This window comes from Halobacterium sp. MBLA0001, from assembly GCF_049705385.1.
Lineage (GTDB): Archaea > Halobacteriota > Halobacteria > Halobacteriales > Halobacteriaceae > Halobacterium > Halobacterium salinarum.
This window is the reverse complement of the sequence record NZ_JBNAMQ010000004.1, coordinates 1-44,926: the sequence shown is the minus strand read 5'-3', so window position 1 is coordinate 44,926 and position 44,926 is coordinate 1. Positions and strand designations below refer to the sequence as shown.

Sequence of the window (44,926 nt, the reverse complement as noted above, 5' to 3'; positions counted from 1 at the left end):
GCCCCAGGCATCGAGGACACCAGATGGCCCATTCAGCCACTGCACGTAGTCAGCTCCTTCACTAGGAGTACCTGTTGCAGCTAACCAACCCTCTGCTGTCCCAGGTTGATCCCCCTCCCTCGTGTTCATCTGCGCGGGATACACTGTACCTGCTTGGGGCTGAGGGGTCGGCGTAAGATGCGTCTCCAACGTCGATTGAGCCGGGTGAATCACTCTGTAGTTCGTGGTGACGTACTGCTCAACAGCAACCTGTCCTAAGTCCGTGAGGGATGCGCTGTTGTATTGTCCACGACGGTCAATGTCCACGAGCCCTAACTCTTCTAGATCTAGGATATAGCGGCCAACAGTCCCGGATTCCACGTCGATTTCGTCATCCTGCTTGAGATCACGATAGTCTCGGGTTCCGTCAACAGGGAGGTTCCCCAGTAGACGCAGCCGCCCTGATTCTTCTGGGAGGCCCTGTATTGCTTCCCACGCCGCCTTGAGCTGGTCCGGCGATGGTTGCCCGTCGTCATCTGCTAAGTCTGTAGTGGACGTCTCACGGGTACCAGTAAGACGGAGATGGGCGTCGTACCAGTCTGGATATCGTCGCTCAATCGCGGCGTCTAACGCTGGTGAAATAACTAGGCGGACGTCGAATGCGGAGCCGAGAACTGCGATAGTTGCAAGCGCTCGAACTCCTGTTCCTCGGTCATCGAGTGTTGACCACGACTCCCCATCAAGTACGAGTGTGATGGGTTGAGGAGTATCATCGAGCTCACTGTGGAGTCGAACAGGTCCTTTGGCAAGGGCTTCGAGTCCAGCATTAAGCGGGCCACGCCCGGTACTGATCGTGTTGAGGGCGTCTTTGAGTGACTTGTATCGCTGCCGGTGATAACCTGAGAGTTCGTCAAGGTCGTCTTCGTCTACATCGTGGTACTTGACCCCGAACTCGACGAGCGAATTCACGTACTCGACCGCTTCAGCTTCTGCATCACTCCAACGATCCGTTGTGAATTGCCATCTCTGGTGGTCGAACCCCAGGGTATCCTTCTGAAGACGACGAAGGACGGTGTTGTATCGTCCGTGCGCGAGTACTCCGGGGTTTTCTTCGTGGATGAATTCTCGAACTGACTCAACACTACTTGAGAGCAGATTATCGAGGAGATCAGGCATCCACTCCGTCACCTGTGGGGTGACCTCGGTGATGGTGATTCCAGCAGTAGAGAGATTCTCTCCTGGAACGATCTTCCGGATTCCTTGTTGTTGATTAGGCGTGTGCATGCAGTCCGTAGAGAGGTGCGGACTGCGTGGAAGCCGGAGAATGCGAGAGTCCCGAAACCAATTTGAACCCTCGCGTCCACACTATGAACAGGAGCGTCCCGATAATACCGCTCCGTCCACGGCGAGGACCGGCTCTGCTGGTCCGCTGCGGTGATACTTCAAAACGACATCCGGGACGAGGCCTGGAAACTTCGGACCCGGATTGTCGTTTGAAACTGTGCTTGTGAGTCATGACTATAGCGTAGTGGTGGAGTTACTGGGGACGCTTTCTATCGCGGTGGTCCTGGTTTTGGATGTGCATCTCTCTGGGTAGCTGGGACAAGCTCGACCTGCCGGCTTAGTGGCGAGAGGGACAGAGCAGCGGCTCTCCGAAGGCAAACGCTTAAGCCGGTTCGGGAAGAAGCAGGAGGTGTTCAGGCACCCGCTTCTTCTGGTGAGTTGCGTTTTCCTAGCTGTTGCTTCGTCTTGTGAGTCGGACCGACTTAAATGATTGTGTAATGGGGTGGGGTTTCCAGTGTTTGTAGACTTCAGATCAGTCTTTCCACGAGGATTTACTTCCGAGTCGCGTCGGGGGACGAAACTCCTAATGCGCTCGGTGGCGAAGAACTGATCACGGACACCCTGGCCCACTGGGAGTCCAATTCTGGGGGCGTTGGCCCGCCCCTGGTTCTTCACCGTGGTTAGTGACAGTTCTACTTGCCACCTCCTTTCTCGTCAAGGATCTTTACAAGACTAACATTAATTTCGAGTAGGGCTCTTTCCCCTTCTAAGTCCAGACCTTGGCGCACTTCCTTTGGAATTGTCACCTGGTATTTCGGGGGGCCAGCTGTAACTGTAGTTGTGACCGATTCTGAATCGCTCATATGAGTCTGTAAGCTCCCCTCACATATAGTATTACTGTGTAGGATTGAGTTCTACTTAGTAACTCAGCTTTGCACGTTGAAGTAGGAGCGTGACGTAGGCGGTGGCAAGGACGGATGATGCCGATTACGGACTTCTTGTCGTGTACGCGCGTGTTCGACGAGTTCGAGTCGCTGTCACCAGCACAACGTCATCATGCGAAAACCTACGCCACCGGTCTTGTTGCGGCCAGCAACAAGACCGTGGCGGGTATCGCACGCGAAGTCCTTCCAGCTCAGGGGAAACGCGCTCTCAACAAGTTCCTCACCGAGTACGACTGGGACGAACAGGAGTTCAACCACGAACGCCTCGAAGAGCTTCAGAAACACGGTGAAACGCGCTGGTCACAGGATGGCTACATCATCCTCGACGACACCATCACCGAGAAAGCCGGGGACGAAGTCCCCGGCGTCGGCCGCTTCTACGATCACGCTGAAGGCGACACTGTCTGGGGCCAAGACCTCATCTACGCGTTCTACGCTGACGACAAAACCGCCTATCCGCTCACTTTCCGCCTCTACGAACAGCAAGACGACGAGGACGATGACCACGATACCAAATACGATCTAGCCCGAGAGATCGTTACCGAACTCGAAGAAGAGGTAGGTGTGCCTGCGGACACCTACCTCTTCGACTCGTGGTTCGCTCACGACTCTGGCCTTCCCGAACACATCGAATCCTACGACAAGGACTGGATCGGCCCGCTCCGGAGCAATCGACAGGTGACCTATGGTGGCGAAGAGATCCGCGTCGATGCGCTTGCAGAGCGCATCGACACGGTTGAGCGCGATGTCGATGACGACACCTACCACATCTGGACGAAGAAGCTTCCCGTCTCCCAGCTGGGAGACGTGAAGCTGGTCATCGCCGAGAAGGAGACCGACGAAGACGAAGAGAACCCGGTCAAGTACCTCGCTACGAACAAAATCGACGCCCCGACCGAGCACGTGATTCGCTCCTACGGAATGCGATGGCGCATCGAGACGTTCTTCGAGGACTCGAAGCAGGATCTCGGCCTAGGAGACTGCGAGATGCAGACCGATGAAGGTGCCAGTCGTAGTGACTAACGCAACTTCTGAATGAATCCGTCGAGGTGATTTTCGATCCACGAGCCTGCGAAACTCAGCTGGTCGGTCAGCTTCGTGAAGATCTCATCGAGGAGGGCGCGGTATTCGGCCGCGCCCTCCACGATCAGGGGCGAAGACTCCCATTTGAGACTCTTCCAGACGGGTTCAATCGGGTTGAGATGCGGCGAGCCCACAGGCAGAAAGATGAGGTCGATCCCGAGTTCGTGGGCGCGTTTGCGCGTGTACGCACAGATGTGTGACGAGAAGTTATCCAAGACGAGCAGAATCCGCTCGCCCGGATTCTGCTCGCGGATCGCTTCGAGACACGCACAGATCTGCTCTTTCTCCTGATTCGGCGGGAATTGGAGAACACTCTCGCCGTTGAGCGCATAGAACCCGGCCGCTGGTGTATCGATTTTCACCAGCGGCCGGGTAATCGTCGGCTCGTTCACTGTGTAGAGCCGCTGAGAATTGTCCCACGGTTGCGGATGCGAGATATCGAAGAAACCGACTGTCGTGCCGCCATCTGTCCGGATATCGTCATCAACCGTCCAGTCTTCATCTTCGTCGTCTTCTGGCTGTTTGTTGTGGGGCTCGTTTTTCTCATCCTCGGCGAACGCGTCGGCAACGCGTTCGTCGAGGATTTCGTCGGCGTTCTCTGGCCGGTCTGGCCTCTCGGTACGCGGAATCGCGTACGAGAGGCCGAGATCAGACAGGAGTCGCGGCAGATAGTTCGGATGGTACTCGACATCGAACTCTTCGTTGATGAGGTGCTGAATCTCCTGCTTCTTCCAGGGTTCGCCCTCTTCGAGCAGGTCAAGGAGCCGCTCTCGTTGTTCCTCGTCGAGCTTCGGGGGCCGCCCGCCCCCGAAGCTCGGGGTCAGAAGTCCGAGACCGCCCTTATTCCAGAGCCTGGCCCAGCGACTCCCGGTTGATTGGGACATCCCGACATCGTCGGCTGCATCTTCGAGTGATGCGCCCTTGTACAGCCGTTTGATGAAGATGAGTCGCTTACTCACCTTCTCGTCATCTGTCTGTGTGAGCAAGCGGTCGAGATCGTCCTCACTGAGGTGACGGACGATCTCTTTCTCTCGTCCTGTCATTGCCCTACCAACTCAGAATACACCTAAATCTTCTGTGAACCACTATGCACTGGCACCTTCTGATGGCTGCCTACAGTCTCGTTCGTCTTGATCCTGAGTCGAGCGCCTTGGGGACGGTTCGCTCGAAAGCGTCTAGTGATCAACGAAACTTCTGGGTGAACCGGGATGAGGACTCAGTCGAAGAACGGATTTCTACCTTATCTCTGGCACGTGGAGTACCCAAAACTTCTGTGAACTACTAATCGCTTCGAGCGAACCTCGAACACTCCCTGAAAGAAACCGTGTACAATCTCCTCTCGTGGGTTCGAGACAACGATGATCGTGGCGTCGATGACCTCATGGAAGAGATCGACCACCTCTTCGTTCACTCAACCGCCGACGCTAACGTGCAAAGCTGAGTTAGTAAGACGGGTTTGGGCACTATACTTAATCTGAAGGAGAGACAGCGGGAGTTCCCCGCCCACGGTGGGGCGGGGGTGAAGCGCGTGGGCTCGGCTGCGTCCCTGTTTTCAACTATCTGGACGCCCTACTGTGAGATGCATTCGTTCTAGTTTAGTGGCGGTCAAAGCCGAACTCACCTCGTTCAACCCGTTCACGTAACCGATCTCTGTGTGGATTTGGATTTTGTGACGCCCACAGCAACAGGTCGTCCAAATCCGGCAGTTCGTAGCCTAACTCGATCATGAGATACAGTTGGATCAGATGAGCGTGGCGTTCGACGGCTAGCGAACAGCGACGGCGAGGGAGCCGCGACGCCGACGAGTCGGCGTCTGCGGCGGCTTCGGCCTCTTGCTGTCTTGCTTCGAGCGTCCGCAACTCATCTACGATTACACGACTCATCATCAACGAAATCGCCGCCATGATGATCAGCGCCTCGATGATGTAGGCGTCGGTCGTGTTGATTTCGTCCAAGCCGAACCGCGACTTCAACTCCTTGAACAGCAGTTCGACCTCCCAGCGCGCCCGATAGAGCTGCGCGATATCGGGCGCGCTATAGTCGTCTTTACCGAGATTCGTCAAGTAGAGATGGTACTCTTCGCTCTCCTCGTTACGTAGGCCGACCAACCGGAACGTCCGGGTCGCGCTGGCGCCCGACCCTCGTTTGCGCTCGAATGAGAGCGTGATGCGGATGTCGATTTCCTGTCGCTGCAGGTCGTCAAGGACGGCCTGCAGCGACTCTCCTTCCAGCGGGATACTGTTGCCCCGCCACGTTCGCAGTTCTTCGACGATCTCGAAGTTCGCGTTGTCCTTGACACGCGAGACGAACCAGCCGCCGTTCTGGTCGATTCGGTCGAACAACCAGAAATCGTAGAAGCCTAAATCAAGGAGGATGAGGGCGTCAGCTACCCACTCGCCGGTGGGTAGCTGACTCCGTTCGTGAGTTGTTCCGTCGGTTGTGCGGAATCGTGTCGGAAGGCCAGTTGAGAGAGATTCGGTGAGGTGGAGTTTCAGCTCGGCTTGATCGTCGCCGGTTGCTGTGTAGATATCAGCGGCGTCTTGGTACAGCGAAACGATGGTTGCGTCGGCAATGAGGACGTCTCGAAAGCGTTCGAGACGCCCGTTCAAGTCGGCTCGTCCGGTGTCGAGATTCTCGATGGCGTCATCGAGAATCTCTCGAAGCAAGGCGACAAATCCTGGTTCGAACCAGTCGTGGAACGCCGCATAAGAGAGTTCGTCGCAGTCAGCCATTTCGACGTAGCGTTCGAGAAACGCCTGGAGAGAGCGGTCTGATCCAGCAGCGAAACCGAACGAGAGCGTGTAGAACAGTGCAACGATGTCGAACTTCCGCTCACGTTCAACGAGACTCGTTGCGCGAGCGCGCTCGCGCAACTCGTCAGAGGGAAACGCTCTTTGAATCCGCTCAACAATCACCGAATCCGGTGGTGAGTAGGGCATAACTCCCACCGGGTTTCTCAGACAGGTAGTTGCGACGGTCTCCAATCAGCAGATAGCGTGGTATTTCTCCACTAAACTAGAACGGATGCTGTGAGATGGAACCCACGTTATCAGCCTCGCAAAACCCGCGCACCCCATTCCGGGATACGACGCGGTGCGCCGGGCCTGTGTCGCGCCCTCGTGCCAGAGACTACGGCGAAGCCACGGCCCACCCCACCCGTGGTACCTCACTCCCTCGTATCAGGCAACCCTTGTCCGATATATCGGTCTTCTGTGAGCCACCATCTTCCGCTCTAATCATCGTAGCATCTTAGAAATTCCTATAATTTTTGAAAATCTTGGAAACTACAAAAATTCTAAAATCTGCATGGTTTACAAAATTCCCGAAATGCATATACTGGATTCAACATCCACATCTCTCCTCTACATCTTATACTTTATAGAAATTATACAATCTCTCAAGGTCGCGCAAGGTTTTAAGATGGTGTGAATTATAGAAATTATCACGATGAACGGGCCAACACCACGCGCCGTATCATTTGCGATGCTCAAAGGTGGATTCGGCAAATCAATCTGTGCGAACACGCTTGGCGGCGTTCTCGGCAACCGAGGTCACAACGTCCTCGTCGCAGACCTTGACCCAGCAGGCCACCTCTCCACCGGACTTGGCTACTATACGCGCGAAGACGAAGATAAAGCCGACCTCGGAGACGTCCTCCTCAATGAAACCGACCCTCAACAAATAATCAAGCATCCTGGTTACGGCTTCGACTTCGTTCCCGCACTTAACCTTGAACGCGTCAATGACGATCTCGCCCGCGACGACGTGTTCGCGAGCGATATGAAACTCAAAAACGAGCTCGTCGACCCATTGCTTGGAAATGACTACGATTATATCCTCTTTGACGTCCCGGGTTCGCGAAACAAGCTCGTAAACAACGCTGTCGTCGGCGCACCAAATGCGATTCTCCCGCTTATGCCGGCTCCAGAAGCGTTGAACGGCCTGCGAGAAACCTCAAAGAAGCTCGTGATGGATATTCGGCAAGCCTTCGATTTCGAGATTCTAGCGACTATACCGAACAATCTCTCACAGCGAATCGACCAGCGGACGAAGGATCGCAACCTGCTTGAGGCGATGAACACTGACCCTACCTTTGCTGCCTACCTTGAAGCTGGCCGCCGTGCCGACTGGACGGGCAGCCAGCCCGAACTTCATGACGGCGTCGACGTTGAGACAGTTCTGGACGAACACATCCCGCCGTTCGCACGAATTACGCCCGACCAGTGGGAACAGATCGATAACGGTGATCTCCATCTCAAGCCAGGGATTCGGCATTCCGGCGAGTTCGGGGACGCCTACGAGGAACGCCAGCCGCTGACAGCGTACAACCCAGAGAACGCGCAGTTAGCACATTTCGAAACGCTTGCTGATATCGTCGAGAATGGAGGGATTCAGGCATGAGTGGATTTGACCTTGGGGAAAGCGCAGAAGATGCAGACGACGATCCGGCCGACCAGGAGTCAGTCGAAGACGTGGAGCAGACAGAACCGTCAGTAGAGGACACCACTAGCGAGGAAGTGGTGGATCCGAAGGAAGAGCCACCATTTGGAACGGAAGACGTTCGTCAGTATTCAACGTACCCGCGCGAGGATATTCTCGAAAAATTCCAGCAGATTGATACGGCCGAGGTGCAGCCGTTTCTCGTCACACGAGGCGTCAAGAATGTTGAGACGCGCGAAATCCATGATGCGCTCTATCGAATGGCTATCGAGAATCCCGAGCGCCTCGGAGAGTTAATTATGGAAGGACGCGGGCTTGACCCCGATAACTAACTGATATTGGAATACTACAGCATCAAGAACTCGTTTATGGGTGCCGAAGATACGTTAGTCTAAACTAAGTTAGTTCAAACTCCTTTAGAGGAACAGTTTTACGTGCCCCCCTCAAAGTGAGCACCATGACTGGATTTGTAAACCGGAAACGGGAACTGAAACGCCTCGAGAAACTCTACGAGAGCGATACGGCAGCACTGGCGGTAGTTTGGGGACGACGGCGAATGGGGAAAACGACGCTCGCAATCGAGTCGATCCGAGACCGCAACGACGCCGTCTACTACCAGGCGACTAGAGGGACTGCAGACCAGCAGATTTCCTCGTTCATCAACGACGCTGCCGAGGTGTATCCAGGGATCACGCGGATCCGTGAAGAGTGGGAACCGCTCTTCGAATTTCTTGCCGAGCAGGATGCAGTCATCATCGTCGACGAGTTTCCGTATCTTGTTGAGCAAACGGACGCACTCCCATCGATCTTGCAGCGCGTCTGGGACCATACCGCTGAGAAAACTGCAACGACCTTCGTGCTGACCGGGTCCGCTATCGGAATGATGCATGAGTATGCGCTTGAAGGAACAGCGCCGTTGTACGGTCGCGTCGCCAAGAACCCGAACGGGGAAATCGAAGTTGGCCCACTTCACTTTGAGGCGGCGATGTCGTTTTTCGCTGATTATTCCCCCGTTGAACAGGTGATGACCTACGGTGTCTTCGGCGGGACGCCAGAGTATTTGCGAGCCGTCGAAGATCACGAGACACTTGAGGAGAACGTCACGAGAACGCTGTTACGGCGTGATGGAGGGCTCCACGAGGAGCCTGAAAACGTGCTCCACCGAGAACTGGACGAAGTTGACCGGTATTTTGCGATATTAAAGTCGCTTGCGGAAGGAAACCGAGTCAAGAACGAAGTCGCCCAGGGTGCCGGAATCAGTAATAGTAGTGTCGGCTATTATCTCAACCGACTGAATGACTTGCGCATTATTGAACGAGACTACCCGGTCACCGTCGACCCAGATCGAAGCCGGAAAGGCCGGTATACGATTACAGATCCATTATTCCGGTTCTGGTTCAGATTCGTCTATGGGCGGACAGCGCGGTACGAGGTATATGGTGAGGACGCTTATATCGACCTCATCGACCCAGAACTGCCAGACTTCGTCAGTGGGACGTTCGAACAGTTATGCCAGCGTGCTGTCTTATACGCATTCGGTGACGAGTATCGTTTCGTAGAGGAGCCCGGGAACTGGTGGGATGGGAGCGGAAGCGAGATCGACATCGTTGCGCCGACGAATGGAGCGACACTCCTCGTCGGTGAGGCAAAATTCCAACAGGACGCGGTTGGATATGACGTCCTCAGTCGACTCGAATCTGAAGCCCCAAAAGTAGACTGGCATCCAGACAGCGGTGGTGACCCAGAGTACACGTATGCGCTATTCAGTCGGTCTGGATTCTCGTCCGCAGTCAAGGAAGCCGAATCGGAACGGGACGATCTTCACCTGTTGACCGTCAATGACGTCGTCGGACTGATCACGGAGTAGCGATCGAAGTGAATTGCTACTATAGTAGAGTTCAGTGCTGTGTTGAATAGCGAACTCTGAGTGGGAGTCAAGTGACCCCGATTTTGAGACCTTGGGAGTCACCCGCTCACGAGCCGACTCATAATCTGCTCGCCAGCCATCTGTTCTAGTTTAGTGACGGAGTGAAGCAGGATCTCAGCGGAGACTATACCGAATTGAGGCGGATTAGCTCAGGAGACTGGGTTCGCTGGAGCAGGCAGTCGCTGATTTGTTGTGTGATACCTTCGAGGCGGCGCACTCACAGCCGTGAGTGCGTCGCCGTTCCAGCGCTGCCGCTATCGACACAGGTGCTTCCCCGGTCGTCAGGCGAGTTCGTTACCAGAACTCGCCTGACTCAACCTGCTCACGTAACCGCGGTCGATGCGGATTTGGATCACGTGAAGCCCACAGCAACAACTCATCTAAATCCGGAAGTTCGTACCCTAAATCGAGCATCACGTACAACTGAATCAGGTGTGAATGGCGTTCGACAGCGTGAGAACATCGTCGACGAGGAAGTTGCGGCGACGACGCTGTGGCGTCGTCGGCGCTTTCCCGTTGTTTCACGTCCAGTTTCCGGAGTTCATCGACGATAACACGGCTCATCAGCAGTGAGATTGCGGCCATGATGACCAGAGCTTCGATGATGTACGGATCGGTCGTGTTGATTTCGTCAAGTCCGAAGCGTGATTTCAGTTCTTTGAACAATAATTCTATTTCCCAGCGCGCCCGATAGAGCTGTGCGATATCGGGCGCACTATAGTCGTCTTTCGAGAGATTTGTCAAATAGAGATGGTACTCTTCAGTATCCTCGTTCCAAACACCGACCAGTCGGAACGTTCGGGTCGTGCTGGTGCACGACCCTCGCTTTCGCTCGAACGAGAGGGTGATGCGAACATCGATTTCCTGTCGCTGCAGGTCGTCAAGGACGTCCTGCAGCGACTCTCCTTCGAGCGGGATACTGTTCCCCCGCCACGTCCGGAGCTCTTCGACGATCTCGAAGTTTGCGTCGTCTTTCACACGGGAGACGAACCAGCCGTTATTCTGGTCGATGCGGTCGAACAACCAGAAGTCGTAGAAACCGAGATCGAGCAAGACAAGTGCGCCAGCTACCCACTCGCCGGTGGGTAGCTGGCTCCGTTCTTGGGTTTTAGCGTCAGTTGTTCGGTACCGTGTTGGAAGGCCAGTTGAGAGTGATTCTGTTAGGTGAAGTTTCAGACCGGCCTGATCGTCACCGGTCGCAGCGTACACATCCGCGGCGTCTTGATAGAGAGAAACAATGCTCCCATCGGCAATGAGGACGTCTCGAAAGCGTTCGAGACGTCCGCTAAGGTCGGCATTTCTGGTATCGAGATTCTCGATGGCATCATCGAGAATCTCTCGAAGGAGTGCAACGAACGGTGGAGAGAACCACCCGTGGAAGGTTGCATAGGAGAGTTCATCGCAGTCGGACATTTCGACGAATCGTTCGAGAAAAGCCTGTACAGATCGGTCTGACCCAGCAGCGAAGCCAAGTGAAAGCGTGTAGAACAGCGCAACAGCGTCGAATTTCCGTTCACGCTCGACGAGATTCGTTGCGCGAGCGCGCTCGCGCAACTCATCGGAGGGAAACGCTCTTTGAATCCGATCAACAATCACTGAATCCGGTGGGGAGTAAGTCACACTATCCACCGGATTTCTCTGACTGGTAGTTACAACGATATCTAATCAGACGACGGTACACTCTGCTAAACTAGAACGGATGGGTATTAGACACACCTTCAGCAAGCAGACGTCTCAACTAACCGGCTTTGTGATGTACTGAGTATAGCGATATCGTCACCCGCTCAAAACCGGTCGATTTTGGCGTCACGGTGGATTTCGTCCGTCGTTCAATCGGTCGTACGAGTCGGCGTGATACCCGACACGCCACAACTTGAACACGGCACGCGCCACTAGTTCTTCGGGCGTCTGTTCGATACAGGAGGCTTCGACGTCATCGGGGGTGGAGCTCGCATCGGGTGGTGGATGGTAGTGTTCGAGGTCGGGTACGGGATAGTCGCCGTTGTGGGGATGTTTTCCCCAGCGGAGATTCACACCTGCCGAGTCCGTATAGTGGAACTTGTAGTTGTCCTGTGTTGTCCAGACGATATCGATACGGGCGCTCTTGGCGTCCCCGATACCGTCAGCGAGCGTGACTTCAAGAACGGAGGGATGGAGGTAGTCGTCAAGGTGGGGCGTCGCGAGGGGTTCGATCTCCGTGATGATATCACGGATCGTGACGAGTGCCGCTCGGTCAGTTGCCCCTTGGAGCGCGTGGTTCTCGTCGGGTTCAGGTGATTCGGTGTCGTCCATTACGCGAGGGCGGTCTCGTCGCTCCGTCGATCCTCGCCGTCGACGAACCGCTCGGCGTTCGCAATCGAGAGAGCGGCGTTCGCGAACGCGAGATTTCGGCGCAAAGTCTGCCACTCTCGAAGCGTTCCAACGTCGATCTCTCGTTCGTCGTCGTTCGATAGTGTTCGATTCGCTCCCTCGACGGCCAGGTCTTCTGGCGAATCCACATCATACGTCGATCGATACTCGCGGAGTTGCGCTCGCATCTCCTCGATGCGTGTGAGGAGTTCGTCCGTCGAGACATGGTCGAGGATGTCCGCGGCCTGTTCGACGACCAGCGATTCTGCCGAGCGGCGATAGACTGTCCCCCCGTTCTCGCCGGTCGCTGTCGTGACGAACCCCTCGTCGGCGAGTGTGTTCAGGTGTTTGCGCGCTGTCTTCGGCGTCGTTTTCGCGTCGTCGGCGACGGTTTCGGCGGTGACGTGCGTGTACGTGTGGGCGATAACCGCTCGGACGCGCTCGGACGGCATGGTCTCCGCTTTCCACTCCGCTTCGACAGCCTCGTTGATGTCTTCGAAGTCGTCCGGGGGTGTTGGCTCGGTCATATCACTCGCTACGGAGGGGAGTAATATAGTCCTTTGGAGAGGGCCTCTGTTACTGGTTCTAGGGTAGGTATCTTCTCGTCGTTTGGAAGATGCAGGGGGATCGACTACGGGAGGGAGTCCTGCCGAAGCAACTGTCCAAGCGTACCGCACTCTCCGATTGAGGGATCGCTGTTTGCCAACACGAACGTCTCCCAGCTGTCCACAGCTCCAACGAGAACATCGGGATATCTACAGGCGAAACGCGGCTAGAGGTCCTCGACGTACTCCCGCCGGGCTTCGCGTCGGTCAGACTCGGTACTCATGTCGTACCACCGTTCGATCGTGTCTGGGTTGGCGTCACACCGCTTCGAGATCACGTCCTCGGTGGGGACACCGTTGGCCCGGAGATGGGTGATGTAGCCTCGACGGACAGGGTGCGGTGAGAGAGATTCCGGACAGTCGTAGGCGGCGTTATTCGTTTGGGCGGCGTCGCACGTGTCTGGATCCTCGCCGACCGGACAGTCCTGGCCGGTGGCACACGGCCGAGTCCAGGCGTAGACGTACTGGCGGATCGTGCTCTTCTGGAGTCGGCCGTTCCGCGTCGTCACGAGTGGCTCACGTCCGTGGTCGTCGGTGACGGCGTTCCGGTTCTCCTGGATGTAGCCGTCGATGGCCAATGCGGCATCCTCGGAAATGCTGAGTTCGCGCTCGGCATCGTAGCCGTTCTTCAGTCTCGTCCCGGTCTCCTCTCGGTTGACGACTGTGAGGTAACGCTCCTCGGCGTCGTAGTCGTCGAGGTCCAACGCGTAGAGCGTGGACTGTCGGATCCCGGTCTCCGCGAGGATGGCCCAGACGACGTGTGCCTTGGTGAAGGGTCGGTAGGTCTCCAGGTGGTCGACGATCTCCCCGGCGCTCTCTCGGGCCAGCCAGCGCTCGTCCTGGCCCTCGTGTTTGGAGACCGTCGGGAGGATGACGAGCTTGTGGAACCCGTGGTCAAACACGCCCCGATGCTCGCAGTACTTGAGGAACTTCCGGAGGGCAGCCAGACAGCCCTTAATCGACGACGTTGCCTCAAGTGAGGACTCTTTGTGAAGGTAGTTCTGGAACTCGTCGAGTGTCTTGGGCTGGACGGTCCCGAGGTCCTCGATGCCGTGTTTCGCGCAGAACTCCTGGAAGTACTTGAGTCGGTTTCTGTAGGCTGTAACGGTGTTTGGTTGGACGTCCCAGGGGTTGGTGTCGAGGTAGAACTCGACGACATCGTCGACCGCCACGGCCCCGGAGAACAGTTGGTCGCGGTTCGAGGAATTGGCCGTCTCCGAATCAGTGTCCGGCCCGCCGATATTGGTCGGCGAGCAGTCGGTCTGGCTGTTGGTACTTTCGGTTGGACGGGCAGTGTTGGTGTGGGTATCTTGGGACTGACCAACCATCCCAGGAGCTGGCGTCTCGGGGCCGTGGGGCTGTGGCGTTTGGTGGGCATGCTGGCCCGGGTCCGTGACTACTTCCCCGCCGTCAGTCCGGACCTCCCGAGTCGGGTTCTCTGCGTCGTTCTCGTGTTGGTCGGGATCGGTCGTGGGTTGGTCGGGGTTCTCCGGGGTTTCGTCGGGCCGGTCGGATTCGTCGAAACCGTCGTTTGGGTCGGTCATTCGTCGACCAACTCCGTACGTTGGGGGACTCGGTTACCGGGTCCAATGGGCCAGTGGCCGGGACGGAATGACGTTAATGGTCGGTAGCACCGACCATTGGTGTCCGGAATTGGCCGGGACGTCAGGTGCCGGGTTCGATGTACTCTCTGTGTTCTCGTAGTCGAATTTCCCCGAATAGTCGGGTCACGGGTTTCGACGAGAGATCGCCCGGGGTACCCCGCGTAATTGGTCGGTGTGTTGGCCGGGGGTTGGTGAAGGACACCCGGTCGTCGATGGTCGGTGAACGAGGTCTTCTCAGAGTCGTGGCTGAGTCGAATTCTTCGGAATAGCACCTTGTAGCCCGTGCCTGGCCAATTATTCCGACGGCCAGTTATCTGGTCGTTCTCTGTCTCTCCTCGGCCAGTATCGACCACCGGGGATCGACGTGGCGTGCGAGCACCTTGATGGCCGGTCGCGGATGTTATTGTCGCCATGTTCTCTGTCCAGGTAATAGATCGTCCCGGTATGGCAAAGTAGTAATGGGTGAAAAAGAATATAGATTTAGGCAGTAATTGACTAACCATGACTGATGACCGGGACATCCCTGGCGACCAACTGTTCACCGGCGTCGAGGACGTCGACGATGACCGGGAGTTAGGGCCGATTCTCACGCCCGAAGACCGACCCCGCGGGATCCTGTCTCCGACCGACCGGGAGTATCTCTGCGGCCACAAAGAGTACGCCCAACCCCAGACGGATGCGAACCGACGGCAGGCCATCCGCGAACGGGTCGTGAACGGGCTCAAGGACTTCGCGTTACTGAGCGTTCTCCTCGAACCCGAGGAGCGGGAGAAGGTCTTTGTGGAGCTTGGGCAGGAGGAAACCGACGATGCCCTTGCGTCAATGGTCGCGTTTGCGTATCTCGGGGTAGAGGGCGATCGGCATCGGTTCGAGACATGTCTCGAGCACGGCATCCTCCAGGGGGCGACCGTCGGCCAATTTTCTGAGTCGGGTGGTCGGGCGACCGACGCGGACGTGTCCATCTCGGTTGAGTACGATCCCAATATCGAAGCGCTGTATCAGCGTTTCGAGGATGGTGCGGAATTGACCGACGCCGAGGTCGGGGCGCTAGTTCGGGCCGGGAAAATTGGTGGGGACGATCTCGAAGAATTGGCCGAGTCGTCCGGAGGGTTTCCCGGTGTGTTTGTCGGGAAGGGAGCTGAATCTGGGGAGTAACGTGAACGTTGAATGTTGTGAAGGGCTGATTTTCACCAGGATTCGTCGATGGCACTTTGATACGCAGTTTCAGCTTGGTCGGCGACTGCGTCCCAGTCATATCGCTGCGCGCGTTCGACGGGGTCCGAAGATGGTCGGTCACCGCAAAGTGCCGCTTCGAGTGTCTTCGTGAGGGCGTCGACGGTTGGCTCGACAAGGAACCCAGCGTCGCCGATGACCTCGTCAGCAGCGGAGTCGGGATGGTCGGCGCCGATGACGGTGCAGCCGGCGGCCATCGCCTCGGCGTAGGTGATGCCAAATCCTTCGCGGGTACTCGGGGAGGCGAACACGTCCGCGGCGCGCATGTTGCCTAGGACGTCCTCGTAGTCATCGAGGAAGCCGAGGAAAGTGATCTGGTCACTTGCGTCGAGGTTGCCGGCGAGGGTTTCGAGCGTCTCGCGTTCCGGGCCGTCGCCGACGATGCCCAGGGTTGCTTCGGTGGGCGCGACGCGATCGAACGCCCGCAGGAGGACGTCGACGCGCTTGTCGGGGATGAGTCGCCCGGCGAAGAGGACGTCGAAATCCTCGGCGGCGGGCTCGGTGGCGCGGATCTGCTCGAAGTCGATCCCGTTGGGGATGGTCCGGATGCTGTTGCGGTTGGGGCCGATATCGGCGAGTCGATCGGCGGTGATCCCCGAGACGGTGATTGGGTGCTGAGGGGCGCGGGCGGTGAGGTGTTCGGTGAATTTCCCAAAGGGGGCGAGGTGGCCGAGGTAGTCGCGCCAGTAGTCGCCCCAGACCTCGTGCCAGGTGGTGATCAGCGGGGTGTCGGTGCCGAGGGTGGCGAACTTGGCGGCGAGGACGGGGAAGTACGGGAAGACGCTCGCGACGACGAGGTCGTGGTCGTCGATGTTGCGTCGGAGTGGGCGGAGTACGTCTTTGGAGAACTCCAGGGCTTCGGTGATGGAGCGCTGGCCGTCGTCGTCGGTGTAGAGTTCGCGCTCCGGGCTGACTGCTTTGAGGGTGATTCCTTCATGGGTCGTTTGTTTGGGGCCGTCCCAGAAGTGCCGGCCGTAGATGGTGACGTCGTGGCTTTTGTCGGAGAGGCGGGTGGCGATTTCGTGGATGCGTTTTTCGGCGCCGCCGGTGTTGAACGGATATACAACATTACTCACAAAACAGATGTTCATCGAAAGGTGGCTGTACTCTAGCGAGTCGGAACCTTGAAGGCTCTGCTTTCGTGCAGAAAAGGAGACTAGACTTTAGTCGTGTTCTCCTCTTTGAGCGGAACTGGGAACTTTCGGTCATACTGTGGGCGCGTGTTCAATCGTCGGATCGTCGAGGAATTGACGTGCATCATTGTCGTGTAGGCGGATAAACAGTCCTGACCCGTCTTGGACACCCTACTGCTCAACAGCGTAGTTGTCGTACCCTATTCGATCGACTTCTGTCTGGAGATGCTGCACTGAATAGGTTTTTTGCATCAGTTGTGACGGTTGGTCGACACTAAACTTGTGTAGAATAGAGACGATATGTGAAAATGACAATCCAGTCCGGTGCATTCGGATACCAAGCTCCATCGCGGACCTGGTTGTCGCCTCTCGCTTCACAAAATCGTACGTGTTTAGCCCCAGAGCGATTTCGGTAGTCTCTCCTAGGACCCGTACGAGCAGTGCAGTAGGTCGATGCAACAGGCGAACGAGTTCATCTTCGAGGGATGGTCTCCGACCCGGAGACCATCCCGTCTCGTCTGGTTATGACTCCGTCGGAGCCAACCGAAGAAGAGATACTCGACCGCCTTGCTGCGCTTGAAGAAGAAAACCAGCAGCTTCGGGAACAGGTTGAGGAGCTCGAAGAACTTCGTAAGGAGAACAAGCGTCTCAGAGCCAAGCTCCGGTGGTACGAAGGACCACATACACCGCCGAGCAAGGAACATCCAGGCGATGAAGAGTCGTCCTCGTCCGATGGGGACGAGGACGACGAACAGCCACGTACTGACGGTGGCACGCCCGGTCGAAAAGCCGGACACGAGCCAGAATGGCGTGAGGCTCCTGACCCGGATCGAGAAATCGAGGTGACCTGTGACTGCTGTCCAGAATGTGGCGAAGCGTTCGACGAGTCGGCGGGCGTCAGCCCCCGACTCGTCGAGGAACTCCCAGATCCACAGCCACCGGAAGTCACACAGTACAACCGCCACCACTACGAGTGCCACTCCTGTGAAACCGAGACTGTCGCCTCACACCCCGACTGCCCCGACGAGGGGCAGTTCGGGGTGAACGTTATTGCTCAGTCGGCGCTATCTCGGTACGATCACCGACTTCCCTACCGGAAGATCGGAGACCGCTTCCAGCAACTACACGGACTGGAGCTCTCGGCCGCGTCCACGTGGCACGCGACCGAGCGCGCTGCGCGCGCCGGTCGCTGTGAATACGAACAGATCCGTCGCCAGATCCAGCAAGCCGACGTTGTCCATATAGACGAGACTGGAATCAAGCGAGACGGCGAACAGGCGTGGCTGTGGACGTTCACCACCGAGAACCACACGCTGTACGCGGTCAGAGAAAGTCGTGGAAGCGATGTTCCCGCAGAAGTCCTCGGCGAGGACTTCGCGGGAACGGTCATCTGTGATGGGTGGACGGCGTATCCAGCCTTCAGTGAGACGCTTCAGCGGTGTTGGGCACACATTCTCCGGGAAGCTGAAGACGCCGCTGAACAGCAGGCTGAAGGCGAACCGATCTATCGTGCTCTCAAGGAGTTGTACGTCGCTCTCCAGGCTCGACTGGAGAGCGACTTGACAGTGCGTGAGCGGGCAGAATTACAGCGTGTTGCACGAAGAGAGCTTGAATCGTTGATTGAGCGGTCAGTCCCCGACGGACCAGTGGCAACACTACTCGGGAAGATCGAAGGAGGCCTCGACCACTGGCTCACCTTCGTCGGTGAGCCAGCGGTCTCCCCGACGAATAACGCTGCGGAAAGCGCACTACGTGAGCCAGTGGTTCTCCGGAAGCTCATCGGAACACTTCGGAACGACCGCGGGATGTTCGTTCACGAGACGCTGCTGTCCCTGCTGGCGACGTGGCGCCAGCAGGGACGCAACCCCTACGAGGAATTCAAACGAGTCGCCCGAGACAACGAGATGATCTCACGAGCTCACGCTGTGCCGGCTGTTGCGTCCTCGGGGTAAACACATACACAAAATCTAATTCGAAGCAGTCGATACCTCCGTTGAGGCGGGCGAGCATTAATCACTCATAAATTGTTCCGCCTCCTCTTCATCCTTATCTGAACAACACCTTGTAGCCATCCGAAACAAAGTAGTGCTTTAAAGATCAATCTCCTACTGATGACTACAGATTTAGCGTTTGTGTCGCTTGGGCAATGGTCCTCTGTGTGGGAGCAGAGAATTGACCACATATCCGATCACGTGGGCACAATGACTGTGTATCGAGCTACAGATGAGAATCCAGATTTTGATATTCCAGACAACGTGGAATTTGTTGATGTAGTAAGGAACCGGCGAACACCCTTGATCCCACTTTATTCAATCATCTGTATTGTTCTAATATTGTATAGGGAACTTATAGACGAAACAAACCATAACGTTATACATTCTATTGATTACTATGGGGGTCCGCTTTGCGCAATCACAGTGGGCAATCTTTTGAGTATTAGATCAATTATTTCAATGAGAGGTTTGCCAAAACAAGCAACTCCGGAATATGCTAAGGGAGCTAAATCATCAAACAAATATAGTCAATATCTGTTCTATATGATACTTATATTCTATTATAAATATGTACTTCCTTTGGCAGACGTAGTACACTTTAAATCAGAATCAGAGATTGAATATTTATGTGGAGACTGTGGCATAAACATTCGCCGCGCTGAGATTATACCTACGGGGGTGGACATTGAGTTGTTCGATAACAGATCCGGAGATATATCCTTCCTCAACCAACACCTGTCAAAAATGGATATTAATGACATTAAGACTAAAGAAACTATTCTGTATGCTGGCAGAATATCTGAAGGGAAAGGAATCCTAGAATTGCTAAACCATCATAAAAACATTGATAAAGATATCAATCTACTCATAGTTGGTATACCGACTGGTTCCAAAGGAGGGGAAATCCAAGGAGAGATTATATCTAGAGCGTCCAACTATGATAGTATAAAGCACATTGATGACTTCATAGACCATGAGAACATTCCAAGTCTAATACAGACTTGTGACTATGTCACTTTACTTTCCACCTATCGGACCGAGGGGGCACCAAGAATAATTCAGGAATCCCTGATTCTAGGTACTCCTTGTATAATCTCAGATATGCCCGGAGTCTGTGAGCCATTTAATGACATTTCCGGTTGTGAGGTAATTGACCCTGTATCATCACATCAATTTGAGCAATCTTTGTCAAATCTAGATGACCAGAGAGTTAATAAAGATGTGGCGAAAGAGCGGTTTGATATGGCAAAAAATTATCAACGTCTCAGTGAACTGTATTATCAGAATTGAACCTGGTGAGTTACCAGTGATATTAATGGAAACCAAGATAACTAATTAAAACATGCCCCAATCAAGCGCCTTAGTAATCGGAGACCCATATAGTAGTAAAAGCTCAGAAGAGTTCTTGAAGAAATTCACGGAATTAATATCCTCATCTGTTGACAATACATTTGTTCTTAGTGGAGATAAACCAGCGGATAAAGGTGATATCACGTGGCACCCATATAAACTAGAGATTCAGAACGACTTTGATGACAAAGCAAAGCAGTTTCTAGAATATCAGTTCGCTACATGTAAAAAAGTGGTTGAATATCATTCTCGTCTAAATTATATCGTTCTCAGATCGCCGTCATATATATTTCCCACTCTACTGGGAGAAATACTGGGAATTGAAACGAAGCTCTTTGTAGCTCAGAAACCAAATATAAAGTTCCTCCCTCAGATAGCGATGGCAAATATGCATATTGCTGATCAATTGATAATTGAATCACCTGGTGTGCTAGAGCATTGGGGGAAAGAGGATTTAAAAGGTAAGTCAGAGGTCGGTAGCGTTTATGTTGATTTATCCAGGTTCCGGAAAAAGAAAAACATTTCAGATAGGGGATATGATATTGGGTATTTGGGGACGCTTAATAAGAGAAAGAATGTTCACAAGCTAATCGATTCAGTTCGAGAAATTTCTGAGAATAACCCATCATTTAAGACAGTGATCGGTGGTGCAGGTGAACTAAGTGATTCAGTAGAGACACTGTCTGAAGAGTATGCTAACGTTGAGTACAAAGGATTCGTGACAGACGACGACCTCTGTGATTTTTATAATTCCTGCAAACTATTTGTATTGCCCTCTTCATCAGAAGGTTTGCCTAATGTGCTTCTCGAAGCAATGGCTTGCGGAACGCCTCCTTTAGGTACGTCGATAAGCGCTATATCTGATGTCATAGACCATAGGAATAATGGATTTCTAATAGATAAGAACCGAGTAGACGACTTATCTACGGTAATCCCCACTTGCCTCGATACTCCCTACATGGAGACGATATCAGATACCTGCAGGAGTTATATTGAAGAAAGATATTCAAAGGATAACGCATTAAGGAGATATAATACGATCTTTTGAAGCAAGGGAGTTCTCGCAATTGATTAGGTCTAATTCTCCAGTAGTGTATATCGGGCTGCTCAAAGAAGAATCATTGATATGAGAATCGTTTCTCCAAACAAGTACTGTTGATCCGCAATCATCGTTATCTACGTATATAGGATCTATAAACTCATTCTCTTCTGCTGCCCAAAGACCCCATTCATAGCCTGCAATTCTTCCGTTATGATATTTGCTGGCCCATTCACTGGACTGAAATTGAGCGTTCGAATAGTGGCCTTGGCCAATGACAGTCGTTTCAACATCGGATTGCATTACGTGAGGTGGGATAGCTGATATTTGTGTCAATATAAATAAACAGATGAGAAATGAAGCAAGAATAGTACTAACTGATTCTAAGGTATGGCTTTCAGTTAGCTTGAAAATAGCCATTAACGCAGGGGGTAAGATAGTAGCCGATAAGAAAATTAAAAATCGAATGGGGTCAACTGGAATAATCGTTCCGACTACAAGCAGACCCAAATATATACTGGAGATGATGCCAGAGAAGAAGATTAGCGTCAGTTCATAATCTGAGTTCTCGTGGTGAGAAAAGAAAAGGTAAATATGAAGTAATGCCATAATCGCTAATACTAAAATTGATAGACGAGAAATATATGCAAGTAAATTTAATCCCTCAACATGTTGAAGGCCGCTAACTCCTCCCGCTGGAGCGCTCGCAATACTTTCGCCATTAAGGAACCTTAGCACTTTCACTCCAAACCTCAGAACAAAATCTTGAGCGAAGTAAACGAATATAGTAGTGACCATCAGATAGAGTATGAGTGATGGGATTAGATCATTATCTGCGGTCTCATTTCTAAATGTGGGGATGTATTCCGCTGCCTGTCCAGATATTAGTTTTGTTGTGAAAAATAGAGCGGCGATAACTGCAGTCAAATGATGGGATAACGAGATTGCGATCGTCGTTATTATGAGTTGAATTTTGTGAGTCCACTTTTTGGTTCCCATGGAGACAGCTAACAAACAAATGAATACCAGAATAACTGCGTGAAGTTCATCTACAAATTTTGTCTCGAACATCAACAGGGTTCGAACAGATGCAAAACCAGTCGCAGCGGCTCCAGCTATACGCCAGTTATAGAGTCTACGTAAAAATAGATAATATAGTGATGGCAGCGTGATTGAGATCATCGGGATGTACTTTGAGAATACATCTATTTCTGTCCCTGATACTTCCCATCCTATGGAGACCAAAGAGTAAAACAGAGGCCAAGAAGCGCCATCATTAATGTATTCGCTTAGTGATGTGAAATTTATAAACCCATGAAGTTCGGGTAAAGTGCGAATGTAGGGGTCATATCCAAATAGCCCAAATTCCATAGGATCTATTACGATCAGGGCTGGGCAAAACGCCACATATGTTAGGAAAAGAACTATTACTGATCTCTTCTTGACTAGGACTGATACTATCAGCAAAATTAGATACATTAGAAACAGTATGACATAAGGTACATAGATAGGTGTATTACTACTGAAAAAGCTGTAGTAAAAAAATCCGGTGGACAAAAGGACGAGTGCTATTCCTAAGGCCTTTACTCTTCGCGAACCAATCATAAATGTCATATATTTGATATAATATCACTCAACTCTGATACCTGTTCCCTTTTTTCCTTCCCAATTTCGGATTTATCAAGGGCAACAATCTCGTCTGTGATGTCATCTTCAAGAACTCGATCAAATAAGGCTGCTCGTGGTGTATCATAGTAGAATTTAGCCTTTTTACCGTACGCTAATGCTGGTACACAAGCGTGGATTCTATCCGAGTGGGTAACTGTAGAATTCCCATATAAAAAGAGATAGTCTTTTACATTATCCGAAACAAATATATCATCATTGTTGTAGAATCTGCGGTTATCGAATCTGAATTTTAATTGCTTGATTATGCCTCTATGTGGTTGTTCAAACGGATTATGATTGGCCCTAATGACTCTCCTCCCGTTTCCAACATCGGGTTCGGTTATGCTATCGAATGTAGCCATGTCAAATGTGGAATTTGCGTACGGTGGTGAGTACCAATCGTTAATAAAAAAAGCACAGTCTATTCCATTATAAGATTGTTCAGCAATATCTGTATAGTGTTTATATGCCTTCTTATCGCGAGTTATTATACCATGGACATCAATATCTTCCAGCATTGACTTTGTCTCTTCTATAGTATCACTGTTGTAGTCGCCGCCTCCGGCTCCTAATAGAATGAGAGGGATCCCTCGCTTCTGCAAATTCTTCAGTACAGGAAGATATGTTCCAACACCATGTTGATAGAGAACACAACCTGGGAGAATAGCTACGTCGGGATCGACGAGTTCAGAGATGTTTAAAATTCGTTCTGGGTAATCAGATTTTTGCCTTCGAAGATTAGCTAGCCATGAGCCAAGAGATCCCATTGCCCCTTTAATCCCAGACAATTCCCCAAGGGATTTATGATCCGCAACTAAATTAGGAAACCCGCTCACTTCAATTATTTCATCGTCTTCAGTTGCTTGCTTTACTAATGAATAGGCACCTTTGTCAATAAACCCATTTCCTATGTTCGTTGTCCAAGTCCTTAGCAGTAGTATCCTCATGCCTTCCCAGTATCGTTCACCCCATATAAACCTAGATATATAGTACGTGTTTACCCCGAGGTCTCAACAACCGGCACAGTCTGCTCTCGTGAGATCATTTCGTTGTCGTGGACAACCCGCGTAAGTTCCTCGTATGGGTTGCGTCCCTGCTGGCGCCACGTCGCCAGCAGGGACAAGATCGTCTCGTGAACGAACATGCCACGGTCGTTCCGGAGTGTTCCGATGATTTTCCGGAGAACAACAGGTTCACGAAGGGCGTTTTCTGCGGCATTGTTCGTCGGGGAGACCGCTGGCTCACCGACGAAGGTGAGCCAGTGGTCGAGTCCACCTTCGATCTTCCCGAGGAGTGTTGCCACTGGTTCGTCGGTCACTGACCGCTCAACGAGCGATCTGAGGCCGTCCTGACACGCTCGATGCATCTGTGCTCTCGCACGAGGATCTGGGTCGGTCTCCAGCCACGACTGGAGACCGACGAACATCTGCTTGAGATACCGGTACACCGGTTCTGCCTCCTCGTGGTCACTAGCAACGTCTTCAGCCTCCCGGAGAAGATGTGCCCAGCACCGCTGAAGCGTACTGCTGAACGCTGGATACGCCGTCCACCCATCACAGATGACCGTTCCCGCGAAGTCCTCGCCAAGGACTTCCGCGGGAACATCACTCCCACGACTCTCTCTGACCGCGTACAGCGTATGCTCGTCCGTCCGAAACGTCCAGATCCACGCTTGGTCACCGTCACGCTTGATGCCGGTTTCGTCAACGTGGACGATTTCAGCCTCCTGAATCTCTCGACGGATCTGCTCGTACTCACAGCGACCGGCGCGCGCAGCGCGCTCGGTCGCGTGCCACGCGGATGCACCTGAGAGTTCGAGTCCGTGAAGTTGCTCGAAGCGGTCCGTGATTTTCCGGTAGGGAAGGCGGTGATCGTACCGTGACAGGGCAGATTGCGCGATGACGTTCACCCCGAACTGCCCCTCATCGGGGCAGTCGGGGTGAGTCGCAACCGTCTCAGTTCCACAGGAGTCGCATTGGTAGCGGTGTCGGTTGTACTGGGTGACTTCTGGTGGCTGTGGATCCGGGACTTCCTCGACGAGTCGGGGGCTGACGCCCACCGACTCGTCGAAGTGGTCGCCACACTCGGGACAACAGTCAGAGGTGACCTCGATTTCTTCATCAGGATCGGGCGGAGAGCGCCACTCCGGGTTGTGACCGTCCTTTCGACCGGGAGTACCACCATCAGTTCGGACATCGTCGTCTTCGTCGTCCTGCGAGGTCGGGGACTCGTCGGTCCCCGACCGTCGCTTACTGGGTGGAGTGTGTGGATTCTCGTACTTCCGGAGACGTGTTTCGAGTTCTTCGATCCGCTCTTGCTGCTCTTCGATCCGTTCGTTCTGTTCCTCGATCCGCTTGTCCTTCTGGGCAATCTTCTCTTCCAGCTCGTCGATTCGCTCCTCCATCTGGAGAAACCGCGAGAGGAGTTCGTCCTTGGAGAGATCGTCCCAGCTCATCGATTCCACCTCGAAACGACGACAGCAGGGCCGACGGGATGGTCTCCGGGCAGCGGAGACCATCCCTGAGAATGTAGACTGACTCCCTGCTGACAGACCATGTATCTGTCACAGGCCACCACCTACGAGACAGTGACGAAATCAGACGGGGCTAAACACGTACGATATATAAAACCAGTTTATCTTCTCTTTCAGATCTGATGCTGTATATGTAATAAATTCAATATCATCCGGGAGATCCTATAGTTCCCCATAGAGGGATATTTTCTATAACTAGAGAGGATCTATCTAACAAACCATTACAGGATATTAATACATCACACTACTCAGCCCTCGGACAAGGCTATATCATTGGTTGGGGCGGGATGGATACGTCAATTGTCGTAGATCCCACGGAGTACCGACCGACAATGAGGCAACCCAGGCGACAAACGATTACCTTGTCAATTCTGCTGGATGTGGGGAAATCCATATCCCTGCTCTCCGTCCCGATAAGACGCCCATCACGATAGAGTTACAGGTCGTTCTGGGATCAATGTCCCAGATTGCCCCTGTCTCGGCTATTTCTATGGACTCGGTGACCGACAGGGAAGCTTTTAGAGGTTCACAACCACCATCGACAACGGCAGCTACATATTTTTTCGTCACTGGAGATGTGGAACACTCGTCCAACACCAGCAGGGTCGAATTTATCGGAGGCCCGTGAAAACCTCCAGCGACACAATACCCCCATCGTCAGTTTCAGCTGTCAAATAAATTCAATTGCGAACTGGGGAAGTCCCGAAAGTGGTACGGAGATGCTGTCGAGATCAGCATTCAGCTTCACATTCAAGATCAACACAACCACCTTTACCCCGCAAGACGATCAGACAACTCCAACAGCGAGATGCTTGTCTTTACGAGCGACCGAACGAAGAGCCGCCAGCGAATGGTAAAATTCACCGCAACATCACCCCCCGCCACGACGTCGGAATCGAAGCCGGCGCCGATGCGTCTAAAATCTTCATCGGCGGTAATCACGGGAGTGCGGCCAGCGAAGGCAAGATAGTCTTTGACTGAGGCACTGCTTTCTTCACTGACGACCTCCACATCGCCTCTCCGAAAACGGCGCCCACGGGATCAAATTCGGGGGATACTACTCCAACATCAACCCGTCGCACATTCGCGGGATTTCAGGAAACGTTATTCACATCACGGGTAACGCAGACACCTATGCGGTGAGTTCTGAGATCCAGTATGAGAATGGGATTGATGGAGATGCAATTCACGTGGAAGCGGAACCTGCCAACCGCGGCGTCGTTCCATATGAATCGACAGTTGACGAAAAAGTAACCTATCCGTCATCCACATGGTCTACTCTGGTCCATCCCAATGGGGGATATGACAGGTTCGATGGGAGGGTGTCGACACGGTTGCCGCCGGTTCGTCGACGCTCGTGAAGGGTTTGCGGGCGCACGAATGAATACAAAATGAATATCACGCTCGCTAGCGATCCTGCGTAGACGTTTAGTATCGGCCGTATTTCTTTGAGTCATCGCGAATAACCAAGAAGACTCTACATCGAGGAGACGACAGGTAATGCGGAATCAGTACTTCACAAAGCCGTTAGTTGAGAAGTCCGCTTGCTGAGTTGTGACCAAACAAACAGAGCAAGCGGACAGTGAAATCCACGAAGACCAGCTCCTTAACTTTCTCGTCAACGTTCTCACCAGCGCATTCACGCTAGATCTTGGTGAGAACGCAGAAATCGACCCAGAGGACATCTTCGAGGTCCTCGTCGGCGCGACCGCCGACGGGACCTCGATATCCACCCTCTGCGAGAAGAGCGAAGACGCTCCCTCTGGCAACGGTGTTCTTCATCATCTCCGGACCAAGTTCGACCTCGAAACCGTCGAATCTACCGGGAACACGCTCCTCCAACAGGATGTTCTCGAAACCCTCCCTGAGCAGGTGGAGGTCGCTGCTGACCTCCACCTGCGGCCCTACTACGGTGACGAAGACGAGACAGACGGCCTCTACTACAACGAGGCCAAAGCAGGAACGACTGCGTTCCACGCCTACGCCACGCTCTACGCACGCGTGAACAACAAGCGATACACCTTGGCGGTGCGCCGTCTCACCGACGGCGACACCGCCAGCGATGTCCTCGCCGAGTTTCTTGGACTGATCGATAGCTTCGAGTTCGACGTCAAAGCGGTCTATCTCGATAGCGGCTTCTACGACGGGAAGTGTCTCACGTTACTCCAAGCGCACAATTTCGCGTACATCGTCCCGGTCATTTCGTGGGGCAAGAAGATCAAGACCGAACTCACCCAGGGCTGGAGTCGTGAGATCACTCACGATCTCACGACGTCCTATGGCGAACACGAGTGGACCGTCGAATTTCCGGTGATGATCGACTGTACCTACAAGAATGGTCGATACGATGAGCATGGGGTGGCGCGTCACGGCTACGCCGTCGACGCGCCGTTCATCGACGAGCCACGACAGGCTCGATCCCACTACAGCAAACGCTTCGGGATCGAAGCGAGCTATCGCCTCTCCGAGTCAACGATTATCTCGACGACAACGCAAGATCCCACGAGACGGCTGTTGTTCGTTGTTCTCAGCCTCCTGATTCAGAATGTCTGGCGGTTCTTGCACTGGGAGTACGTGGCGACGCCCCGCCGAGGCGGGCGTCGCCTCTGGTGGTGGCCCTTCGAAGAGTTCATCGATATGGTGACCCGGGCAGCGTGGACGGCCCTCGCAGTGCGTCGGTCCGTCCCCGCGAATCGTCCACCGGACGACCGGTTTCACCGGTAACTAGTAATCGAGTACGCCTTGCCGATCAGTGGCAACGCCGTCGCTGTCGGCGGCGATTGCCGCCGACGCGACGGCTTCCCGTCTCTCGTCGTCGGAATGGATCTTCAGAACACAAATCCAGCTTTGGTTCGTCGGTAACTCACGATCCAGCATCAGTTAGCTCCGGATGCTTTGTGAGGTACTGGGAATAGATATTGACTGGCGGGTGCTGCGCAAGCGTGAATTCTGAGTCTCTGATCGTTCCGTAGCGATTCTTGAGAGAAATGAATTTGAACACACCAAGTATCACTAAGTGTTCTGGACTCACGAGGTTCACTATGGATACATTAGGGCCAAATGAGATTCAACTTGAATCTGCTGATAGGGATGGGTCTCGGATAGAGATTAATATTAACGTAGGTTCAGAGATAGACCCATTCTTCGAAGAAACGACGTTTTGGGCGGAGTACGATGCAGATTTGAGTTCTGTTCCAGAGGGTATTCTGATGATTCCTGCTGTCGCTAACATCGCTCCACTGGTTTGGGCCCTTGATGGGAGACTGTATGTTGATACGTTAGACACGACATTCGCAGATACACTCTCTGAGGTTCAATGCACATTAGCGGACTTCTATCCGGAAATTGGATTCAACGGTGGGGAGCTGGTTATTGCCAACCGCACGCGAGAGAAAGATCCCCAAACTACGGATGCTGCCTGCCTTTTTAGCGGTGGAGTAGATTCTATCGCTACCCATGTTAGACATTTAGACCGATCGCCATGTCTTATCAGTATCCACGGGGCAGACGTCAGACCAGAAAATGTGGATGGATGGAATCGGGTTAAGCAAGATATTGAGCGCTACTGCAACCGACACGATGCTTCCTATTCTGTCGCTCAGTCAAATTTCAGATCGCAATTTGATGGGGTGCTGTTAATGGCTGAGTTTGGAAAAGATATAGTAGCAAATTGGTGGGGCGGTGTTCAGCACGGCCTGGGTCTAACTGGGCTCTGTGCCCCGTTCTGTTATAGCCAAGGAATAGAGGAGCTGTTGATAGCTTCTACTCATACGGAGGGGTTTGATCAACCATGGGGATCGCATCCCGATATCGACAACCGAATTACTTGGTCCGGGACCTCAGTATCCCACGATGGGTATGAACTGACCCGACAAGATAAGGTTGAGTTGATAGCTGATCATGCTCAAGCTGAGGACAAGAACATCCACATCCGCTCTTGTTATCGGTCAGAAGCAGGCGATAACTGTTCTCGATGTGAGAAGTGTTGTCGAACTATCGTCGGGCTAGAGATCGCAGGCGTTGACCCACGAAAATACGGGTTTGATGTTAGCGATGAGACGTTCACTCATATCCAGAAATCACTTGAGAATGGTGACTGGAGTATTGGATACGATGAAGTATTCATGTGGGAAAACTTGCAACAACAGGCCTCAGAAGTAACGAACTTCCCGGATTCAGGGATGGAGACATTCGCTAACTGGCTAGAGCATCAAGAGTTCTCTCAAATAAGGAAAAGAGCCTCAGCGTCCCATTTGTATGAAGATCGACTGCTCTTTTTGGTCCGCTTGGCTCCGAATCCTATTTATAAGCGGCTCCGAACCTTTGTTTGAATGCTGCCACGATTGGGCCTTAATTACATTCCTGTATCTGGGGTGGACGAGTAGTACAACAGCATAGATCAATGCCCCTCTATCAACGACTCCGATTAAGCTCACAAAATCGGTGATAGAGTAATGATTCTCCAGATATTGGAGTACACCGACCATCACGCCGGTTGAAAATATGCACCATCCACCTTCTGATATCGGCGGGGTGAGCTGTACAACTGTCGGAGATCACTTACGTGGAGTATCATATTTAGCCCGTAAGAGACAGTCGTCGTAGCAGCTGCGCCGACAAGTCCGTCGGTGGGTACTAAGGCGAGGTTGAGAAGCACATTCACCACAAAAGCTACTACCTTCGCTCTTGCTGCAAGATTTGGCTGGTCCAGGCCTTGAAGCGTTCGTTCAAAGATCATGTACATTGACTGGAAAAACCGCTGTATCATCAAGACAGACAGCCCAACTGAGGCAACCACGTATTCCTCAGTAAACGCATAGTATACTATTTCTGGTCCAAAGAGAACCGCACCAGCCATCGCGGGAATAACGATAATGATTGAAAGGGGTAACACAGATTGGATGGTATTCGAGATCTTGGCAAGTTCACCTTCACTCGCTATAGAAGAGATGTCGGGCACATTGCTGACGCAAGAGCTGTAGTGAGCATCAGGGTGGGCATGAGAAACCACGAACTGGGACATTTAAACCAGTATCAGTACCTCACAAAGCATCGCCGGCTAATCCGACTTGAGCCATCTGTTCTGTTGTGGTGAGTCGTCGATCACGGTTGAGCAACGCTGATCGAAGGCGGAGCTGTCGCTGTCGGCGGCGCTCAGCCGCCGACGCGACAGCGTTGCCACTTGCGACGACGCTTGCTCGGTCGGTGACTACCGGTAGAACCGGTCATCCGGTGGCCGGTTCGCGGGGACGGCCCGACGCACCGCGAGGGCCGTCCACGCGGCCCGTCGAACCATATTCACGAACTCCTTGTACGGCCACCACCACAGGCGACGCCCGCCTCGGCGCGGCGTCGCCACGTATTCGTAGTGCAGATACCGCCAGACGTTCTGCAACAGCAGACTCACCACGACGTACAGCAGTCTCACCGTTGCATCTCGCGTCGTTGTCGTCGCTATCGCTTGCTCGGACAACCGATAGCTCGACTCGATACCGAACCGTTTGCTGTAGTGGTATCGAGCGTCGCGTGGACTCTCGATGAACGGCGCGTCAGCGGCGTAGCCGTGACGCGCCACGCCGTGGTCGTCGTACTTCCCGTTCAGGTACGTACAGTCGATGTAGACGGGAAACTCGACGGTCCAGCTGTGACCGTCGAGTTTCCCTGTCAGATCGTGTTGGATGACGCGACTCCACCCTTCCGAGAGTTCCTGCTGAATCGTCTTTCCCCACTGAATGATCGGGACTACGTAGGCGTAGTTGTGCGCCTGAAGCAGCGTGAGACACTTGCTGTCGTAGAATCCGCGATCAAGGTAGACGGCCTTGACCTCGGTGTCAAGGCCGTCGAGGACACCGAGGAACTCAGCGAGGACGCTGCTGGCGGTGTCGCCGTCTTCGAGACGGCGCACCGCCAGCGTGTAGCGTTTGTTCTTCACACGCGCGTAGAGTGTGGCGTAGGCGTGGAATGCGGTGGTTCCACGCTTGGCTTCCGAGTGATAGAGGTTCTCCGTGTCGTCTTCATCACCGTAGTAGGGCCGCAGGTGGAGGTCTGCGCAGACCTCCACCTGCTCGGGAAGCAGCTCAACGATGTCTCGGCGAAGAAGCGTGTTAGCGACGCGTTCGAGCCGTTCCGGCTCGAACTTCGTCCGTAGATGATAGAGAATCGTGTTCGCCGATAGCGAGTCTTCACTGGAGTTGCACAGCGTCGAGATCGAGGTCCCGTCGGCGGTTGCGCCGACGAGGACCTCGTAGATGTCCTCTGCATTGATTTCAGCGTTGTTGGCGAGATTCAGAGAAACTTCCTCGTCAAGGCAGTTGACGAGGAAGTTAAGGAGCTGGTCCTCGTGGATTTCATTGTCCGCTTGCTTGGACACAACTCAGCAAGCGGACTCCTTCAACTTGCGAGCTTTGTGAGGTACTGAGTATTGGCGGATTTGGACTTTGTACTACCGTTATAGAAATGTAACTGTGCGTTGCTATACGTCGGAGCCACCTTCGCGGCACATGTGGCAGATCGCCTCGCTTAGTCGTGCATCTCCTGAACCTTCTAGGCTTTCTTGTGAACGGGTTCCGGAACACGGACGCTTTTCGACATGGCCGCGTGTTCTCGATGGCCCGTGAAGGAGGTCAGTGCCGAGTTTGGTACGTTACGTAACGACCGGTAGGAGAGTTTTATTGTCGGCAGGCTTCGTACTCAGCTTCGTTTTCCTTTATTAGCGTCTTCCAGACTTATCGTGGTGATGGATCTCTCGTCTAATCTGCGGGAATGTAGTTCATCATATCAGACTAAATGCAGCCAGAAGAATCGGGAATCCCTGGTTCATCTTTTCTTCTAATTCATTATCGTCTATGCCTGTCATATTCAGCAATGATGTTGGTAGAAATTACGTACCCTTTGGGAGGATTTCAGTGAGCTGTGGGATTGTAGTGTTTCAATGCCAGGAAGTGCATTGCCCTCAAGAATTACGAAGGCCCCATCAGTCAAAACAATATCCCACCCTACGTAAGGAACATAGGGGATACGCTCTGCAAGTGAAAGCACTTCTTGAAAGACCGTCTCCCATTCTGGGATACTGGCCCCCTCGATTTGAGCTCCAGTATCTGGATGTTTTGAGTACCAGCTTTGCACTGATCCGTCGGGAACAGTTGTGGCTTTGCTAAGTTCACCAGTATCTTGATCAACTTCAGCACAGTATCCACCTTGCCCCCAGTTATCTGTTGGAGCTGACTCAGTTGAGCCAAACCGATGAACTGCTGCGGGGGAGAAAGCTTCTCCCGTTTCGGGGTCTAGCATGGTTATCACACGAATTGTATTAACACTATCTGGGAAAATTGTATTTGCATACTCACGTTGCTGAACAGCACGTGAGACTAAATACTCATCAAGTTCCTCAATGATCTGGGAAATTTCAGACTTTCGTTTATACTCTGAATTAACAGTGAACGACTTTTCAGTATTTACTAATTTTAAAATTCCCTTCCCACTGCTGGTTGTCGTTGGTTTTAATATCAACTCCTTATCATTCTGGAGAGTTGACAGCACCCAGTCCACGGGATCTTGACGCTCACCAGTTGAGAGAGGATATAAAGCGTTGTTTTTGATCACGGCGAGATCAGGTGGGGCATATGGGCTGATATCAGAGAGAATTCGATGAAATACGATTTTATTCTCTAGTATCGCTCTATTGTTGTCATTTATTTGACTGAGTTTCATTCTTTGTTCATAATTTGATACATATTCGCCGATATTATCATCGGTTAAGTTGAAGATTGCTCCAGATCGACTGAGGAAACCGTGTCTCCAGAGCCAGAGACGTCTAGATATGGGCATAGGAAAACCCGGGGCAGTAGAATATTCTTTATCTAATAGATAGAGGATTTTGCTTATCTTTGGTGAGACCTCAGAGAATCCTGCCGAAAGCAGATGTACAAGGTGAGTCTCTTTAAAGGTTGAATATGCCTGTGTGAGCATCGACATAAAGGACGCTACTGGCCAACATCATATTAACCTTTAATTATAATTCTGTATTGTACACTGCTCAGAATAGATTGTCAACATATTTCGCAGTCAGGGGTCCTATAGCACTTTATTGGGAATATACCTCTTTTGGAATGTGGTTGATGAAAATAGTGCTAGGAAATAAACAGCGACTCCAACTCCAATCACAAAGAAGAGTTCAACAACTGAATCTATACCCACAAATGTCTCCAAAGCATAAACTACGAGTGCCATAATAACAGATGAGATTGTACACCAAGCGAGTTCATCATAGGGGACATGGGGAGAGACGAATTGTTTAAGGAAATATATTCGAACAATCATGCCTGCACTCATCGATAACATTGTCCCGAGGGCGGCTCCGACCAACCCGAAGTAATAGATGAATATTAGATTGAGAACTAGGTTCAGGGAGATATCTACTACACCACCGATAGCAACGTATCGAGGTTTATCCATAGCAAAGAGAGTTCGGCCCACAATATGGCGAATCGTGCGAGGAACTTGACCTGCGATAATTATTATCAGTGCATCCCATCCCGCAATAAATCCTGGACCATAGATTACCCCAAGTATCTCGCGAGAAAGAAGTACAGTTCCAAATACAGCCGGAATAACGACACTAAGAGAAGGAGTGATAACTTTGGAGATGAGGTCTTCGATCTTTTCGTAGGACTCAGACGCGTCCCAAGAGCTGATCTGAGGGAAAATCGTGCTACCGATGGCCTTAGTTAGTATTAAAACAGGACCTCCAATTTGCCAAGCTGTTTCATATATTCCAACCATGCTAGATGCGTAGAAGAATCCAAGGATCATGAGATCCATTGTGTTATGGATTGTCCCGCCAACCACGGAGATACTACTATAGCTAGCATATCGTAACAAGGAAGGAATGATTTCTAAACTTGGGAAAGCGAATCCAGTATCCTGAATAATTAGTCCAAGAGTTAGCCTGACGACATAGCCGAGGACCAACGAACTTGCTAGGCCTGTAGCGCCGTGTCCCTGTGTCACTGCAATGGTCCCAGCAGCAATCCAAGTAACTCGATATATGAATCCAACAACAGCTGATTCAGCGACACGATGCTCTCCCCGTAGTACGACAAGAGTTAGATCCGACAGCTGATCAAATAGAAGTGCTAGTATAAGTAGGATGACTAGATCAGCCCCGATATATTGCGTTAAATATCCGCGGAAAGCAACAATAAACAAGCTAATCACAGTTACGCTAGCCAATTTGAGTAATGCAGAAGTAGAAAAAACCGTTGCAGGACGGTTATTTACACTAATCCGTCTCTCAACAGCAATGCGCAGCCCGAAGTCTGCTGGAATTCCAAGGAAACTTACTGACGCTCTAAACAAGAAGAAGATTCCAAGCGCGGCAGCACCAATTTCTCTTGCAAAGAATGCGACACCGATGAAAGATAATACCGCTGACAGTGTCCGAGTGAGAAAAACTATTGATGTAGTTCGCCCTATTTTCATTTACCCGCAGTAGTCCCATGACTAACAAAGATGTTGTTGTTTCTATGCAACAGACGGAGTGTTGGCTGCAGCTTGGGTATTGGTTCCAGATGTCTGGACTGCTTCAGTCTCGATCTCACGGCCGTTATTGCAATCGGCATCCCTCCCTCTTGGAACGCTGTGTCGACCACGTCCGTACGCCCACCGATTACCGACGAATCGCTTACGTCGCTGAGTTGGACGCCACAGGATCCTCGCGATCTACCGCGGTTATTGCGTGTGGACTCGATCTTGCCGCCGTGAATATGGAAGTCGTCCACCCCCCTCACCTGGTCGGTCACGTAGACTCCCATCCACACTCGACAATGTCGCTGAATCGAACGTCTACGTCCTCCGTCGAGCCGTCGAAGTCATAGAGAGCACCCGCTGCGCCAAACCCTCCGATGTAGTCGACATTTACGGTTACGTCTTCGATGCTCTGGCCTGAGTTCGGCTTGATGTCGACGCCGTTGGTTTGGTTTACATCAGCCCCGACGAGACGATCCCCATCCACGACGATGTTTGCGAGATCCATGGTGCTGGCTCTGAGTTGAACTCCTGCGGTGTCTTCTTCAGACCTCATGATCTCGAAATTGAAGTCAGAGGCAGACATATCAGTAAGCCCAGTCCCGTCGCCGTGCGACCCCCAAATACGTATTCTTCCGTTCACGGCCGACCCTGAGACCCGTGAACGCTCGATCGTGAAGAGTTGCCGATGAGGACTGCCCTGATTAACGTTCTTGCAACCGATGTTCCTCATTGTTCTCTTTGTCGAATGGAGGGAAGCAGCAGTGTTAGTCCATTGCGTCAGGTCAGTATCGTGCCATGACCGTTCTATGTGACGATGCCCTCTTGCTCATTCCCTGCCGATCCAAGGACAGCATCGTGGGCCGCCTGAGCACGTGTCCTGCGGAGGGTTCGTGCGCGCCAATTGCAAATCCGACAGTTGACACACGAGCGACGGATGCCGAGAGTGTCATCGGTAGTGTGGTAATGTTGATACTATCAATATCCGAACCCTCACTCTCGGTGAGGAGAGCTGCGAAATACCGCTCGCTTCCCACGTTGATGCCGTGGTGAACGTGGTCGAGTTCGTGCTTGCCGTCTGATCCATTCCCAATCTGGGAGTTTGTACACTTGTGAAGCAACGCCAGCGACCAAGAGACAGTATTGTCTTTCGTCGTCCCCTCCATCATGACCCTCCTGCCGATAACGACGTATCGTCGCCGTCTCTGTGGTCTGCGTTTGTGATGAGCGCATAGAGATCTTGGTCGTGTCGCAAAGTCCTCTAGAGTTCAGTAGCAACTGACTCCCGTGAGGAACGGGACGCCTCTGGTGTCCACCCAAGAGGTGTCCCATGCACGCCACAATCGACGTGCGGTTCACGATAAGCATCGACGAGGACAAAACAGTACCGCTCGCCACGCTCGCCGAGTTCGTTACCGAGCAGAACCTCGAATCTGTACTGCTCGAATCGATGGTCGAAAGCCTCGACGCGAGCCGCGTCGAGGCGCTCTGTGGTGAGAAACACGCTACTGGCAACGGTGACCGTCGCTTCCAACGAGCTGGTACCGATACTCGCACAGCCGTCACAACCGCCGGTGAACATGACTTCGACCTTCACTACGTTGAAGATACCGCAGCTGACCACGACGAATCCAGCTACTTCCGGCCCGTCGAAGATGTTCTCAGCTTCGACGGGCAAAACCGTTATCAGCAGGACATCGCCGCCAAAAGCGTCGATCTCGCCACATCGCTCAGCTATCGTGACGCTGCTGACCACGGCGACGGCATCCTCTCGGAGATGCCGTCGCCGACCACGATCAATCGTCGCGCCAAAGAGTACGGCAGCAAACTCAAGCAGTTCCTTCCAGACTGTGTCGCTGATACTGACGCTGACGCCGTTATTCCTGACGGCACGAAGTGTCACAGCCAAGACGACGACCGCGCGTACCACTCCGTCCAGGCCACGCTCGGCGAAGACACTGCCGAAGAGTCACGCTCCCTGCTGGATCTCTCGGTCAACGCTGATTGGGACGAGACAGCAGCCGACCTCGATGACATCGACGCAGTCACTGACGACGCGACGGTCGTCAGTGACGCTGAAGAGGGCATCGTCACGGCCTTTACCGACGAAAATCGCAATCACCAACTCGATCTCGTCCACGTCGGTCGGACGCTCGACTACAACCTCTGGGACGACAGCGTGTTCTCCTTGGATCGGCGGAACGAGATCGTCTCGGAAGTGATCGACGAAGTGTTCCATCTAAAGAATTCGGTCGCCAAACACCGTCCAGACGAGGAGTTCGCGGCGATCCGCGAACGGATCGCGCGAACGACCGAGCGTATCGAGAAGACAGCCTGGCAGCATCCGTCTTTAGCTAAGACGAGAACCGCGTGACAGCGACGGCTTATCGAGGCTACTTTTCGAGAGGAATGAGGAGGAGAAGTCTGTGCACAACCCTCGCTCCTCAACGAGAATCATGCGTCGGCTCACTACACTGTTTCCCTCCGAGTTCCTCGAAGAGCACGCCGAGGAACTCGGCGTGGTTGAGCGAGAGGGCAAGCTTCAGATTCCCGTCCTCGTGTGGGCGCTCGTGTTCGGCTTCGCCGCAGGCGAGAGCCGAACACTCGCCGGGTTCAGACGCTGCTACAACTCCACAGCTGATGAAACGATCTCTCCCGGTGGATTCCATCAGCGGTTGACGCCGACGTTGGCAGAGTATCTCCGCGACCTCGTCGAGCGTGGTCTCGACGAGGTCGCTGTTCCCAACGCTGTTGACGCTGATATCGACCGATTCAGAGACGTGATGATCGCTGATGGAACGGTGTTGCGGTTGCACGAATTCCTCTCTGATGAGTTCCAAGCCCGTCACGAGGAGCAGGCTGGAGCGAAGCTCCACCTGCTCCACAACGCCACCGAGCAGACGATTGAACGACTCGACGTGACCGACGAAAAAGCGCACGACAGCACGCTGTTCAAGACGGGTTCGTGGCTCCAAGGACGGCTCGTTCTGTTCGATCTAGCGTACTTCAAGTACCGCCGGTTCGCGTTAATCGACGAGAACGACGGCTACTTCGTGAGTCGGCTGAAGCAGAACGCGAATCCGGTGATAACGGAGGAATTACGGGAATGGCGCGGGCGCGCCATTCCCTTAGAGGGCAAGCAGATCCACGATGTGGTCGATGATCTCTCTCGGAAGTACATCGACGTTGAGGTCGAAGCGGAGTTCAAGCGAGGCCAGTACGAAGGAACGCGGTCGCTGGACACGAAGCGGTTCCGCGTCGTCGGCGTCCGTGACAAGGACGCCGACGACTACCATCTGTATATCACGAATCTATCGCGAGAGGAGTTCTTCCCGGAGGATTTAGCAACGCTGTATCGGTGTCGGTGGGAGGTAGAAACGCTGTTTCGTGAACTGAAGACGCAGTACGAGTTGGACGAGTTCGACACAAGCGACCCGGATATCGTGAGAATTCTGCTGTATGCGGCGTTGCTGTCGCTGCTGGTGAGTCGTGAGCTGTTGGATCTGGTGACCGAGCAGGCTGATGACGAGATCGTGTTTCCGCCAGAACGCTGGGCGGCGACCTTCCGGTCGCACGCCCAGCTCATCCTCCACGAACTCGGTGAGTATCTCGGTTACTCACCACCGCCGTTGCTGGAGCGGCTGATCGAGGATGCTCAGAAGATTCACCAGCAACGTCCGGTCTTACAGGAGACGCTCGCTACCGCTACGCAACCGAGGTGTGAGTCTTAGCTAAAGACGAATGCAGCCTGGCAGTTAGACCAGTACGGCTCAGAGAAGGCAGCGGGGTATCTTCGGCGGTGGCTGCCGTCAATCGTGACATTTGCCGAGCAGGCCGTCGAGGGGTTCGAGGTGCCGTGGACCTCGAACCCCGTCGAACGGCTGATGGGCGAAGTCAGCAAGCGCTGCAAGAACCAGTGGATGCGCTGGACGACTGAGGGGTTAGAGGCGATACTCCAGCTTCGGCTCGTGAAGTACGCCGATCCAGAGCGCTACCAGTCGTTCCTTGACGAACTGCTCCAGCGATCGACCAAAACAGCAATGAGCTGTGACCTCTCAATTGAGAGCACCAGAGGCAAACTCTAGACCGCTTTGCGACGCGACCGAGATCTTGGTCGTTGAGAGTGGTGATCTGCGACGGAACGAAATTGTTCTCGACGCGGATAGTCGGTCCAGCACAAATGTAGAGTTTGGTGTTGTCGGGGACTTGCGGCTGATTTGAAAGGAGATAATCCTTGTCAGAAGGCGGAACGACGGTCATGCTACCCTGCGCACGGTCAATTGCGTCATGGATGGCCACAGTGGCATCGTCGTTGTCCTGCTCGACCAAGGTGACTGTATTCGATACATAGTCTTCACGTAGCCCAAATCTGCCGGGATCGAGATAATATTCAAAAATAATAAAAATAATAAGAAGAGAATCCATCACTGAAACCCATTTCACATGCCATTGAATTATATAACTCCGGAGGGGAATAGAGAAAGAAACTGAGTGCAGTTTTTTCAATTAGTAGGGAATCAGATAATATCTCGTTCAGAATATCAGATCATCAACTGTCTCTTCTACTACAGTACTATTGGCATCTTTAAGCGGTACACCATGGGTTTCTTTTCCATAGTGTTTAAGAAGAGATGTTACTTTATCAGCATATTCAATCGCGACAAATGGGGTACTACTAACATAGGCAAAAATCATCGAGTGAAGTCTTGTTGCCAAAATACCATCCATTGCCGAAACTATACTGAGTGCTTCATTTGGATGGTTATATGAGATAACTGGAGCATCACCGACGCTACTCGATAGAGATTCACAGGTCCTGTGGTCCATACCCAAAGATTCATATGAATGTCGACAAAATGGAATGAATACAACTTTGTAGCCAAGATCTTTGGCCTTATGCGAAATATATCTGTAAGTCCGCCACAGTTGTTCATTCAAATCTTTATCCTTAACTCTCCGTGCAGCGATTGCAAAAATGTCCTCCTCCGGATCAATCCCATGGTCGTAAAGTGATTTTTCACCCCACTTGCGATCTGGCTGTAGTTTTGTTGCTGGATCGTCAACCAGAGTTACTTGACAAACTCCAGTATCAGATAAGACTGCTTTGCTAATCGGATCCCGAACTGACACAGTATCGGACTGATTCATCGCGAATTTGAGTGCCTTCTTGGTTATCTCTGGAGTAGATGAGTAAACTCCGATGGCAGTCCAGTGGATAGATTTTCCAAGTGTTTTTGCTGCCATAGCATAGTAAGGGATTTTTTTGGCGTAAGGACCCATATAGTGGGAGAAGAGTCCACCACCACCGAATACGAAGTGATCATTCCTGAATAGTTCTTTACCTAACTTGGCTGGAGATGGCTCGATGGCGTTCAGAGTGGTGGTTTCTGGTGGTTCGCCTCTGTGCAGGGCTTCCGTTTCCCTTTCATCATGTGTAACAACTGTAATTTCGTCTATATTATTGGATGAATCTTTTAGCAGTCCGGTTAGTATCGCTTCGTCGCCAACATTACCAACTCCATATCCACCCACAAGCAGTACATTCCCACTCAGTTGCTCAAGGATATAGCTCGTCATTCTTTATACCCGAGCGCTTCAAGTCGATCATTTACTTCTTCAGCCGCACTGTCATTCTTCTCATCCGTCAGTTGTTTCCTACCGATCCTCTTCTCAGCGTGGTCAATGAGTTGTCGCTCAAGACTGGTTTCTGGTTCTGGCGGTGAAGCAACGACCTCCTCTTCAACTAGCTCGTATTCTACCATCTTCCAATTGTCTTGATTAAAAGCAGCAAATCGTCTATATAGTGTTCCGTTGTCAGTCGTTGATGCTTGCGCATAAACTATATCGCGCTTAATTTCTTGATCTGGAGATGGATTCGCTGGAAGAAGCCGATGTCCAGGTATCGCAGGTTCAGTTCCAGTGTACTGATTGAGCACAGACGAAACAATGTCAATACTACTAACAGGCGTTTCTACCCTCAGATCTGTGTATGATGGATGTATAATAATAAGTGGGATATGAACCAACTCTTTGAAGGGATAACGAGGATGTTCATAGTACCCGTGTTCACCGAATAGATCGCCATGATCCGATGTGAGAATGATGAGAGATTCAGAAATTAGTCCTCGATCTTCAAGTTTATCAAAGAACTTCTCAATATAGTTATCAGTATACTGAATTTCAGCATCGTATAAGTTGAGCAATTTTTCTTGCTCTTTATCTGTTACCGATTCCGGATTCTTGATTGCCTGTTTATACAATTTCTGAGCCTTCCTATCCGACACAGACTCGTCATGGAACTGTTTGCGGTATTCTTCGATTGGCTCATATGGTCCGTGTGGATCCATATAGTGGTTCCAGAGAAAGAACGGTTGATCGGAATCAAGTGAATCTAACCAGTCTAACGATTTTTTGTTAATTTCCGATGCACGAGCGTAGTGCCTATTTCGAAGTTTATCTAATGCACGCTGTGCAAGTGCTATCAATTTATTTTGTGCTAGATGAAGATCGTCATAAAATTTATCAAATCCATTATTAAACCCGTAGGCGCGCGATACATACGGGTTTGAATGGAAGCCACCGGTTTGATAGCCCTCATCCTGAAGGTGTTCGGCGATTGTTGTCGTATTTAAATGGTAACTTTCGCTAACGGCTTCATCAGGATATTCTCCAGTTAGCAGGGAGGGAACCGCTTCACGAGTGTGTGAACTAGCACTATAGGCATTTATGAACTGCGCATTATCTTTAGCAAGCTTATCGATATTTGGCGATGTATCCCGAGAATACCCATAGCAGCCCAGATGATCAGCTCGTAGGGCATCTACTGATAATATAATTATGTTATCGACAGCCGACATACTATGTTGGAACATACTTCTCATGAATCTCACTTATTAGCTACGATGACACGTGGATATAAAAACCCAGTTAAAAAGTGTGATTCATTGACGAGGTGTTCGACCACCGCTGGCTGCAGAGTCGTGCCAGTCGCCTCGTACAACGCACGGAACCTTGGTGAACCGAAAGATATTGAGTACAGGATCGAAGATCGCATCGAAAAGCATAGTAAGGACGTCCAGCTGAAGCAATAGGCCATGTCCACGCACGGGCGAACGTGTTTCATCCTTCGCCTTGTCGTCACTATTAAGAACTATGAACGCGGGGACAATCCGGGAAGCACGATCATCACAGTGTAAGAAGAATTCTATGACACCCTCACTATTTCCTATTTTGCCCAAGTTACGCTTCCAATTCCTTCCCCTGTAACCGCTCCTCTGCCTCGTCCCGATCCTCGGGATACCCAACGTCAATTCGCCATCCTTCCAACCCAATCGCATCAATCGTCCGCCCACTCTGTATCAGCAAGTCAATCGCCTCTGAAATCTCGTACTCGCCCCTGTTAGACGGCTGCACGAGGTGACACGCGTGGAAGATGGCCGGACTGAACGTGTAGAACCCAGTCATTACCAGGTTCGACGGCGGATCTTCTGGCTTCTCCACCACGTCAGTAATCTCGCCGTACTTGTTCGTATCACACACCCCGTACCGACTCGCTTCGTCCAAATCCACTTCCTCCACGAGGAACGCTGCATCTGCCCGTTCCTCCTGCTGACGACGAACCACGTCCTCCAGATTCGCCTGGAAGATGTTGTCCCCGAGAATCAGCATGAAGTCGTCGTCGATGTGCTCCTCGACAGTCAACAGCGCATGGGCAAGCCCCTTCTGCTCGCGCTGGTGTGCATACGTAATCGGCACGCCTTCGAACTCGTCACCGTAGTGTTCGATGATGTTCTCCTTCATGTAGCCGACAACAACCACGAGTTCGTCGGCACCGAGCTCTTCCATCTGTTCGAAACAGTGAGTCAAAATCGGCTTCCCGTCGACCTCGACCATCCCCTTCGGTTTGTCCTCCGTGAGCGGACGCAGGCGCGTCCCCTCGCCGGCAGCAAGTACGACGGCTTTCATGACTATCAACGCTATTCTGACACAGAGCAATATGTCTTTTCACTCTATCAACTAGATGGGCGCTCCAAATTCGTGAAAGTGAGACGACAACCTCTTTAGGTCGCTTCTGTAGGGCTATTGTATGCACATTCTGGTTACAGGCGGCGCCGGATTCATCGGCGGCCACATCGCCGAATCCGTCGCCGAAGACGGACACGACGTTACCGTTCTGGACAATTTCGAGCCGTACTACGATACTGGGCTGAAGAGACACAACGTCGAAATCGCAAGAGAAGCAGCATCACAAAGCGACGGAAGCTACGAACTCGTCGAAGGGAGCGTAACCGACGCAGAACTCGTCGACGACCTCGTCGCCAATGCGGACGTGATCTTCCACCAGGCCGCCCAGGCAGGGGTACGAACGAGCGTGGAGGAGCCCAAGAAGGTCAACGACTACAACGTAACTGGCACGCTCAACCTCCTCGAAGCAATCCGGGAACACGGTATTGAGCGTTTCGTCAACGCCTCTTCTTCCTCCGTGTACGGGAAACCGGAGTACCTCCCCTATGACGAAGACCACCCAAACGAGCCTGTCTCTCCGTACGGCGCGTCCAAACTCGCTGCTGAACACTACACGCGAATCTACAATGAGGTCCACGACCTCCCCACAGTCTCACTTCGGTACTTCACCGTGTACGGACCCCGGATGCGGCCCAACATGGCGATCTCCAATTTCGTCTCCCGGTGTATCAACGGGAAATCGCCAGTCGTTTACGGTGACGGGTCGCAAACACGGGACTTCACCTATATCGACGATGTCGTCGACGCCAACCGGAAACTCCTCACTGACGATAGTTCGGACGGCGAAATCATGAACATCGGGTCGACGGACAACATCGACATCCTCACGCTCGCGAAGGCAGTCCGTGACGAGATCGACCCAACGCTCGAGATCGAGTTTGCAGACCGCCACGACAGTGATGCCGAACACACGCACGCAGACATCTCGAAAGCAAACGAGCTCATCGGCTACGAACCGAGTCGTGACATCAGGGAAGGCGTGAAAGAGTTCATCAGCTGGTATCAGCAGAACCGCGACTGGTACGAGCCCCTTGTTCTGAGTTCGTAAGGGACGAACACTTCTCCCTGCAATCCCTCTCCCAAGCCCCCGAATGAGTTGCCGCCGATAAGGAAACTCTATTCAGGGATTTGAATATGCTCGTTCGTAAACCAAAACCTGAATAACCGACCGACGAACCAACGCTCAATGCATCTCTCCGTCGTCGGCAGCGGCTACGTCGGCACCACAATCGCGGCCTGCTACGCGGATCTCGGCCACGACGTCGTTAACATCGACATCGACCAGGACATCGTCGACGCCATCAACGCCGGCGAAGCACCCATCCACGAGGGTGGCCTCCCGGAACTCCTCGAGAAACACGCCGGCTCCAACAGCACAAACCGCCTCCGCGCCACCACCGACTACGCCGAGCTCCTCGACACCGGCGCGACCTTCCTCTGTCTCCCGACGCCGCAAAACGATGACGGCAGTATCGACCTCTCGATCATGGAGGCCGGCGCCGCCCAACTGGGCGAAACCCTCGCCGACAAGGACGACTGGCACACTGTCGTTGTGAAGAGCACGGTCGTACCCGGCTCCACTGAGGACGAAATCACTCCCATCCTCGAGAGAGAAACCAAGCAAACCGCTGGCGAGGACTTCGGCGTCGGCATGAACCCCGAGTTCCTCCGAGAAGGAACAGCTGTCCACGACTTCCTCGACCCGGACAAGGTCGTCCTCGGTGCCGACGCCGACCGCGCACTCGCGGACATGCACGACGTGTTCGACCCGCTCATCGACCAGACCGACGCCCCAGTAGTCGAAACCGACACCCGGACGGCGGAGATGATCAAGTACGCGAACAACGCATTCCTCGCGGCCAAAGTCTCCCTCATCAACGACATCGGGAACATCTGCAAGGAGATCGGCGTCGACGCTTACGAGGTCGCCGACGCGATCGGCCTCGACGACCGTATCGGCGCACAGTTCCTCCGCAGCGGGCTCGGGTGGGGCGGCAGCTGCTTCCCCAAGGACACCGCCGCGATCCGCGCAGCGGCCCGTCAGCACGACTACGAACCGCGCATGCTCGACGCCGCGACGGAGGTGAACGACGAGCAACCGAAGCGACTCCTCTCGTTCATGGACGACCACGTCGACGTCAGGAACAAACGCGTCGCCGTCCTCGGGCTCGCGTTCAAGCCCGGGACTGACGACGTCAGGAACTCCCGGGC

The 44,926-nt window shown here is 52.8% G+C and carries 33 protein-coding genes and 6 pseudogenes; 17 read left to right on the top strand and 22 right to left on the bottom strand.

Annotated features, from left to right (window positions below):
* Positions 1 to 1,263 (bottom strand): annotated as a pseudogene (locus tag ACOZ32_RS00585) (plasmid replication protein RepH); the annotation flags it as partial.
* 692 nt (positions 1,264 to 1,955) lie between these two features.
* A complete protein-coding gene (locus ACOZ32_RS00580; RefSeq protein WP_424334756.1) occupies positions 1,956 to 2,126 on the bottom strand; it encodes a hypothetical protein in 171 nt (56 codons plus the stop codon).
* Between the two features lie 114 nt (positions 2,127 to 2,240).
* Here ACOZ32_RS00580 and ACOZ32_RS00575 point away from each other — a divergent pair.
* Positions 2,241 to 3,221, top strand: a pseudogene (locus tag ACOZ32_RS00575) (IS701 family transposase); the annotation flags it as partial.
* 5 nt (positions 3,222 to 3,226) lie between these two features.
* Here ACOZ32_RS00575 and ACOZ32_RS00570 read toward each other — a convergent pair.
* A complete protein-coding gene (locus ACOZ32_RS00570; RefSeq protein ID WP_211086653.1) occupies positions 3,227 to 4,333 on the bottom strand; it encodes an IS630 family transposase in 1,107 nt (368 codons plus the stop codon).
* Positions 4,334 to 4,575: 242 nt separating this feature from the next.
* Between ACOZ32_RS00570 and ACOZ32_RS00565 the strand changes: the two are divergent.
* Positions 4,576 to 4,731 (top strand): annotated as a pseudogene (locus ACOZ32_RS00565) (IS701 family transposase); the annotation flags it as partial.
* Positions 4,732 to 4,885: 154 nt separating this feature from the next.
* On the opposite strand, the gene ACOZ32_RS00560 reads toward ACOZ32_RS00565, so the two are convergent.
* The gene (locus tag ACOZ32_RS00560; protein WP_382217744.1) at positions 4,886 to 6,229 is read right to left on the bottom strand and encodes an IS4 family transposase; all 1,344 of its coding nucleotides are present in this window, start codon (positions 6,227 to 6,229) and stop codon (positions 4,886 to 4,888) included.
* A 508-nt stretch (positions 6,230 to 6,737) separates the two neighbouring features.
* Here ACOZ32_RS00560 and ACOZ32_RS00555 point away from each other — a divergent pair.
* The 3 genes from ACOZ32_RS00555 to ACOZ32_RS00545 all read left to right on the top strand — a co-directional run bounded on the left by ACOZ32_RS00555 (position 6,738) and on the right by ACOZ32_RS00545 (position 9,597).
* Entirely contained in the window at positions 6,738 to 7,691 is a 954-nt protein-coding gene (locus tag ACOZ32_RS00555; RefSeq protein WP_188872924.1) for a ParA family protein, read from the top strand.
* On the top strand, positions 7,688 to 8,062 hold the full coding sequence (locus tag ACOZ32_RS00550; RefSeq protein ID WP_188872923.1) for a hypothetical protein: 375 nt from the start codon (positions 7,688 to 7,690) through the stop codon (positions 8,060 to 8,062). The genes ACOZ32_RS00555 and ACOZ32_RS00550 overlap by 4 nt, the downstream gene beginning before the upstream one ends.
* 125 nt (positions 8,063 to 8,187) lie before the next feature.
* Positions 8,188 to 9,597, top strand: coding sequence for an ATP-binding protein (locus ACOZ32_RS00545; protein WP_188872922.1), 1,410 nt, complete (start codon positions 8,188 to 8,190; stop codon positions 9,595 to 9,597).
* Between the two features lie 354 nt (positions 9,598 to 9,951).
* Here the strand turns inward: ACOZ32_RS00545 and ACOZ32_RS00540 are convergent, their stop codons facing one another.
* From ACOZ32_RS00540 to ACOZ32_RS00525, 4 genes are all read right to left on the bottom strand, one after another.
* Positions 9,952 to 11,286 carry an IS4-like element ISH32 family transposase gene (locus ACOZ32_RS00540; protein WP_012289608.1) on the bottom strand — a complete coding sequence of 445 codons (1,335 nt, stop codon included), beginning with the start codon at positions 11,284 to 11,286 and terminating at the stop codon, positions 9,952 to 9,954.
* 177 nt (positions 11,287 to 11,463) lie between these two features.
* Positions 11,464 to 11,949 (bottom strand): hypothetical protein, encoded by a 486-nt coding sequence (locus tag ACOZ32_RS00535; RefSeq protein WP_424334793.1) that lies wholly within the window; start codon positions 11,947 to 11,949, stop codon positions 11,464 to 11,466.
* On the bottom strand, positions 11,949 to 12,533 hold the full coding sequence (locus tag ACOZ32_RS00530; protein WP_424334792.1) for a DUF7342 family protein: 585 nt from the start codon (positions 12,531 to 12,533) through the stop codon (positions 11,949 to 11,951). The genes ACOZ32_RS00535 and ACOZ32_RS00530 overlap by 1 nt, the downstream gene beginning before the upstream one ends.
* A 245-nt stretch (positions 12,534 to 12,778) precedes the next feature.
* Positions 12,779 to 14,155: a site-specific integrase gene (locus ACOZ32_RS00525; protein WP_424334791.1), complete on the bottom strand. Its 1,377-nt coding sequence runs from the start codon at positions 14,153 to 14,155 to the stop codon at positions 12,779 to 12,781.
* Positions 14,156 to 14,716: 561 nt separating this feature from the next.
* Here ACOZ32_RS00525 and ACOZ32_RS00520 point away from each other — a divergent pair.
* Complete coding sequence (locus ACOZ32_RS00520) at positions 14,717 to 15,370, top strand: hypothetical protein (protein WP_424334790.1); 654 nt, start codon at positions 14,717 to 14,719, stop codon at positions 15,368 to 15,370.
* A 32-nt stretch (positions 15,371 to 15,402) separates the two neighbouring features.
* On the opposite strand, the gene ACOZ32_RS00515 is transcribed toward ACOZ32_RS00520, so the two are convergent.
* Positions 15,403 to 16,539, bottom strand: a complete 1,137-nt coding sequence (locus ACOZ32_RS00515; RefSeq protein WP_424334789.1) for a glycosyltransferase family 4 protein — start codon at positions 16,537 to 16,539, stop codon at positions 15,403 to 15,405.
* A 566-nt stretch (positions 16,540 to 17,105) separates the two neighbouring features.
* Here ACOZ32_RS00515 and tnpC point away from each other — a divergent pair.
* The 3 genes from tnpC to ACOZ32_RS00500 all read left to right on the top strand — a co-directional run bounded on the left by tnpC (position 17,106) and on the right by ACOZ32_RS00500 (position 20,973).
* Positions 17,106 to 18,533, top strand: coding sequence for an IS66 family transposase (gene tnpC, locus ACOZ32_RS00510; RefSeq protein WP_285253944.1), 1,428 nt, complete (start codon positions 17,106 to 17,108; stop codon positions 18,531 to 18,533).
* A gap of 159 nt (positions 18,534 to 18,692) precedes the next feature.
* Positions 18,693 to 19,865, top strand: a complete 1,173-nt coding sequence (locus ACOZ32_RS00505) for a glycosyltransferase (RefSeq protein ID WP_424334788.1) — start codon at positions 18,693 to 18,695, stop codon at positions 19,863 to 19,865.
* A gap of 52 nt (positions 19,866 to 19,917) precedes the next feature.
* On the top strand, positions 19,918 to 20,973 hold the full coding sequence (locus tag ACOZ32_RS00500; protein WP_424334787.1) for a glycosyltransferase family 4 protein: 1,056 nt from the start codon (positions 19,918 to 19,920) through the stop codon (positions 20,971 to 20,973).
* On the opposite strand, the gene ACOZ32_RS00495 is transcribed toward ACOZ32_RS00500, so the two are convergent.
* The 4 genes from ACOZ32_RS00495 to ACOZ32_RS00480 all read right to left on the bottom strand — a co-directional run bounded on the left by ACOZ32_RS00495 (position 20,947) and on the right by ACOZ32_RS00480 (position 26,176).
* Positions 20,947 to 22,335 carry a hypothetical protein gene (locus ACOZ32_RS00495; protein ID WP_424334786.1) on the bottom strand — a complete coding sequence of 463 codons (1,389 nt, stop codon included), beginning with the start codon at positions 22,333 to 22,335 and terminating at the stop codon, positions 20,947 to 20,949. The two genes, ACOZ32_RS00500 and ACOZ32_RS00495, sit on opposite strands and share 27 nt — an antisense overlap.
* A 239-nt stretch (positions 22,336 to 22,574) precedes the next feature.
* The gene (locus tag ACOZ32_RS00490) at positions 22,575 to 23,579 is read right to left on the bottom strand and encodes a polysaccharide pyruvyl transferase family protein (RefSeq protein WP_424334785.1); all 1,005 of its coding nucleotides are present in this window, start codon (positions 23,577 to 23,579) and stop codon (positions 22,575 to 22,577) included.
* A gap of 50 nt (positions 23,580 to 23,629) precedes the next feature.
* Entirely contained in the window at positions 23,630 to 25,087 is a 1,458-nt protein-coding gene (locus ACOZ32_RS00485; RefSeq protein ID WP_012289081.1) for an IS66-like element ISH10B family transposase, read from the bottom strand.
* 849 nt (positions 25,088 to 25,936) lie between these two features.
* Positions 25,937 to 26,176, bottom strand: coding sequence for a hypothetical protein (locus tag ACOZ32_RS00480; protein ID WP_424334784.1), 240 nt, complete (start codon positions 26,174 to 26,176; stop codon positions 25,937 to 25,939).
* A 543-nt stretch (positions 26,177 to 26,719) separates the two neighbouring features.
* Between ACOZ32_RS00480 and ACOZ32_RS00475 the strand changes: the two genes are divergently transcribed.
* Positions 26,720 to 27,889, top strand: coding sequence for an ISH3 family transposase (locus tag ACOZ32_RS00475; protein WP_285255186.1), 1,170 nt, complete (start codon positions 26,720 to 26,722; stop codon positions 27,887 to 27,889).
* Positions 27,890 to 28,206: 317 nt separating this feature from the next.
* Positions 28,207 to 29,496, top strand: coding sequence for a hypothetical protein (locus ACOZ32_RS00470; RefSeq protein ID WP_424334783.1), 1,290 nt, complete (start codon positions 28,207 to 28,209; stop codon positions 29,494 to 29,496).
* 155 nt (positions 29,497 to 29,651) lie between these two features.
* On the opposite strand, the gene ACOZ32_RS00465 is transcribed toward ACOZ32_RS00470, so the two are convergent.
* From ACOZ32_RS00465 to ACOZ32_RS00440, 6 genes are all read right to left on the bottom strand, one after another.
* Positions 29,652 to 30,125: a lipopolysaccharide biosynthesis protein gene (locus tag ACOZ32_RS00465; protein WP_424334782.1), complete on the bottom strand. Its 474-nt coding sequence runs from the start codon at positions 30,123 to 30,125 to the stop codon at positions 29,652 to 29,654.
* A 249-nt stretch (positions 30,126 to 30,374) separates the two neighbouring features.
* Positions 30,375 to 31,535, bottom strand: coding sequence for an ISH3 family transposase (locus tag ACOZ32_RS00460; protein WP_424334781.1), 1,161 nt, complete (start codon positions 31,533 to 31,535; stop codon positions 30,375 to 30,377).
* Positions 31,536 to 32,023: 488 nt separating this feature from the next.
* The gene (locus tag ACOZ32_RS00455; RefSeq protein ID WP_424334773.1) at positions 32,024 to 33,139 is read right to left on the bottom strand and encodes a sugar-transfer associated ATP-grasp domain-containing protein; all 1,116 of its coding nucleotides are present in this window, start codon (positions 33,137 to 33,139) and stop codon (positions 32,024 to 32,026) included.
* A 99-nt stretch (positions 33,140 to 33,238) separates the two neighbouring features.
* Positions 33,239 to 34,645 (bottom strand): polysaccharide biosynthesis C-terminal domain-containing protein, encoded by a 1,407-nt coding sequence (locus ACOZ32_RS00450; protein ID WP_424334772.1) that lies wholly within the window; start codon positions 34,643 to 34,645, stop codon positions 33,239 to 33,241.
* Positions 34,646 to 34,961: 316 nt separating this feature from the next.
* Positions 34,962 to 35,276, bottom strand: a complete 315-nt coding sequence (locus ACOZ32_RS00445) for a hypothetical protein (RefSeq protein ID WP_424334771.1) — start codon at positions 35,274 to 35,276, stop codon at positions 34,962 to 34,964.
* Between the two features lie 199 nt (positions 35,277 to 35,475).
* Positions 35,476 to 35,856: a hypothetical protein gene (locus ACOZ32_RS00440; RefSeq protein WP_424334770.1), complete on the bottom strand. Its 381-nt coding sequence runs from the start codon at positions 35,854 to 35,856 to the stop codon at positions 35,476 to 35,478.
* Between the two features lie 164 nt (positions 35,857 to 36,020).
* Here ACOZ32_RS00440 and ACOZ32_RS00435 point away from each other — a divergent pair.
* The 3 genes and pseudogenes from ACOZ32_RS00435 to ACOZ32_RS00425 form a co-directional block, all read left to right on the top strand.
* Positions 36,021 to 37,031: pseudogene (locus ACOZ32_RS00435) on the top strand (ISH6 family transposase); the annotation flags it as partial.
* A gap of 115 nt (positions 37,032 to 37,146) precedes the next feature.
* On the top strand, positions 37,147 to 38,421 hold the full coding sequence (locus ACOZ32_RS00430) for an IS4 family transposase (RefSeq protein WP_136361736.1): 1,275 nt from the start codon (positions 37,147 to 37,149) through the stop codon (positions 38,419 to 38,421).
* A gap of 15 nt (positions 38,422 to 38,436) precedes the next feature.
* Positions 38,437 to 38,775, top strand: a pseudogene (locus tag ACOZ32_RS00425) (ISH6 family transposase); the annotation flags it as partial.
* Between the two features lie 448 nt (positions 38,776 to 39,223).
* On the opposite strand, the gene ACOZ32_RS00420 reads toward ACOZ32_RS00425, so the two are convergent.
* Positions 39,224 to 40,267, bottom strand: coding sequence for a polysaccharide pyruvyl transferase family protein (locus ACOZ32_RS00420; RefSeq protein WP_424334769.1), 1,044 nt, complete (start codon positions 40,265 to 40,267; stop codon positions 39,224 to 39,226).
* Positions 40,264 to 41,547, bottom strand: a complete 1,284-nt coding sequence (locus ACOZ32_RS00415) for a sulfatase (RefSeq protein WP_424334768.1) — start codon at positions 41,545 to 41,547, stop codon at positions 40,264 to 40,266. Before ACOZ32_RS00415 ends, ACOZ32_RS00420 begins: the two co-directional genes overlap by 4 nt.
* Positions 41,548 to 41,667: 120 nt before the next feature.
* On the opposite strand from ACOZ32_RS00415, the pseudogene ACOZ32_RS00410 reads away from it, so the two are divergent.
* Positions 41,668 to 41,886: pseudogene (locus ACOZ32_RS00410) on the top strand (IS5/IS1182 family transposase); the annotation flags it as partial.
* Between the two features lie 43 nt (positions 41,887 to 41,929).
* Here ACOZ32_RS00410 and aglF read toward each other — a convergent pair.
* Positions 41,930 to 42,655, bottom strand: a complete 726-nt coding sequence (gene aglF / locus ACOZ32_RS00405; RefSeq protein WP_424334767.1) for a UTP--glucose-1-phosphate uridylyltransferase AglF — start codon at positions 42,653 to 42,655, stop codon at positions 41,930 to 41,932.
* 121 nt (positions 42,656 to 42,776) lie between these two features.
* Here aglF and ACOZ32_RS00400 point away from each other — a divergent pair, with 121 nt between their 5' ends.
* Entirely contained in the window at positions 42,777 to 43,763 is a 987-nt protein-coding gene (locus ACOZ32_RS00400) for an SDR family NAD(P)-dependent oxidoreductase (RefSeq protein ID WP_424334766.1), read from the top strand.
* Positions 43,764 to 43,901: 138 nt separating this feature from the next.
* Positions 43,902 to 44,926 (top strand): nucleotide sugar dehydrogenase (locus ACOZ32_RS00395; RefSeq protein ID WP_424334780.1); only part of this gene is annotated, 1,025 nt, incomplete at its 3' end.

Bases quoted from the DNA above. Each gene is read 5' to 3' on its own strand.
- ACOZ32_RS00535 (WP_424334793.1), bottom strand. From the start codon at position 11,949: ATGGACGACACCGAATCACCTGAACCCGACGAGAACCACGCGCTCCAA.
- ACOZ32_RS00455 (WP_424334773.1), bottom strand. From the start codon at position 33,139: ATGTCGATGCTCACACAGGCATATTCAACCTTTAAAGAGACTCACCTT.
- ACOZ32_RS00415 (WP_424334768.1), bottom strand. From the start codon at position 41,547: ATGTCGGCTGTCGATAACATAATTATATTATCAGTAGATGCCCTACGA.
- ACOZ32_RS00570 (WP_211086653.1), bottom strand. From the start codon at position 4,333: ATGACAGGACGAGAGAAAGAGATCGTCCGTCACCTCAGTGAGGACGAT.
- ACOZ32_RS00555 (WP_188872924.1), top strand. From the start codon at position 6,738: ATGAACGGGCCAACACCACGCGCCGTATCATTTGCGATGCTCAAAGGT.
- aglF (WP_424334767.1), bottom strand. From the start codon at position 42,655: ATGAAAGCCGTCGTACTTGCTGCCGGCGAGGGGACGCGCCTGCGTCCG.
- ACOZ32_RS00500 (WP_424334787.1), top strand. From the start codon at position 19,918: ATGCCCCAATCAAGCGCCTTAGTAATCGGAGACCCATATAGTAGTAAA.
- ACOZ32_RS00545 (WP_188872922.1), top strand. From the start codon at position 8,188: ATGACTGGATTTGTAAACCGGAAACGGGAACTGAAACGCCTCGAGAAA.
- ACOZ32_RS00490 (WP_424334785.1), bottom strand. From the start codon at position 23,579: ATGAGGATACTACTGCTAAGGACTTGGACAACGAACATAGGAAATGGG.
- tnpC (WP_285253944.1), top strand. From the start codon at position 17,106: ATGACTCCGTCGGAGCCAACCGAAGAAGAGATACTCGACCGCCTTGCT.
- ACOZ32_RS00445 (WP_424334771.1), bottom strand. From the start codon at position 35,276: ATGTCTGCCTCTGACTTCAATTTCGAGATCATGAGGTCTGAAGAAGAC.
- ACOZ32_RS00400 (WP_424334766.1), top strand. From the start codon at position 42,777: ATGCACATTCTGGTTACAGGCGGCGCCGGATTCATCGGCGGCCACATC.
- ACOZ32_RS00495 (WP_424334786.1), bottom strand. From the start codon at position 22,335: ATGGAATTTGGGCTATTTGGATATGACCCCTACATTCGCACTTTACCC.
- ACOZ32_RS00505 (WP_424334788.1), top strand. From the start codon at position 18,693: ATGACTACAGATTTAGCGTTTGTGTCGCTTGGGCAATGGTCCTCTGTG.
- ACOZ32_RS00440 (WP_424334770.1), bottom strand. From the start codon at position 35,856: ATGGAGGGGACGACGAAAGACAATACTGTCTCTTGGTCGCTGGCGTTG.
- ACOZ32_RS00430 (WP_136361736.1), top strand. From the start codon at position 37,147: ATGCGTCGGCTCACTACACTGTTTCCCTCCGAGTTCCTCGAAGAGCAC.
- ACOZ32_RS00515 (WP_424334789.1), bottom strand. From the start codon at position 16,539: ATGAACATCTGTTTTGTGAGTAATGTTGTATATCCGTTCAACACCGGC.
- ACOZ32_RS00550 (WP_188872923.1), top strand. From the start codon at position 7,688: ATGAGTGGATTTGACCTTGGGGAAAGCGCAGAAGATGCAGACGACGAT.
- ACOZ32_RS00520 (WP_424334790.1), top strand. From the start codon at position 14,717: ATGACTGATGACCGGGACATCCCTGGCGACCAACTGTTCACCGGCGTC.
- ACOZ32_RS00485 (WP_012289081.1), bottom strand. From the start codon at position 25,087: ATGAGCTGGGACGATCTCTCCAAGGACGAACTCCTCTCGCGGTTTCTC.
- ACOZ32_RS00525 (WP_424334791.1), bottom strand. From the start codon at position 14,155: ATGACCGACCCAAACGACGGTTTCGACGAATCCGACCGGCCCGACGAA.
- ACOZ32_RS00420 (WP_424334769.1), bottom strand. From the start codon at position 40,267: ATGACGAGCTATATCCTTGAGCAACTGAGTGGGAATGTACTGCTTGTG.
- ACOZ32_RS00580 (WP_424334756.1), bottom strand. From the start codon at position 2,126: ATGAGCGATTCAGAATCGGTCACAACTACAGTTACAGCTGGCCCCCCG.
- ACOZ32_RS00450 (WP_424334772.1), bottom strand. From the start codon at position 34,645: ATGAAAATAGGGCGAACTACATCAATAGTTTTTCTCACTCGGACACTG.
- ACOZ32_RS00470 (WP_424334783.1), top strand. From the start codon at position 28,207: ATGGATACATTAGGGCCAAATGAGATTCAACTTGAATCTGCTGATAGG.
- ACOZ32_RS00560 (WP_382217744.1), bottom strand. From the start codon at position 6,229: ATGCCCTACTCACCACCGGATTCGGTGATTGTTGAGCGGATTCAAAGA.
- ACOZ32_RS00530 (WP_424334792.1), bottom strand. From the start codon at position 12,533: ATGACCGAGCCAACACCCCCGGACGACTTCGAAGACATCAACGAGGCT.